The organism is Arthrobacter sp. DNA4, from assembly GCF_024362385.1.
In the GTDB taxonomy this organism is placed as follows: Bacteria; Actinomycetota; Actinomycetes; order Actinomycetales; family Micrococcaceae; genus Arthrobacter.
Window position 1 is genome coordinate 1,758,951 of sequence record NZ_CP101466.1, and the last position, 57,671, is coordinate 1,816,621.

A 57,671-nucleotide genomic window follows, 5' to 3' on the forward strand; every position below is an offset into this window, starting at 1 on the left:
TGGCCGACCTTGGCCGGGGACGTCGCACCTGGGCGGTGCTGGGGGCCATGCTGGAACTCGGCGAGGACTCCATCCGTGAGCACACTGCCGTCGGCACCCAGGTTGTCCGCCTCAACATCTCACGGCTGCTGGTCGTGGGCCGGGAAGCGAGGGCCCTCTACGTCTCCGCCGTGCAGGAGGGATCCTGGGGCGATGAATGCCTCTTCGCGGAGACGCTTGATGAGGCCTACGACGTCCTGGACGCAGAACTCGAGCCGGGCGACCTGGTGCTGTTCAAGTCCTCCAACAGCGTAGGACTTCGCCATTTGGGCGATCGGATAGCATTACCCCCAGCCCCCACCCCTGCCGACGAAAGGAGCACTCTGCTGTGATTGCTCTATTGATCGGCGCAGGCCTGGCCCTGCTCTTTGCCCTGGTGGGCACCCCGCTGTTCATCCGCCTGCTGGTGCACCGCGGCTACGGCCAGTTCATCCGTGACGACGGCCCCACATCCCACCACACCAAGCGCGGGACGCCCACCATGGGCGGCACCGTAGTGGTGGCCGCAGTACTGCTGAGTTACGGACTCACCCACCTCATCATGCTGATGATGAACCCGGACTCACCCGGCCCCTCGGCTTCAGCCCTCATCCTGCTGTTCCTCATGGTGGGCATGGGCCTGGTGGGATTCCTGGACGACTTCATCAAGATCTCCCGGCAGCGGAGCCTGGGCCTGAACGCCAAAGCCAAGCTCATCCTCCAGGCGGCCGTCGGCATCGTCTTCGCCATCCTGGCATTGAACTTCCCCAACAGCGCCGGGCTGACGCCTGCGTCAACAAAGATTTCCCTGGTCCGCGACCTGCCCTGGCTGGACCTCGCCTTTGGCGGCACCGTCCTCGGCGCGGTCCTGTTCGTCATCTGGTCCAACCTGATCGTCACCGCCGCCACCAACGGCGTGAACCTGACCGACGGACTGGACGGCCTTGCCGCCGGAGCCGCCATCATGGTCTTCGGCGCCTACACCCTCATGGGCATCTGGCAGAGCAACCAGGCCTGCGGTTCCCCCCGGCAAGCGGGCAGCGGCTGCTACTCCGTCCGGGATCCGCTGGACCTGGCACTCCTGGCGGCCATCCTCAGCGCCGCCCTGGTGGGCTTCCTTTGGTGGAACACCTCGCCGGCGAAGATCTTCATGGGCGACACCGGGTCGTTGGCCATTGGCGGAGCCGTGGCCGGATTCGCCATCCTGTCCCGCACTGAACTGCTGCTGGGCATCGTGGGCGGCCTCTTCGTGCTCATCACGCTGTCCGTCATCATCCAGGTGGGCTACTTCAAGGCAACCGGCGGCAAACGTGTGTTCAAAATGGCGCCGCTGCAGCACCACTTTGAATTGAAGGGCTGGGCCGAGGTGACCGTCGTTGTCCGGTTCTGGATCCTTGGCGGACTCTTCGTCGCCGTTGGACTGGGCATCTTCTACGCTGAATGGGTTGTACTGCTGTGACCGTTTCCCCCCGCCTGGCAAACCTTGTCTCCTGGGACTCCGACTGGGCCGGCCTGCGCGTAGCCGTGACTGGCATCGGCGTCTCCGGGTTCGCAGCCGCGGACACCCTGATCGAGCTCGGTGCCCGCGTGGTGGTGGTGGATGCTGCCACCAGCGACACCGCGCGCGCACACGCCGATACCCTGAAAATCGTCGGCGCCGCCGATGTGCTGCTGGGCCCCGACGCGGTGACCCACCTCCCGCGGATCGACGGCGAACTGCCCGATCTGATCGTGACCTCGCCGGGCTGGCGTCCGGACCAGGCACTGCTGGCCGCAGCGGCAAGGGCACACATCCCGGTGTGGGGCGACGTCGAACTCGCCTGGCGCGTGCGGATCAGGGAAGGCCGTAAGACTGCCGACTGGCTGGCGATCACCGGGACCAACGGGAAGACCACGACGGTGGGACTCACGGAATCGATGCTGCGGGCCGCAGGACTCAAAGCCATTGCTGTGGGCAACGTGGGCACCCCCATCCTTGATGCCCTTCGGGATCCCGTGGAATACGACGTCTTCGCGGTGGAACTTTCCAGCTTCCAGCTGCACTGGGCGGAATCGGTGTCGCCTGTTGCCAGCGTTTGCCTCAACGTGGCCGAAGACCATGTCGACTGGCACGGCTCCTATGATTCCTACCTGGCCGACAAGGCGAAGGTCTACGAGCGCACCCAAAAAGCCTGCATCTACAACGCCGAGCAGGTGGAAACCGAACGCATGGTGGAAAACGCCGACGTGGTGGAGGGCTGCCGCGCCGTTGCCTTCACCACACTGACGCCGACCGTCAGCATGCTCGGAGTGGTGGAAGGGCTGCTGGTGGACCGGGCGTTCATCGAAGAACGCAGGAACAGCGCAGCCGAACTCGCCTCCATGGCCGACCTTGGACCGCTGGCCCCACGCCACATGGTGGCCAACGCCCTTGCCGCCGCCGGCCTGGTGCGCGCCTACGGCGTGGAGCCCAAGGCTGTGCGCCAGGGCATCCTGGACTACGTGCCCGGCGACCACCGGATCCAGCCTGTGGCCCGCATGAACGGGGTCCTATGGGTCAACGACTCCAAAGCCACCAATCCCCACGCCGCGGCGGCATCCCTGTCGGCCTTCAGCAACGTGGTCTGGATTGCCGGCGGGCTCTCAAAAGGCGTGAGCTATGACGACCTGGTGCGGGACCACGCAGCGCGGCTCAAGGCCGTGGTCCTGATCGGAACAGACACGTCCCACCTCCGGGAAGCCCTCCAGCGACACGCGCCCGATGTCCCGGTGATCGAACCGGGGGCAGGTGACACTGAAGGAGTGGAGACTGCTTCGGCGCCCGGCGGCACCACTGCCGGTACCCCCGGCAATGGAGAACAGGTGATGTCCTGGGCCGTTGCGTCTGCGGCCCGGCTCGCCAAATCCGGCGATACCGTGCTCATGGCTCCGGCAGCTGCTTCCATGGATCAGTTCTCTTCCTACGCTCACCGTGGTGGTACTTTCATCGACGCTGTCCGCGAGCTGGTGGAAGGGCAGGCCCAGACCGGCGAGGAGTAACAATGGTCAGCACGCCCACCCGGCAGCAGGGTGTTAAGCCGACGGGTGGCAAACCCCGTCCCGGCTCAACCGCCATCCGGCGGCCCGCCGCAGCCGGGGCAAAGCTGCGCACCTTGTACCGCCGGTTCTGGTCCGCGCTGGAGGGCACGGGCAAGTCCCGGAACGGCTCCACCTACTACCTCATCCTTGGTGCCACCCTGGCCCTGACCGCCATCGGCATCATGATGGTCCTCTCGGCCTCAAGCGTTGAATCAATCGCCGCCGGCAAGTCCCCTTACGGCGACGCGCTCAAGCAGGGAGTCTTCGCCGCGATCGGCATCTTCACCATGTTCGTGCTCTCACGCATCAACGTTGTCTGGCTGAAGCGCCTCGCATGGCCCGCCGTGGGGGTGGCCGTCCTGCTCCTGGGCCTGGTCCAGGTGGTGGGCACCGAGATCAACGGCAACCGGAACTGGATCGACCTTGGCGGCATCACGTTCCAGCCTTCCGAGGCAGCCAAACTGGCCCTTGCCCTCTGGCTGGCCACCGTGCTGGCCCGGAAGGGCAAGCTGCTGGGCAAGTGGCAGCACGTGCTGGTACCCGCCATACCCATGGCAGCCATCGTCATCGTCCTGATCCTGGTGGGCAACGACCTGGGGACCGCCATGATCATCATGATGATCATGGCGGCGGCCCTGTTCTTCGCCGGCGTTCCGCTCTACCTGTTCGGCATCGCGGGCATCATCGCCGCCGCCGGCACCGCAGTCATGGCCGTCACCAGTTCAAACCGCATGTGCCGCATCACCTCCTGGTGGACCGGCCAGTCCTGCGCGGACGGGATTGACGCCAACTACCAGGCCACCAACGGCATGTATGGCCTGGCATCCGGAGGCTGGCTGGGCGTGGGCCTGGGGCAGAGCCGGCAAAAGTACAGCTGGATTCCCGAAGCCCACAACGACTTCATCTTCGCCATCATCGGGGAGGAACTCGGCCTGGTGGGCACCGTCGTCGTCCTGGTCCTCTTCGCCATCCTCGGCGCGGCCATTTACCGCGTGGTGGTGGCACAGGAGGACATGTTCCACCGGGTCCTCGCCGTCACCATCATGGTCTGGCTGCTGGGCCAGGCCACCGTGAACATGTCCGTGGTCACCGGCCTCATGCCCGTCATCGGTGTTCCGCTGCCGTTCATCTCCTACGGCGGTTCGGCCCTGCTGATGTCGCTGTGTGCGGTGGGGGTGGTCCTCTCCCTGGCCCGGGAGCAGATGGCTCCTGCCATTCGCCCCAAGCGGATGCTGAAGTTCAAGCTCCGGCCGGGGCGGGACAAGAACCAACCAAAGAATTCCAGAAAGCGTGCCTAACCCCAGATGACTCCGACACAACCTTCCATCGTCCTGGCCGGTGGCGGAACAGCCGGCCATATCAGCCCGTTGCTCGCCATCGCGGCGGCCCTGCGCAGCGCAGCCCCCGATGCTTCAATCCTGGCGGTCGGAACGCCGTCGGGAATGGAAACCCGGCTGGTTCCCGCCGCCGGCGTCCAGCTGGCGACGATCGACCGGGTGCCGTTTCCCCGCAGGCCATCCGCGGACCTGCTTCGCCTGCCGGCCCGGCTCGCCGGTGCCGTCCGGCAGGCCGGCGCCATCCTGGACCGGGCGCAGGCCGACGTGCTGGTGGGCGTAGGCGGATACGTCTGCACGCCCATGTACCTGGCGGCGCGGAAGCGCGGCATACCCCTGGTGATCCATGAGGCGAACGCCCGGCCGGGACTGGCCAACCGGGTGGGGGCCTTCCTCAAAGGCCGGGTTGCCGTGGCTTTCGAGGGCACCCCGCTGCGCAATGCGGTGCACGTCGGCATGCCCATGCGCAAGGAGATTTCCGGCCTGGACCGGAAGACTGCCCGCACCGCCGCCCGCGAGGCCCTTGGACTGGATCCCCACCGGCCCACCCTGATCGTCACCGGCGGGTCCTCCGGCGCACAGAGCATCAACCGGACCATCGCAGCCTCCGTGGCCCTTCTTGCGGAGGCCGGTATCCAGACCCTCCACGTCACCGGCCGCGGAAAAACCGTCCTGGACCAGACCGGACAGCCTCTTGCCGCTGAGGGTTACCGGCAGGTGGAGTACGTCGACGGCATGGAACGTGCCTACGCCGCGGCCGACCTCCTGCTGGCCCGGTCCGGGGCTGCCACGGTCTGTGAAGTCGCTGCCGTCGGAGTTCCGGCGGTCCTGGTGCCCCTGCCCATCGGCAACGGGGAGCAGGCACTGAACGCAGCGGGGCTGGTTGCCGCAGGTGGCGCAGTACTGGTGGCCGACCGCGACTTCACCCCGGAATGGGTTGCGCACGAACTGGTTCCGCTGATCACCGATAAAGCACGGCTTGCCGCCATGGAAGAGAAGTCCTACCGGCTCGGCATCCGAAACGCCGACCAGCGCATGGCTGGTCTTGTCCTGGAAGCGGTATCTGCATGAACGCCCACAACACACCCAGCCTGGAATCCCTTGGCAAGGTGCACTTCATCGGCATTGGGGGAGTAGGAATGTCCGCCGTGGCCCGCATCATGGTGGCGCGCGGCGTCCCGGTCAGCGGCTCCGACGCCAAGGACCTGCCCGTGATGGCGGACCTCGCCGCGGCCGGTGCGCGCATCGCCGTCGGTTACGCCGCCGGCAACCTGGCGGACGCGCAGACGGTGGTGGCCGGTTCGGCAATCCGTGAAGACAATCCCGAACTGGCGGCAGCCCGCAAGGCGGGCCTGCCCGTCCTGCACCGGTCCCAGGCGCTGGCAGCCACCATGGGTGGTGACACCGTGGTCACGGTGGCCGGAACGCACGGCAAGTCGACCACCACGTCCATGGTCACCGTGCTGCTGCAGGCAGCGGGCCTGGACCCGTCGTTTGCGGTCGGCGCCAACATCCCCGCGCTTGGCGTCAACGCCGCGCACGGCACGTCCGGCATTTTCGTGGCCGAGGCCGACGAATCTGACGGGTCCTTCCTGAACTACCGGCCCCGCATCGCCGTCGTCACCAACGTGGAGCCCGACCACCTTGACTACTACGGCACGGCCGAAGCCGTGTACGAGTCCTTCGACCGCTTCACGGCGCTGCTGCCGGTGGACGGCCTCCTGGTGGCCTGCGCGGACGACGCCGGGGCGCTGGCGCTGGCGGACCGCACCAGGGCCAGGGGCAACACCCGGGTGGTCCTGTACGGCACCAGCGAGGTTGCGGACGTCCGGCTGCACGACGACGGCCCGGGCCACGTCGCGGTGTCGGCACACGGCGCCAGGTACGGGCTGTCACTGCAGGTCCCCGGACGCCACAACGCACTGAACGCGGCCGCCGCCTTCGCTGTCGCCCTTGAACTCGGAGTGGACCGGCGGCGCCGCCGCCGCCTGGCCCACTTCGCGGCGCCTCGCGACGTTTCGAACTGAAAGGGTCGGTACGGGGCGTCCGGGTCTTTGATGACTACGCCCACCACCCCACGGAGGTCCGTGCCGCCCTCACTGCCGCGCGTTCGGTGGCAGGCGGCCACAAGGTCCACGTCCTGTTCCAGCCGCACCTGTTTTCCCGCACCCGGGAGTTTGCGGTCCAGTTCGCAGACGCCCTCAACCTTGCCGATACCGCGCTGGTCCTGGACATCTATCCCGCCAGGGAGGATCCCATTCCGGGCGTCACCAGCCAGCTCATTGCCGACCACCTCACAGCGGGCGGAAGGCTGGCAGGCGGGGCGGACGCCGTCGAAACCCTGGCAAAGGCCGCCGCGGACGGGGACGTCGTCCTCACCGTCGGCGCCGGTGATGTCACGGCCTACGGCCCGCGGATTGTGGAGGCGCTGCGTGCCTAGCTCCCGCCGTCCCACCTACGCCCCGCCCCGGCGGAATGGCCGCCCCGGCGCAGCGCCCGCGGACAGCGCGGAGAAAGAGCCCCGATCATCCGGGACGCCGGGCGCCTCCACGGGTGGCGATGTAATCACGGCATCCCGCAGCATCCCGGACCAGGCGCCGGCGCTCAAGGCGGCGAAGGCGGAGAAACCTTCCGGGGCAACGGTGCTGGCGTTCCCCGAGCCCAAAGGCCGGCGCCGCAGGAAGAAAGTCCTGGCAGCTGCCGGAACAGTGCTTGCGCTGGTGGTGGGGCTGCTGGCAGCCGCCATCTATTCGCCGGTCCTGGCCCTGCAGACCATCTCGGTTACGGGCACCCACTTCGTCACGCCCGCCCAGGTGCAGACGGTGCTGGAGCCACTCCGCGGCAAGCCGCTGCCCCAGATCAGCGACGACGACGTACGCGGGCTCCTCGGCTCCCTGGTCCAGGTCAAATCCGTGTCCGTCGAGGCACGGCCGCCGTCCACCCTCGCCGTTGCCGTGCATGAGCGGGTGCCTGTGGCGCTCGTCAAGCAGGGGGAGCAGTACCAGCTGGTGGACGTCGACGGCGTGCAGCTGGCCACCACCGACGATCCGGCGACGGCATCACTGCCGGTCATCGACGGCGGTGCCGGTGCGATCGGGCAGGACCTGTTCCGCGCCACTGCCGCAGTGCTGGGTGCCCTGCCGGCCGACGTCCTGGCGAAGCTCTCCAACGCGTCCGCACAGTCCGTGGATGCCGTGGAACTCAAGCTCGTCGACGGCCAGACCATCGTGTGGGGCAACGCCTCGGAGAAGGAACTCAAGGCCAAGGTCCTGGCCGCCCTCCTCAAGGCTCCGGCCGACCCCAAGAACCCGGTCAGGGTCTACGATGTCAGTGTGCCCCGGCACCCCGTGACGCGCTGAGCGCTTTCTTTCCCCGGTATTAATCCGACACGCGGACCCGGTTATTGAATGTCGGAACCAGAGGAAATACCGTCACAGACAAGAGTTACTTGACATAACTCTAACCTTCAACCGGAGGGTTAGGGTTGAGGGTTTCAAGCTCACCATCAGTTTTCGCAATAAGACACGAACAAGGGACACGTAACGTGGCAGCTCCGCAGAATTACTTGGCCGTCATCAAAGTCGTCGGCATCGGCGGCGGTGGCGTGAACGCAGTCAACCGCATGATCGAGGTCGGCCTCAGGGGTGTTGAATTCATCGCCATCAACACCGACGCCCAGGCCCTGCTCATGAGCGACGCCGACGTGAAGCTCGACGTCGGACGCGAGCTGACCCGTGGCCTCGGTGCAGGCGCCAACCCCGAGGTAGGCAAGCAGGCCGCCGAGGACCACGCGGACGAGATCGAGGAAGTCCTCCGTGGCGCCGACATGGTCTTCGTCACCGCCGGTGAGGGCGGCGGCACAGGCACCGGCGGCGCACCCGTCGTCGCCCGGATCGCACGTTCGCTCGGCGCCCTGACCATTGGCGTGGTCACCCGTCCCTTCACCTTCGAAGGCCGCCGCCGCGCCGGTTCGGCCGAGGCAGGCATCGACGCCCTGCGCGACGAGGTGGATACCCTCATCGTGATCCCCAACGACCGCCTGCTGTCCATCAGCGACCGCAACGTGTCCGTCCTTGACGCGTTCCGCTCCGCCGACCAGGTCCTGCTGTCCGGTGTTCAGGGCATCACCGACCTCATCACCACCCCCGGCCTGATCAACCTCGACTTCGCGGACGTCAAGTCAGTTATGCAGGGTGCTTACTCGGCCCTCATGGGCATTGGCTCGGCCCGCGGTGAAGACCGCGCCGTCAAGGCGGCCGAACTGGCCATCGCCTCGCCGCTGCTGGAAGCATCAATCGACGGTGCCCACGGCGTGCTGCTGTCCATCCAGGGTGGCTCCGACCTGGGCCTGTTTGAAATCAACGAGGCCGCCCGCCTGGTCCAGGAAGTGGCCCACCCCGAGGCGAACATCATTTTCGGTGCCGTCATCGACGACGCCCTTGGTGATGAAGCACGCGTCACCGTGATTGCCGCAGGCTTTGACGACGTCAAGGCCACCTCGCCCTCCATGGACCAGTCCCAGCCGCAGGCCGCGCCCCAGCGGCCGGCCGCCCCTGCTGCTGCTCCGGCTTCGGCGCACCCGCAAAGCGGAAGCCACCAGGGGAACGGGAATCACCAGCAGAACGTCCAGCCGATCCACGCAGGCGTCGGCGCTGCGGGACTCAGCAACTGGGGTCAGCAGCGCCCGCAGGCCGTTCCGGCGGACTCCGGCTTCGACGTCGACCTGCCGTCCGTGGTGGAGCCGGACATGACCGGCACCCACCCGGATGACCTGGATGTTCCCGACTTCCTGAAGTAGGCAGCGGCTTGTTCCATTGGCGCGCCGACATCCTCCCCGGGGTGTCGGCCGCATTCACCGATGCGGGGGCGGGAAACCTCGCCCTGCACGTGGGGGACGATCCCGCCGCGGTCCAGGAGCGCCGGTCGCGCCTGGAAGAGTCCATCGCCGCGGCGCCCGGCTCGCTGCGCTTTATGAACCAGGTCCATGGCAACACCGTGGCGATCATGGAGGCCGGGTCACCTGCCCCTGAGGCCGATGCCATGGTGTCCCGTGGCCTGCCCCTGGCGGTCATGGTGGCGGACTGCATTCCGGTGCTGCTGGCGGGGGAGTCCGCACACGGGCCCGTCCTTGCCGCCGTGCATGCCGGGCGCCCCGGCATCGCGAACGGTGTCCTCCCGGCCGCCGTGGACGGCATGAAGTCGCTGGGCGCGTCCGGGATCCGTGCCTGGCTGGGCCCATCGATCTGCGGGTCCTGCTACGAGGTCCCCGCAGCCCTGCGCGACGAGGTGTCGGCCCTGGTTCCGGAAACACGGAGCACCACCACCTGGGGAACGCCGGCGCTGGACCTGCCCGCCGGCGCACGCGCCCAGCTTGCGGCTTCCGGCGTCGGGGTGGAGTACGCCGGCGCCTGCACTCTGGAGACGGAAACGCTCTATTCGTACCGCCGGGACCGGAACACGGGCCGCTTCGCCGGCCTGGTCTGGTGCCATGGCTGAGCGGCTTACCAACGGGCAGGGGAATGATCCCCGCAGCGCGGAACTCGCCGAAAGGCTCGCCGTGGTGCGGAAGCGGATCGCCGCTGCCGCCGGCGCCGCCGGCCGCAGTGACCGTCCGCCCTCGCTGATCGTGGTCACCAAGTTCCACCCGGCAGAGGACATCCGGCGCCTGGCCGCCCTCGGGATCACCGACGTCGGCGAGAACCGGGACCAGGAGGCTGCCGCCAAGGCGGTGGAACTCGCCGATCTGGACCTGACCTGGCACTTCGTTGGCCAGCTGCAGACAAAGAAGGCCAAATCCGTGGCGCGCTACGCGGCCGCCGTCCACTCGGTGGACCGGCCGCAGCTTGTGGATGCGCTGGCAAAGGCTGTGCGGAACGAGATTGACTCCAACGGCCGGTCCCCGCTGGACTGCTTCATCCAGGTCAGCCTTGAGGAAAGAGAACACGACGGCGACGGCGGCAGGCACCGCGGCGGGGCAGCCCCCGCCGACGTGCCCCTCCTGGCAGAGCGGATCGCCGCGGCTGACAGCCTGAACCTGGCCGGTGTCATGGCAGTTGCGCCGCTGGGAGCACCGCCTGAACCGGCGTTCGAAAAGCTCGCCGGGGTTTCCGCCCGGCTGGTGGCAGCGTACCCCGCTGCCTCCGGCATCTCCGCAGGCATGAGCCAGGACCTGGAGGCCGCCATCAGGTTCGGGGCGACACACCTGCGAATCGGTTCCGATATTCTCGGTTCCCGTCCTGCCGTGGGGTAGCGTCGGACCTATTGGAAGTGATGGGCGGGGGACTCCAGTGCTGTCAAATCATTGGGCGGCCCGCTTACGGGACACGATTAGGAGTCGACCATGGTAAGCGCTCTGCGCAAGACAATGATCTATCTTGGGCTCGCCGACGGCGATGAGCATTACGAGTCCGAGCAACAGACCACACATAAGGATGAGGACGAACCGATGGAAGTTGACCGCGAGGAACGCCGTGCTCCGGCGCCGGTCCGCGAAGTCAGCCGCGAGGCGTCCTACGCCCCTGAAGAGGAATACCGCGCCCCTGTGACCCCCATTAAGCGTGCGGCCTCGAGCCGCGAAGAGAACACCGGTCTGCGCCAGATCACCACCATCCACCCCCGCTCCTACAACGATGCCAAGCTCATCGGCGAGAGCTTCCGGGACGGCATCCCGGTGATCATGAACGTCACGGACATGGGCGAGGCCGACGCCAAGCGCCTGGTGGACTTCTCGGCAGGGCTCGTCTTTGGCCTGCGGGGAAGCATTGAACGGGTCACCAATAAGGTGTTCCTGCTCTCACCGTCCTACGTCGAAGTGATCGGTGACGACAAGAAGGCCAGCGACACGCAGGCCAGCTTCTTCAACCAGAGCTAAGCCCCATCGGCTGCGCGGAGATGCCAGGCAGGGACACCTGCCTGGCATCTGTGCTGAAATAGACAAGACAACAGCAGTACGGCAGCGGCCGCCACAATGGACGGGCCGCACGAATATGGAGATATGAAATAAGTCATGGGAATTGTTTTCGGACTTCTCTATCTCGCCCTGCTGCTGTTCTTTGTGGCCCTCATCATCCGCCTGGTCTTCGACTGGGTACAGATGTTTGCGCGGGAATGGCGGCCGCGGGGTGCGGCCCTGGTGGTGGCACACGCCGTCTACTCCATCACGGACCCCCCACTGAAGGGGCTGCGGCGGCTGATTCCGCCACTCCGCCTCGGCGGCGTCTCCCTGGACCTGGGCTTCCTGATCCTGTTCATCGGCGTCAGTATCGCGATGAGCGTCACCAGGGGACTGGCCTGATTTTTCCCCGCCGGACCCCGCAATGCAGTGTGTTCCTTCCCGGAACGGCTACTGTAAAGCGAAGAAACCTCCCGTTTGACACCGCAGTGTTGAATTAGAGTAAGCAGACCAAATTTAGGTACCTTAGTTTTGACGGCCGGAAGGCCTACTGACTAACCAGACCAGTGAGGTGACCAGATGGCTTTGACGCCAGAAGACGTTGTCAACAAGCGCTTTCAGCCCACCAAGTTCCGCGAGGGCTATGACCAGGACGAGGTTGACGACTTCCTGGACGAAATCGTCGTTGAACTCCGCCGCCTGAACCAGGAAAACGACGAGCTCCGCAAGAAGCTCGCCGAAGCAGGTTCCAGCGTTCCGGCAAGCTCCGCTGCCGCCCCTGTGGTGGAAAAGGTCCCCGCGCCGGTCAAGGCCGACAAGGACGAAGCCCGCGAGAAGGCAGAAGCCGACGCGAAGGCTGCCGAAGCCAGCAAGAAGAAGGACGTCCAGCCGGCCGCTCCGGCCGCCGCCGCGCCCGTTGCACAGGCTCCCGCCGCTACTGCTTCCGCCGAGTCCGCTGCTGGCCTGCTGGCCATGGCACAGCAGATGCACGACCGCCACGTCGCCGACGGCCAGGCCCAGAAGGACAAGATCATCGCCGAGGCGCAGATCGAAGCCAGCAGCCTCGTCAACGATGCCCAGGAAAAGTCCCGCAAGATCCTCGGCGCCCTGGAGCAGCAGCGCTCCGTCCTGGAACGCAAGGTAGAGCAGCTCCGCGGCTTCGAACGCGACTACCGCTCACGCCTGAAGGCCTACATCGAGGGCCAGCTCCGCGACCTGGATGCCCGCGGCTCCGTCGCGACGCCGGAAGTCAGCGAAGCCAACTAAGTCTGGCAGCACGTATTCTGAAAGCCGGTGGCTGAGGATTCCTCGGCCACCGGCTTTTGGCATTGAAACCCAGTTCCACGAATTGAAAGCACCATGACTGACGAACTTGCCGCCGACGCGGCACGCCCTGTCCCATCCTCGCCGCGCCCCCGCCGGGCGGTGCTGCTGTCCCTGTTCGCGGGGTTCGCGGTCTTCGCCTACGTCCTGGACCAGCTGACCAAGCTGTGGGTCACCTCCACCATGGTGGAAGGCGAACGGATCCCGGTGCTGCCGCCCCTGCTCCACTGGTACTTCATCCGGAACTCCGGCGCCGCGTTCTCCATCGGCGAGAACGTCACTTGGGTGTTTTCCATCATCATGGTAGCGTGGCCGTCGCCATCCTTTTCCAAATTCGCGGCTGGGCTCCGCCTGGTGGTCCCTTGCCCTGGGCCTGCTGCTCGGCGGGGCGCTGGGGAACCTCACGGACCGGCTCTTCCGTGAACCGTCCTTCGGCATGGGACACGTGGTGGACTTCATCCAGTTTCCCAATTTCGCCATTTTCAACATCGCGGACTCCGCGGTGGTGTCCGCCGTCGCCATCATCTGCATCCTGACCATCCGCGGGATCGCCCTGGACGGTACACGGCTGGGGAGCGCACACAAGGACAAGCCGGGCCATGACTGACCGCATTGTCGTCGCCGAGGAATACGCCGGGGCGCGGGCGGACGCCGGCCTGGCAGGCCTCCTGGGGGTGTCCCGTTCCGTCGCCGCATCCCTTCTCGCGGACGGCCACGTCCTCAACCGGGGCAAGGCCCTGGGCAAGTCGGCAAAACTCGTGGCCGGGGACACCCTCGAGGTCACCGTCCCGGAACGGCGGGACCCGCTTGAAGTCGTGGAGGAAGTTGTGGAAGGCCTGAACATCCTGCTCGACGACGATGATTTCGTCGTCGTCGACAAACCCGTCGGCGTGGCCGCCCATCCCTCACCGGGCTGGGTGGGGCCCACTGTGGTGGGCGGCCTTGCCGCTGCTTACTACCGGATCTCCACTTCAGGCGCCCCCGAACGGGCAGGCATCGTCCATCGGCTCGACGTCGGTACCTCCGGCGTGATGGTGGTGGCCAAATCCGAGCGCGCCTACACCGCCCTTAAGCGCGCCTTCAAGGAGCGCACGGTGGACAAGGTCTACCACGCGGTGGTGCAGGGCCTTCCGGACCCCCTGACGGGAACCATCGATGCCCCCATCGGCCGCCACCCCGGGCACGACTGGCGTTTCGCCGTCATCGAGGACGGGCGGCCCTCCGTAACCCACTACGAGGTGTTGGAGGCGTTCGGCAAGGCCAGCCTGGTGGAAGTCCACCTTGAGACCGGCCGCACGCACCAGATCCGGGTGCATTTCTCCGCGCTCCGCCACCCCTGCGCAGGTGACCTCACCTACGGCGCTGATCCCCGCCTGGCCGCCAACCTTGGGCTTACACGCCAGTGGCTGCACGCCCGCCAACTGGCCTTTGACCACCCTGTGACGGGGGAGCGCGTGACGGTCACCAGCGAGTACCCGCAGGACCTTTCCTACGCCCTGGGAGTGCTGGAGTCGGGCCAGGCCTGACACGGCCGTCCTGGCAGGACTGTCCGGGGGCAGCGCTTAGAATAGTGCGGTGAGTTCCAGCAATGATTCGTTTGTCCACCTGCACACCCACACCGAATATTCCATGCTGGATGGAGCTGCCCGCCTGGGGGAGCTGTTCGATGAGACCGAGCGCCTGGGCATGCCGGCCCTCGCCACCACGGACCACGGCTACTTGTTCGGAGCGTTCGACTTCTGGCGCAAAGCCACGGACAAGGGCATCAAGCCGATCATCGGTGTCGAAGCCTATGTGACGCCCGGTACTGCCCGGACGGACAAGGAACGCGTGCGCTGGGGCGATGAATCCCAGCGCAAGGACGACGTCTCCGGCGGTGGGTCCTACACCCACATGACCCTCCTGAGCTACAACAACGTGGGCATGCGGAACCTCTTCCGGGCCTCCTCCATCGCCTCCCTTGACTCTGTCTTCGGCAAGTGGCCCCGGCTGGACCGGGAACTGCTCAACACGTACTCAGAGGGACTCATCGCCACCACGGGCTGCCCCTCCGGTGAGGTCCAGACCCGGCTCCGGCTCGGCCAGTACCGCGAAGCACTCGAGGCCGCCGCCGAGTTCCGGGACATCTTCGGTGCGGAGAACTACTTCTGCGAACTGATGGACCACGGGCTGGACATCGAGCGGCGCGTCACCGGCGACCTGCTGAGGCTGGCCAAGGACCTGAACCTGCCGCTGGTGGCCACCAACGACCTCCACTACACCCACGAGCACGACGCCAAGGCGCACGAGGCCCTGCTGGCCATCCAGTCCGGCTCCACGCTGCTGGAACCCACCTACGACAACGGCGGCTCCCGGTTCGCGTTCTCCGGCAGCGGCTACTACCTGAAGTCCCCGCAGGAAATGCGGGAGCTCTTCCGCGACCACCCGGAGGCGTGCGACAACACCCTGCTGATCGCCGAACGCTGCGAAGTGTCCTTCAACACCGACGCCAACTTCATGCCGCGGTTCCCCTGCCCGCCCGGCGAGGACGAGACCTCCTGGCTGGTCAAGGAGGTGGACAAGGGCCTGCAGTACCGCTACCCGGGCGGCATCCCGGACGAGGTCCGCAAGCAGGCCGACTACGAGCTCGGCGTCATCACCTCCATGGGTTTCCCCGGCTACTTCCTGGTGGTTGCCGACTTCATCAACTGGGCCAAGAACAACGGCATCCGGGTGGGCCCCGGGCGTGGTTCGGGTGCAGGCTCCATGGTGGCCTACGCCATGCGCATCACCGACCTCGACCCCCTGCGCCACGGGCTGATCTTCGAACGGTTCCTCAACCCGGACCGCGTCTCCATGCCCGACTTCGACGTCGACTTCGATGACCGGCGCCGCTCCGAGGTCATCGACTACGTCACCCGCAAGTACGGTGACGAGCGCGTCGCGATGATCGTCACCTACGGCACCATCAAGACCAAGCAGGCACTCAAGGACTCCTCCCGCGTCCTGGGCTACCCGTTCAGCATGGGCGAGACGCTGACCAAGGCCCTGCCGCCGGTCGTGATGGCCAAGGACATTCCCCTGGCGGACATCCAGAATCCGGAGTCCAAGCGCTACAGCGAGGCAGGGGACTTCCGGCAGCTGATCGCCACCGACCCCGAAGCCGCCAAGGTCTTCGAAACGGCCCTGGGCATCGAAGGCCTGAAGCGCCAGTGGGGCGTGCACGCCGCCGGCGTCATCATGTCCTCGGACCCCATCATCGACGTCATCCCCATCATGCGCCGCTTCCAGGACGGCCAGGTGATCACCCAGTTCGACTACCCGACGTCCGAGGGCCTTGGCCTGATCAAGATGGACTTCCTGGGCCTGCGGAACCTGACGATCATTTCCGATGCCCTCGAGAACATCAAGATGAACCGCGGCATCGACCTGGACCTGGAAAACCTTGAGCTGGACGATGCCCCGTCCTACGAGCTCCTGGCCCGCGGCGACACCCTGGGCGTGTTCCAGCTTGACGGCGGTCCCATGCGGTCGCTGCTCAAGCTGATGAAGCCTGACAACTTCGAAGACATCTCCGCCGTTCTGGCGCTCTACCGTCCGGGCCCCATGGGCGCCAACGCCCACACCGACTATGCCCTGCGCAAAAACGGGATCCAAGAGGTCATCCCCATCCACCCGGAGCTGGAGGAGCCCCTCAAGGAGATCCTCGGCGGGACCTATGGCCTGATCGTGTACCAGGAGCAGGTCATGGCCGTGGCGCAGAAGCTCGCCGGTTACTCGCTGGGCCAGGCCGACATCCTCCGCCGCGCGATGGGCAAGAAGAAGAAATCCGAGCTGGACAAGCAGTTTGCCGGCTTCTCCCAGGGCATGCAGGACAACGGCTACTCCATGGAGGCGGTCAAGACCCTCTGGGACATCCTGCTGCCCTTCTCCGACTACGCCTTCAACAAAGCCCACTCGGCCGCCTATGGCGTGATCTCCTACTGGACCGCGTACCTCAAGGCCCATTACGCGCCGGAGTATATGGCGGCGCTGCTGACCTCGGTGGGCGATGACAAGGACAAGTCGGCCATCTACCTCAACGAGTGCCGGCGCATGGGCATCACGGTGCTTCCGCCGGACGTCAATGAGTCCGCCCTGAACTTCACCCCGGTGGGCAACGACATCCGCTTCGGCATGGGCGCCATCCGCAACGTGGGCGTCAACGCCGTGGAAGCCATGGTGGCGGCCCGCGAAAGCGAGGGTGCGTTCACCTCCTTCAAGGACTACCTGATGAAGGTCCCGGCCGTGGTCTGCAACAAGCGGACCATCGAGTCCCTGATCAAATCCGGCGCCTTCGACTCGCTGGGCCACCACCGCCGCGCCCTGGCGATGATCCACGAAGAGGCCATCGACTCCGTCATCACCCTCAAGCGCAACGAGGCCATCGGCCAGTTCGACCTCTTCGCCGGCTTCGAAGACGCCGGGGCGGAATCGTCCTCCCTGAGCATCGAGATCCCGGACCTGCCCGAGTGGGAAAAGAAGGACAAGCTCTCCTTCGAACGGGACATGCTGGGCCTGTACGTGTCGGACCATCCGCTGCAGGGCCTGGAGGGCCTCCTGGCCCAGCATGCAGAGATGAGCATTACCTCCATCATCGGCGAGGACGGGCCGCAGGACGGAGCGATCATCACCATCGCCGGCATGATCACGTCACTGAGCCGCCGCATCGCGAAGGCCAGCGGCAATGCCTATGCCCGGGCCGAGGTGGAGGACCTGGGCGGCTCGATCGAGGTCATGTTCTTCGGGCAGGTCTATGGGCCGATCGCCTCCGTGCTGGCCGAGGACCTGATCGTGGTGGTCAAGGGCCGGTTGCAGAAGCGCGACGACGGCGCCATCACGCTGAACTGCATGGAGCTGTCCGTTCCGGACCTGAGCGAAGGGCTGAACGGGCCCCTGGTCATCACCATGCCCACCCACAAGGCCACCGAGGCCGTGGTCACGGAACTCGGCGACGTCCTGCGCACCCACCGGGGCAACTCGGAGGTGCGGCTGCACCTGCAGGGCGACACCCGGACCGAAATCATGGGCCTGCCCGTCCACCTACGGGTGAACCCCAGCCCGTCGCTGTTCGGCGACCTGAAGGTCCTGCTGGGCCCGGCCTGCCTCGACGCCTGACAAACAGGCGGCCGACGGCGGGAATCACCTCCCGCCGTCGGCCGCCTTATTTGTGCTGCGCCGGTCCGTGGGCGTCAGATCTCGTAATCCAGCGGCACCGGCTGCCCGTAGGCGCCGCCGTGGTACAGCAACGGCGATCCTTCGCCGCCCACCTGGCCGTCCACCACTTGGACCACCACCACGGCGTTGTTCTCGAAGGAGAGCCGCATCTGGATCTCGCCGATCAGCCAGCCGGCAACATCCTTGAGGATGGGCACCCCGTGCGGACCGATTTCCCAGTGGTTGCCTTCGAAGCGGTTGCCGGGGCGGGCAAAGCGGGCCGCCAGCTCCTGGTTCTCCAGGCCCAGCATGTGCACCCCCAGGTACTGGGTGTTGGCCACCGCGGGCCAGGACCTGGAGCTGCGCGCCATGTTGAACGTGAAGCGCGGCGGTTTCGCTGACAGGGACGCCACGGAGGTTGCCGTGAAGCCGTAGGGCTCATCCTGGTAGTTCACGGTGATGATGGCGACGCCCGCGGCATGGCGGCGGAACATCTCCTTGAACGTCTGCTCGAACGGCTCGCTGTTGTCGGTCACCGGAACTCCTGAACTAAGTGGCGTAACTCTTTCCCCAAGCGTATTGGCCCACGGTCACGGCGGGAAAACAGGCGCGGGCAGCACCGCCGCGGATGGCCTTGCAGGAACCTTTGTTAAGGTGTGTTGCATGACGAACTTCGCCCGCCCCGCCAGGCGGCTGCTGCCATGGTCCCTGCTGCTGGTCCCGGCGGCCGCGGGCATTCCGGCGGGAATCCTCTGGTGGGTACTTGCACCGGGCGGATTGAACCTGATCACCCGCGACCCGGCCCTGGGGGCCGGCAACGTGCCCCTGGTCTGGCTGCCGCGCGATCTCACGCTCGCAGGCATCCTGGTGCTGGGCTACTGCCTGCTGGCCGTATTCCTGGCGGACGGCAAGCGCCCGGACCCGCAGGCGGCACTGCTCACCGGCCTGGCCGGGGCGTTCGCAGGCAGCGCCGTAGCATGGGGGACAGGCGTCCTCGCGGGACGGCTGTGGGGTCCGGCCGTCGACACGTCGGCAAACGCCAGCATCGCCTTCTCCCTGCGGGCGTGGCCGGTCCTGCTGCTCTGGCCCGCCGCCACGGCCGTGTCGGTCTTCATCCTGGAACTGGTGGGCGCCACGGGCAGAAAGACTGATCCCGCCGGTGCGGAAACAGCGGGCGTGCACAGCCCCGTAAAATAGAGCGGTGACCACATCCCCGGAGTTTCCCGCCCCCGTGACAGCCGCCGTCGACTTCCGCACCATTGACCTTCGGGGCCGCCACCTCAGTCTCCCGGCACTGCGCGCCGCGGTGCCCCGCGCCAAGGGACAGACCGTGGCGGACGCCGAGGAAAAGGTCCTGCAGATCATTTCCGCCGTCCGGGAGCGCGGCTTCGCGGCGCTGGCCGAGCTGGCCGAACGGTTCGACGGCGTGGCGCAGGGGCACCCGCTGGTCCCCGGGGAGGCAATCGCCGCAGCGCTGGACCAGCTGGATCCCGCCGTCCGGGCTGCCCTGGAGGAATCCATCAGCCGGGCACGGAAGTTCGCGGACGGCCAGCGCCCCCGCAATGTCGACGTCGAACTGGGCGACGGCGCAGTGGTCAGCCAGAACTGGGTTCCGGTGGCCCGCGTGGGGCTGTACGTTCCCGGCGGCCTTGCTGTGTACCCGTCATCGGTAATCATGAACGTCGTACCCGCACTGGCGGCGGGCGTGGAGTCCATCGCCCTGGCCTCGCCGCCCCAGAAGGAGTTCGGCGGCCTGCCGCACCCCACCATCCTGGCGGCAGCGGCGCTGCTGGGCATCACTGAGGTCTACGCCATCGGCGGGGCCCAGGCCATTGCCGCCTTCGCCTACGGCGTCGAAGCAACGGAGGCAGGCCCGGCCCTGGAGCCCGTGGACGTGGTCACCGGCCCCGGCAACATCTTCGTGGCCACGGCCAAACGCCTGGTCAAGGGCGTCGTCGGCATTGATTCCGAGGCCGGAACCACCGAGATCGCCATCCTGGCGGACGACTCCGCCCAGCCCGCGCTGGTTGCCGCCGACCTGCTCAGCCAGGCGGAGCACGATCCGAAGGCAGCCTCGGTCCTCATTACCGATTCCGAAGACCTGGCCGCCGCCGTGCGCGCTGAACTGGCACTGCAGGCCGCCGCCACCAAGCACTCGGCCAGGGTGCAGGAGGCGCTGTCCGGTCCCCAGTCCGGCGTCGTGCTGGTGGACGGCCTCGAGCAGGGAATCGCTGCCTGTGACGCCTACGCAGCGGAGCACCTGGAAATCATGACCCGGGACGCTGCCGCCGTGGCCGCACGCATCCGGAACGCGGGCGCGATCTTCGTGGGCGACTACAGCCCCGTCAGCCTTGGCGACTACTGCGCCGGTTCCAACCACGTGCTGCCCACCAGCGGGACGGCAGCTTTTTCCTCCGGGCTGAACGTGACCACTTTCCTGCGCGCCATCCAGGTGGTCAACTACAGCCGGGAAGCCCTGGCCGAGGTCAGCGGGCACATCGTGAGCCTGTCCCGGGCCGAGGATCTTCCGGCCCACGGGGACGCGGTGACGGCCCGGTTCCCGGGCGATCGGTGATACCACTACATGTAGTAATTACAGGATTGTTATTACCCCACATCTGCCCGTAAACTGGGTACGCCACGGCATCGCCCCCCGGCGGTGCCGGTGGCGTCCAACGCCGTTGCACACCACAAGCGAAAAGGGGGAACGCCATGTACTGCCCGTTCTGCCGCAACCCTGATTCCCGCGTGGTGGACAGCCGGATGGCTGACGACGGCTCGGCCATCCGAAGGCGCCGGCAATGCCCTGAATGCGGCCGCCGGTTCACCACGGTGGAAACCACCAGCCTGTCCGTGATCAAGCGGTCCGGCGTGGGCGAGCCCTTCAGCCGCAGCAAGGTGATCAACGGCGTGCGCAAGGCGTGCCAGGGGCGTCCCGTGAGCGAGGATGACCTCGCCATGCTGGCCCAGGAAGTCGAAGAGCAAATCCGTGCATCGGGCGCCGCTGAAATTGATGCGCACGAGGTTGGCCTGGTGATCCTCGGGCCGCTGCAGAAACTCGACGAGGTAGCGTACCTTCGCTTCGCCAGCGTGTACCAGGCCTTCGAGTCCCTCGAGGACTTCGAGACTGCCATTGCCCTGCTCCGCCACGAGGCCGGGGAAGGCGCCAAGGGCGCAGCCAAGAGCTCCGAGAAGAGCCCCCTCTAAAACTCCGGTGGCGGCAGCGGAGGGGAAGCCGCAGCCGCCACCGGCACCACTCCCTACTTGGCCAGGTTGTGCTGGAGCGCGATTTCCAGCGCCGCACCCACAATGCCTGCCTCGTTGCGGAGCACCGCCGGGACAATCGGGGTGCGGAGCCTGAGGTTGGGAAGGTACTCGTCGGCGCGCTTTGAAATCCCGCCCCCCACGATGAACAGTTCCGGCGAGAACAGGAACTCCACGTGCGAGAAGTAGCGCTGCAGGAGAACGCTGTACTCGTCCCAGGACAGCCCGTCCCGTTCGCGGGCAACAGCGGACGCCTTGGATTCGGCGTCGTGGCCGTCAATTTCAAGGTGCCCCAGCTCTGCGTTGGGGACCAGCTTTCCGTCGAAGATGAAGGCCGACCCGATGCCGGTGCCCAGGGTGATCACCAGGACCGTGCCGGAGACACCCGCGCCGGCACCGAAACGTGCTTCTGCCAGGCCTGCGGCGTCCGCATCATTGATGACTTCCACCGGCCGGCCGAGCCGGGCCGTGAGGAGGGCGTCGATGTCCGTGTCCAGCCAGCTCTTGTCCACATTGGCTGCGGAGTGGACCACGCCGTGCTGGATGATGCCGGGAAAGGTCACGCCCACGGGGGAGCCGGCTTCCGGAGCCTCGGGGCGTGCCGAGAGTTCGGCCACCACCAGGGCCACGGCCTCGGCTACGGCCTCAGGGGTGGCGGGCTGCGGGGTGGGCACCCGGAAGCGTTCTCCGAGGAGCTTGCCCTTTTTCAGGTCGACAATGCCGCCCTTGATGCCCGTACCACCGATGTCGATGCCGATCAGCGGTGCGTTCTTGTGCGACTTCTCGTCCTTCTTGGCCAATGGGATTCCGTTCTTGACAGGGGCGGGCAGGAAAAGGGGCGGCTTTGGGGGCGGCCCGTAACAGGTGTCCGGTTTGCACCGGCAGCATGCCCAGGGGGCATGGGCCGGGCTACGGCAGGGTAAGGATTTCGGCGCCGGTCTCGGTGACCAGCAGGGTGTGCTCGAATTGGGCGGTGCGCTTCCGGTCCCGTGTGACCACGGTCCAGTCATCGCTCCACATGTCCCACTCCACGGTACCCAGCGTGAGCATCGGTTCGATGGTGAACACCATTCCCGTTTCGATCACGGTGTTGTAGGCAGGGGCGGCATCGTAGTGCGGGATGATGAGCCCGGTGTGGAAGGCCTCTCCGACGCCATGGCCGGTGAAGTCGCGGACCACGCCGTAGCCAAAGCGCTTGGCATAGGACTGGATGGCCCTGCCAATGACGTTGATTTCACGCCCCGGCGCCACAGCCTTGATGGCCCGGTTCAGCGACTCCCGCGTACGCTCCACCAGGAGCCGGGATTCCTCGTCCACGTCCCCCACCAGGAACGTGTAGTTGGTGTCTCCGTGGACGCCGTTGAGGTAGGCCGTGATGTCGATGTTCAGGATGTCGCCGTCCTGGACCACGGTGCTGTCCGGGATGCCGTGGCAGATGACCTCGTTCAAGGAGGAACACAACGACTTGGGGAATCCGCGGTAACCGAGCGTGGACGGGTAGGCGTTGTGGTCCAGCAGGAATTCGTGGCCCACTTTGTCCAGTTCGTCGGTGGTGACACCCGGCTGGATGTGCTTGCCCACTTCCACGATGGCCTGCGCCGCGATTTTCCCGGCAATCCGGATCTTCTCGATGGTCTCCGCAGACTTGACTTCGGAGCCGGTGAATTTTGCGGGTGCCGGCTTGCCGACGTATTCCGGACGGGGGATGGACGCCGGGACGGGACGCTGCGGACTCAGGGTACCCGGGGTGAGGGTGCCAATGGGTGCAGTCGAGGCAAGGGAAGGCATAGATTGATCATATAAGGCACCACAGAACGCCTAACAACCGACAAGCTGGGGAGGGCGCGCGTAAGTGTTTGTGTTACGTGGATCACCCTGGTTTTCCTGTCGCCGGAACGAGGAGCAACGATGACTGAGTACTGGTTCAACATCAACACCCACGAAGTGGAAGAGGACCGGCTGTCGGACTGGAGCCAGCTCATTGGGCCCTACAAGACCCGCGAAGAAGCGGAGCATGCCATCGAGAAGGTCCGGGCGCGCAACGAGGCCTGGGAAAAAGGCGACGACGACTGACGGGCTGCTTCCTGCCTAGAACGAGTGTTCCGGGCCGGGGAACGTGCCGGACCGGACGTCGTCCCCGTAGGCGGTGGCGGCGTCGTGCAGTGTGCTGCGCAAGTCCGCGTACTGCTTGACGAATTTTGCCATCCGGCCGCCGCGAAGCCCGGCCATGTCCTGCCACACAAGGACCTGGCCCGTGGTGGCGTTCCCCGCCCCGATGCCCACCGTAGGGACGGCCACGGCGGCGTCAACCGCCGCAGCAGTCTCCGCCGGCACCATCTCCATCAGCACGCAAAACGCCCCGGCCTCTTCAAGGGCTCGGGCGTCCTCGATCAGCCGTTGGGCGTCGTCGCCTCGGCCCTGCACGCGGTAACCGCCCAGGGCGTGTTCGCTCTGGGGCGTGAAGCCGATGTGGGCCATCACCGGGATGCCTGCCTGCACCATCGCGCGGACCGTGGGGGCGTAGTACTTCCCGCCCTCGATCTTTACCGCGTGGGCCAGCCCTTCCTTCAGGAACCTGACTCCGGCGGCGACGGCCTGCTCCGCACTGACCTCGTAGCTGCCGAACGGAAGGTCAGCCACCACCAGGGCACGCTTGGCGGACCTGGCCACCGCCCGGCAGAGGGGGAGCAGTTCGTCAACGGTCACCGGGAGGCTGGTCTCATTGCCAAAGACGTTGTTGGACGCCGAGTCGCCGACCAGGAGCACCTCGATGCCGGCAGCATCGAAAATCTCGGCCGTGTACTGCTCGTACGCCGTGAGCATGGCGAACCTGCTGCCGTCACGCTTGGCCTGCTGCAGGTGGTGGATGCGGACCTTGGCGGGCTTCCGTTCGGCAGGAACCGGCACGCCGGGGCCGTTGCCGTACGGGGCGGGTGCTTCTGCGGACGCGCTGGAGTCGGAGCTGTTGGAGGCCATGGGATGAGCGTAGTGCGGTACCGGCCGTCCTAGCTACCGCGGGCATCCCGGCAAAAAGGTGATAAGCGCCATAGCTCCGGGCCGGAGCGGGCTGCCAGGTATCGCTGGAAACCGCGCCTGGGGGCATGTTTTGGGGACCGCCAGGTTAATGCTGTGTTACGCACGGCGCAGGCTCAAGCATCGGCGCCGAATGATTAGTACAGTGATGATGAACTGCTGCCGGCTTTCCCCTTTGCGCGGACCCCGGAGCAAGACGTTGACCGGAGAAGAGGCCATCATGGACCGCCAGCAAGAGTTTGTCCTGCGCACAATCGAAGAGCGCGACGTACGTTTCGTGCGCCTGTGGTTCACCGACGTCGTGGGTTCGCTGAAGTCCGTGGCGCTGGCACCGGCGGAGGTTGAGGGCGCATTTGAGGAAGGCCTGGGGTTCGACGGTTCCTCCATCGAAGGCCTGGCCCGCGTTTTCGAATCCGACATGCTGGCCCAGCCGGATCCCGCCACCTTCCAGATCCTGCCGTGGCGCGGCGAGACGGAGCAGACGTCCAGGATGTTCTGCGACATCCTGACCCCCGACGGCGAGCCCTCCGCTGCCGATCCGCGCAACGTGCTCAAGCGGACCCTTGCCAAGGCCGCGGACATGGGCTTCACCTGCTACACCCACCCCGAGATCGAGTTCTACCTGCTTAAGTCGCACGAGCCGGGTCCGAACGGTGCTCCTGTTCCGGTGGACGAGGGCGGCTACTTTGACCATGTCCCCGGCGGCGTGGCCCAGGATTTCCGGCGCACCGCCGTGACCATGCTGGAATCGGTCGGCATTTCCGTGGAATTCAGCCACCACGAGGCAGGCCCGGGCCAGAACGAGATCGATCTCCGCTACGCGGACGCCCTGCAGACGGCGGACAACATCATGACGTTCCGCACCGTTATCAAGGAAGTGGCGCTGCAGCAGGGCACCTACGCCACGTTCATGCCCAAGCCGTTCACCGACCACCCCGGGTCCGGCATGCACACGCACTTCTCCCTGTTCGAGGGCGACAGCAACGCGTTCTTCGAAGCAGGGGCAGAGTTCCAGCTGTCCAAGACCGCCCGGCAGTTCATCGCCGGCATCCTCAAGCACGCCCCGGAATTCACGGCCGTCACCAACCAGTTCGTCAACTCCTACAAGCGCCTGTGGGGCGGCGGCGAGGCACCCAGCTACCTCAGCTGGGGCCACAACAACCGCTCAGCGCTGGTCCGCGTGCCCCTGTACAAGCCCGGCAAGGGCCAGTCCGCCCGGATCGAGTACCGCGGCATCGACTCCGCCGCGAACCCGTACCTTGCCTACGCCGTGCTGCTCGGCGCGGGCCTGAAGGGCATCGAAGAGGGCTACGACCTTCCGGCCGCGGCAGAGGACGATGTCTGGTCACTGAGCTCCGCGGAACGCCGCGCCATGGGCCATGACCCGCTCCCGGCCAGCCTGCACGATGCCATCCGTTCCATGGAGGACTCGGAGCTGATGCCGCAGATCCTGGGCGAACAGGTCTACGAGCACTTCCTGCGCAACAAGCGGGCCGAATGGCAGGACTACCGGCTTCAGGTGACGCCCTACGAGCTGCAGCGCAACCTCGGCATCCTCTAGGTGCCCGGCGTGAGCCTGGCACGCCGCCTGATCGCGGCCGGATTCAGCGACCTGGAGAAGGGCGAACGGTTCCTTGCCGCGCGCGAACTTGAGGGGCTGGACCAGGACAGGCTCTTTGCCGGGCTGCAGCTGGCGGCGAGCCCGGACACTGCCCTGCAGTCCCTGGTCCGGCTGATTGAAAAGCACCCGCAGCTGCGGGACCTGGCGGCCGCTGACGCGGAGGACAGCGAGCCCATGTACCGGGTCCTGGGCGCTTCCGAGGCCCTGGGGGAGTTCCTCATCAGGCACCCGGAGCATTTGGAGGCCTTCCGGGTCCGGGCCAGTCCCGAGCCGCTGCCCGCCGACCCGGGCAGGCTGCGCACCACCCTCCTGCAGGCCGTGGGTGCCGACCCCCGCGCCGCACGTCCCGTGGCCGCCTCCACCGGCGCGGACGCCTACGCTGCCCTGCGCACGGCCTACCGGCGCGGACTGGTGGACCTCGCCGTCAAGGACCTCTGCGCCGCGGACCCGCTGGACTTCCTGCCATCGGTGGGCGGTGAACTTGCGGACCTGGCCGCAGCCGCCATTGAGGCTGCCCTCGCCGTCTCCCGCGCTGAAGCGGCGGAGCAGCACAGCGCAGCCGACGTCGCCGACGTCGGCCTGGCAGTCATCGGCATGGGCAAATGCGGAGCCCGGGAACTGAACTACATCTCCGACGTCGACGTCATCTACGTCGTGGACGCCGGCAGCCTGGAGGATGCCCAGGCCAACACCATCGGCACGGCGCTGGCAAGCGGCATCTCCCGGGCGATCTCCTCGGTTGCGAGGGAGCCCGGACTGTGGGAGGTGGATGCGAACCTGAGGCCCGAGGGCAAGTCGGGGCCGCTGGTCCGCACCCTCGCCTCCCACGAGACGTACTACGCCAGGTGGGCCGAAAGCTGGGAATTCCAGGCGCTGCTCAAGGCCCGTGCCATTGCGGGCGACGCCGCGCTTGGCCGGGCGTACGAGGAAGCCGTGGCGCCGCTGATCTGGAGCTCGGCCGGGCGGGAGGGCTTCGTGGAGTCCGTCCAGGCGATGCGGCGCCGGGTCACGGAGAACATTCCGGCGGCCGAGGAGCAGCGCCAGATCAAGCTGGGCCGCGGCGGACTGCGCGACGTTGAATTCACCGTCCAGCTGCTCCAGCTGGTGCATGGCAAGGCGGATGAGACATTACGACGGCGGGACACCACCTCTGCGATCGCTGCCCTTTCAGCGGGCGGTTACATTGGCCGTTCCGACGCGGCGGCCTTTGACAATGCCTACCGCTACCTGCGGCTCCTGGAGCACCGGATCCAGCTGTTCCAGCTGCGCCGGACCCACCTTATGCCGGTGGCGGAGCCGGCACTGCGCTCTTTGGCCAAAGCCGTCCTGGGGCCGTTCTCCAACGAACGGCCCAGCCCGGACTCCCTGCTGTCCGCGTGGCAACGGACCAAGCGCTCGGTCCGTGAACTGCACGAGCGTATCTTCTACCGGCCGCTGCTGAACACGGCAGCCAAACTCAGCAGCGAGGACGCCAGGCTGACCCCGGAAGCGGCGCAGGGACGGCTTGCGGCGCTCGGATACCGGGACCCGCAGGGGGCGATGCGCCACATTGAGGCGCTGACGGCCGGAGTGAGCCGCCGGGCCGCCCTGCAGCGCCAGCTCCTGCCCATCCTGCTCGACTGGCTCGCCGAGGGCGTGGACCCGGACGCCGGCCTTCTGGCCTTCCGCCGCGTCAGCGAGGCACTGGGCACCACACACTGGTACCTTGGCCTGCTCCGCGACTCCAACGCCGCCGCCGAACGCCTGTGCCACATGCTGTCCAACTCACGGCTGATCGCGGACCTGCTGGAGGTCTCGCCGGAGTCGGTGGCATGGCTGGGACAGGACAAGGACCTGGTTCCCGTGGGCTTTGAAGCCCAGTGGCAGGAGATCACGGCAAAGATGTCCCGGCACGAGGACCCGGAGAGTGCCATGCGCCTGATCCGGCTGATCCGGCGGCGGGAAATCCTGCGCATCGCCATCGCAGATTCCGCCGGCGTCCTGGACCAGGAACAGGTGGGCAGGGCCCTGGCAGACACGGACCGCGCCGCCGTCCTGGGCGCGCTGCGGGTGGCGGAAGGAATAGTCTCAGCCGGCGGCCCGCTCAAAACCACGGTGCTGGTGGTGGCCATGGGCCGACAGGGCGGCCGGGAGATCGGCTACGGCTCCGACGCCGACGTCATGTACGTCCACCGCGCGCTGCCCGGCTTTACCGAGGCGGAGGCGCAGGAACAGGCCGCCCGCATCGTGGCCAAGGTGTCCAGCCTCCTCACCCAGCCGCTGAAGCTTACCATCATGGCCGAACGGGTCCTCCAGATGGACGCCGATCTCCGTCCCGAGGGCAAGAACGGGGCCATGGTGCGCTCCCTGGACTCCTTCGCGGAGTATTACCGCCGCTGGTCCCTGATCTGGGAAGCACAGGCACTGTTGCGGGCACGGCCCATGGCCGGCGATGATGCCCTGGCCGCTGATTTCCTCAAGCTGATCGATCCCATCCGCTACCCGGAAACCGTGGCGGAGCAGGACGTACGGGAGATCAGGCGCATCAAGGCCAGGGTGGAATCGGAGCGGCTGCCGCGCGGCGCCGACCCTGCACGGCACCTCAAACTCGGCCGCGGCGGCCTCAGTGACGTCGAGTGGCTGGTGCAGCTGCTGCAGCTCCAGCACGCCGGGAAACACCCAGAACTCCGGACCACGTCCACCCTGGAAGCCCTCACCGCAGCAGCCGAACTTGGACTGCTGGATGCTGCTGACGCCGGTTTGCTGGCTGAGGCCTGGCGGTTGGCCAGCCGCATCCGGTCCGCCAATGTCATCTGGAACGGCAAGGCCTCCGATCTCCTGCCGTCCTCCCGCCGCGACCTCGAGGCCGTGGCGCGCTGGTGCGGCTACGAGCCGGGACACGCCGCCGCGCTGGAGGAAGACTATCTGCGGGTGAGCCGCCGCGCCCGCGCCGTCTTTGAACGTGTCTTCTATGGACACTGACTGGGTCTGGCTTATCCCGCTACGGGACCTGGACGCGGATGCCCGCGCCATCCAGTTGGGCGCCATCGCGGACATGTCGCTCCTGGCAGGCCAGGAACGGTTTGTGGGTGACCCCCTCCGCATGGCGCTGGCAGGCCTGGCCGAAGAATCACGGCACCCCTACGTCGTGGAGGCAGGCGGGAACGCAGCCGGTGTCCTGACCCTCCAGGCGGGGGCCGCCGGTCTTGCCGGGTGGCCCGACGACAGCTCAGCCTGGCTGCTGCGGGGCTTCCTCATCGACAGCCGGCACCAGGGCAGGGGGCTGGGCACGCTGGCGACCGCTGCCGCTGTGGAGGCTGCCCGCAAGCTCACCGCCCGGCACCAAAGCGGCGAGTCCGGCGTCGTACTTTCCGTCAATGAGGACAACAATGCGGGCCTCTCCGCGTACCGCCGCGCCGGATTTGTCGACGCAGGGCCGTACCTGGGCGGTTCCGCGGGGCCGCAGCGGACCATGTTCCACAGCTTCGCTGCCGCCGCACCGGCGTAACGCGCCGGACCGGCATTGCGCTTAGCAAGCGTTTGCCCGATTATGTGGTTGGCGGTGTTCTCCAACCTTGTTGGGGGGAAGGCTGGACAGTCTTCGTCTCGGGGGGCATTCGTCAGGGGGTCCGGCTCCCGGTCTCAGCACGTCTGGAGACGGGCCCCCACCTTACGGCGGTCTCCGTCCGCGGCCTTGACGGCCGGGACAACGCAAAAGGCGGCCACCGGATGAACCGGTGGCCGCCTTTGCTGTTTCAGCGCTCCTGCAGGGCAGGCCGCAGACTAGACGCCGTAGTAGAGCTCGAACTCGTAGGGGTTCGGGCGCAGGGACAGCGGACGGATCTCGTTCTCGTACTTGTACTCGATCCAGGTGTCGATCAGGTCCTGGGTGAAGACACCGCCGGCCTGCAGGAACTCGTTGTCCTCGCGCAGGGCCTCCAGGGCTTCCTCGAGGGTGCCCGGAGCCTTGGGGATGTCCTTGGCTTCCTCGGCCGGGAGCTCGTAGAGGTCCTTGTCGATGGGAGCCGGGGGCTCGATGCGGTTGCGGATGCCGTCAATGCCGGCCATCAGCTGGGCAGCGAAGGCCAGGTAAGGGTTGGAGGAGGGGTCCGGAGCGCGGAATTCGATGCGCTTGGCCTTCGGGTTGGAGCCCGTGATGGGGATGCGGATACCGGCGGAGCGGTTGCCCTGCGAGTAGACCATGTTAACCGGAGCCTCGAAGCCCTTGACCAGGCGACGGTAGGAGTTCACCGTCGGGTTGGTGAAGGCCAGGACGGCGGAGGAGTGCTGGAGCAGGCCGCCGATGTACCAGCGGGCGGTGTCGGACAGGCCGCGTAGCCCTTCTCGTCGTAGAACAGCGGCTCGCCACCGTTCCACAGCGACTGGTGGCAGTGCATGCCCGAGCCGTTGTCGCCGAAGACAGGCTTCGGCATGAAGGTAACGGACTTGCCCCAGGCGTCAGCGGTGTTCTTGATGACGTACTTGAACTTCTGCAGGTCATCGGCAGCGTGGGTCAGCGTGGTGAACTTGTAGTTGATCTCGGCCTGGCCGGCGGACCCAACTTCGTGGTGGCTGCGCTCGACCTCGAGGCCGGCTTCGTCCAGGGCAACGCACATGGCGTCGCGCAGGTCAGCCTGCTTGTCGGTCGGGGAGACCGGGAAGTAGCCGCCCTTGACGGGGGTCTTGTAGCCCAGGTTGCCGCCTTCTTCCTCGCGGCCGCTGTTCCAGTGGGCTTCTTCGGAGTCGATCTTGTAGAAGCTGCCCTCGGGGGAGGACTGGTACTGGACGTTGTCGAACACGAAGAACTCGGCTTCGGGAGCGAAGAATGCGGTGTCGGCGATGCCGGTGGAGGCCAGGTAGGCCTCGGCCTTCTCGGCCACGCCGCGGGGGTCGCGGTGGTACGGGTCACCGGTGCGCGGGTTGACGATCGAGAAGTTCAGCGCGAGGGTCTTCTCCATGCGGAAGGTGTCCAGGAACGCGGTGGTGACGTCCGGGATCAGCTGCATGTCAGATTCGGCGATGCCCTGGAATCCGCGGATGGAGGAACCGTCGAAGAGCTGTCCGTTGACGAAGAAATCAGCGTCAACACTCTTCGCGGGGACGTTGAAGTGCTGCTGGACACCCGGAAGGTCGGTGAAGCGGATATCGACGAACTTTACATCTTCGTCCTTGATGAACTTGAGGACTTCGTCCGCAGTCTTGAACATCTATGCTCCTAACGCATATGTAAATATCTGGCATGCACGCCATGTGATCCAGCGCAATCCAAAATCAGGGAGAACGCATGTTGTCCCTGTCGCGTGTACCTGCCGGGGGATTGCTTGAAACTTCTAACAGACTATGGATCCGGCATTTCCCGTCCATGTCCGCATTGTTTCGGGCAGGTTACAGAATGCCCTGCTATGACCACGGTATCGTCCGTCCACACTGTGGTCGAGTCCCATCCACACTGTGGGCGCGCTGCTGGCCCCGGGGTCGGTAAACTTGGACGGTGGTAGATCGCAAAGACATTGGCTCCTGGCTCACCGGACCTGACACCTCCGGCATCTCAAAGTATCCGGGGGAGCGCCTGGGACTGCCGGAGTCCGGTCCCGGCTCCATTGCCCGGGCAGGGCGCAGGATCGTTGCGATCATGATCGACTGGGGCATCGCACTGCTCATCAGCAACTTTGCCTTTGGCGGCGATTCCTGGGCCACGCTGGCGGTCTTCGCCATCGAACAGACCCTGCTGGTGGGCACCCTCGGGTACAGCATCGGCCACCGCATCATGGGCATCGCGGTGATCAAGCCGGGAGGCGGCACTCCGGGGCCGCTGGCTGGCCTGGTCAGGGCAGTGCTCCTCTGCCTGGTCATCCCCGCAGTCATTTTCGACCCGGACCAGCGCGGCCTGCACGACAAGGCCATGAATACGCTCCTTATCCGGCGATAAGGCACGGGCCTCCCGCGGGCAGCGGCGCTCCAAGGGCAGCCGCACCAAGGTACCCGCCGCTCTAAGCACCCGCCGCTCTAAGCACCCGCCGGGTTCTTCCGCCGGAAGGCCCGCGCATTCGTGACGATGACGCCGCCGACCACGATGGCGCCGCCCACAAACTGCGCGGCTGTGTGGACCTGTCCGGCGAGAATGGTCAGGACTGCGGTGAAGACGGTGATCAGGTTGAGGAACACGCCGGCACCGGCCGCCGGCAGGACCGTCAGGGCGCGGTTCCACAGCACGTAGGACAGTACCGACGGAAAAATGGCGATGAAGAGCAATGACGCCAACGCACTGCCCGTCCCGGGAAAAGCCAGGCCGCCCGGCGCGAAACGCACCGGGGCCAGCAGGGCCACCGCCACGGCTGCCTGCACTGCGGTGGCTGTGATCGGCGGGATCTTAGGTGCCAGGCGGCCAACGACCGTGTAGGCCGTCCAGACAACCACTGCCCCCACCATCAGCACCTTGCCGGTGCCGAAGCCGGCAGTGGCCAGCCGGCCCACATTCCCTCCACTGATGACGATGAGGACGCCGGTCAGTGCCATCACGACGCTTACCACCGCCATCGGCGTGAGCCGTTCGCGCAGGAACACTGCGGCCGCCAGCGTGATCAGCGCCGGATTGAAGGCGTTGATCAGCGAGGCATTGAACGCATCGGTGTGTTCCAGGGCGAAGTACAGGAGGAGGTTGTATCCGAGCAGCCCGCACACGCTGAGCGCCAGCAGCCACGGCCACGCAGCCGCAACGGACCGCCAGCAGGGCTTCTCCACAAGCTGGGCTATCAGCAGCAGCGGCACCAGTGCGATCGCCCACCGCAGGAAGACCAGGCTCAGGGGGTCGATGCTGTGGACGGCGCGGCGCCCACCACGTAGTTGCTTAGCCCAGAACAGGGTCGCCCCCAGCAGGGAGAGGAGGGCGATTACCCGCCTGCGCCCCTGCGCGCGCGTCTCCGGCGTCCCTGCCTCCTGCGGTGGCTGGGCCTTCGGTCCCTGCTCAACGGAGTCCACGGCGGCAGGCCAGTTCCGCTAGGCGCGGCTGGACTCGAGGGCAGGGGCGTCCGCTGCGCCGGCAGCGCTGAGGTACCCGCGGCGTCCGGCCCAGCGTTCGAAAAGGAGGGTGGCGAACGGGAAGATTGCCGAGACACCTGCCAGCACGGCCACCAGGAACGGCCAGCGCTGTACCCGCCACAGCATGAGCGCGGCGACCCCGTAGCCGATGAACAGGGCACCGTGGACAGGGCCTGCCACCTGGACGCCGAGCTCCGTGGTGGCGGCAATCCATTTGAAATACATGCCGGCGAGGAGGGCAGCCCAACTGCAGGCCTCGGCCACGGCGAGGATGCGGAAGGCGCGGATCACTGTTGTCCTGAGGGGCATGGTCATGTCCTGTCGTCGGGCGGTGCGCTGGCCGCAGATGTGATAAAGGGCTGCGCGCGGCTGTTCGGGCACAAAGAAAAACGCCCCGGCTGCCGGCAGTGCCGGTACCGGGGCGTTGAACCAGCTAGCGTCCGCGGTTGGGACGGGCCTTGTAGGGGTCGATGCCCTTGGGAATGGGAAGCCTGGTACCCATGGACGCGATGCGCTTGGATACCGTGCTGACTTCAAGTTTGGTCAGTTCGTTCTTCATCTTGCCCATCTGCTTGGCCACCTGGCTCAGCGGCACCTGGCCTTCGCCGCGGCCGGTCTGGATGGTGTGGACAGGAACGTTGGGCAGGATGCGCGCCAGGCGCTTGCGCTCGGCGTCGAGCAGCGGCTTCACCCGGTGGGTGGGGCCTTCGCTGACAAGGACGACGCCGGGACGGCCCACAGCGCGGAACACGGCATCCTGCGTGCGCGGGTTGACGGCCACGGGCTGTTCTTCGGTGATCCAGCCGCGGCGGAGGGTTCCCAGAGCAGCGCCCGAAGCTCCGGGCTGGTTTTCGATCTGCGCGAACGCTGCACGCTCAGCGCGGCGGGACAGAATGAAGGTGGCCGCCAGCAGGCCGAGCGGAATGCCGATGATCAGGCCGGTAATCCAGTTATCCAGCCAGAAACCCACCAGGAAGCTCACGGCCACAACACCGAGGAACACCAGCAGCATGAGCCACGGAACCATGGGGTCGTGGCGGCGGGTCATGGTGAAGACCTCACCGATCTGCTTGAGCCTGCTGGGCTTCTTGGCCTTAGCTTCCTTGGGCTTGCGCGTGAACAGGCCGCGCTTCACCGCGCTGGAGCCCGCCGGGGTGGAGTTGCTGGAGTCAGGGGATTTCGCCATAGTGCCTCAATTCTACGTGACTTAAACCAAAGGGCCGGACGCTGGATTCTTCCAGCGCCCGGCCCTCTGCCACTTCACAAAGGTGAGGTCACGAGTGTGCAGCGAGGAGGGTGCTGGCTTCCTGGCGGGTGGTGCCGGAGTCCTGGATGCCTTCTGCGATGTGGGCGAGTTCGGCGGGGATGTCGCGGCCTTTTTTGCGCATGGCGGTGGCCCAGAGGCGGCGCGCGGTAGGAGGAGCGGACCAGGGGTCCGGACATGACGCCGAGGAAGCCGATGTCTTCGGCTTCGTGCTGGAGGTCCACGAATTCCTGGGGTTTGACCCAGCGGTCCACGGGCAGGTGCCGTTCGGACGGGCGCAGGTACTGGGTGATGGTGATCAGGTCGCAGCGGCCTGGTGCAGGTCGCGGAGGGCTTCGCTGATTTCTTCGCGGGTTTCGCCCATGCCCAGGATGAGGTTGGATTTGGTGACCATTCCCAGGTTCCGGCCCTGGGTGATGACGTCCAGGGAGCGTTCGTAGCGGAAGGCGGGGCGGATCCTTTTGAAGATCCGGGGCACGGTTTCGACGTTGTGCGCGAAGACTTCGGGCGCTGAGTCGCAGATCGCCTTGATGTGGTCGGGGTTGCCGGAGAAGTCGGGGATGAGCAGTTCCACGCCGGTGCCGGGGTTCAGTTCGTGGATTTTGCGGACGGTTTCGGCGTAGAGCCAGACGCCTTCGTCTTCGAGGTCATCGCGGGCCACGCCGGTGACGGTGGCGTAGCGCAGCTGCATGGATTGGACGGAGCGGGCCACCTTGGTGGGTTCGAACATGTCCACGGGGGAGGGTTTGCCGGTGTCGATCTGGCAGAAGTCGCAGCGGCGGGTGCATTCGGAGCCGCCGATCAGGAAGGTGGCTTCCTTGTCTTCCCAGCATTCGAAGATGTTGGGGCAGCCGGCCTCTTCGCAGACGGTGTGCAGGCCTTCTTTTTTGACCAGGTTCTTCAGCCCGACGAACTCCGGGCCCATCTGGACCTTGGCCTTGATCCACTCCGGCTTGCGCTCCACCGGGACCGCAGCGTTGCGCTGCTCGATCCGCAGCATCTTCCGGCCTTCAGGTGCCAATGTCACAGTAGAGCTCCTTCAGGGCTCGAAACCAATGCTTCTTCGTGCTTGCGGAATTCCTCCACGAACCGCTCCGCGATGTCCGCGGGATGGATCTCCCTGCCCGTTTCAAGGGACATGGTGGTGACTCCGGCGTCGGTGATGCCGCAGGCAATGATCTGGCCGTAGGGCGCCAGGTCGTTGCTGCAGTTGATGGCGACGCCGTGCATGGTGACGCCGTTCAGGACGCGGATGCCGATAGCCGCGATCTTGCGGTCGGGGCCTTTGGAATCGGCCTTGATCCATACGCCGGCGCGGCCTTTGATGCGTTCAGCCTTGATGCCGTAGTCCGCCATGACGGTGATCATGATTTCTTCCAGCCGCTCCACATAGTCCCTGATCCCGGAGCGGTTCTTCAGCTTCAGGATGGGGTAGGCCACCAGCTGGCCGGGGCCGTGCCAGGTCAGTTTGCCGCCGCGGTCCACTGCGACGACCGGCGTACCGTCAAAGGGCCGCTCGTGGTCCTCGGTAAGCTTGCCTGCCGTATAAACAGCGGCGTGCTCCAAAAGAAGGACTGTGCTGGGCGCACTTCCGGCGACAACTTTGTCATGGAGTTCGCGCTGGGCATCCCAGCCTTCCATGTAATCAACGAAGTCGGGGGCAAGACCCAGCTGTGAAAACTCAAGAGTCATGGCATCCAGCTTAGACCCCGCAGCCGCACCGGCCCGGTTTAGTGTCCAAGCTCACCGGCCCTGCTCTTTGTGACTGCAACTTCGAGGGCTGTGGATAACTTCTGCACGCCGGACGGAACTCGGCTAGACATGGACCATGGACGATGCACAGGCACCCGACGTACCCGGGTACGAGGTCGGCAGGCTGCTGGGCCGCGGCGGCAGCGCGGACGTGTGGCTGGCCAGGGAGCAACGGACGGGACAGGAATATGCCCTGAAGAGCTTCCGCCCCGCCGGGAGCGGGACGCGCAGCAGCCCGGGCATCACCGAGGAGGAGGTGCAGCGGGAGATCCGCATCCTGTCAGTCCTGGACCACCAGCACCTGATCCGGGTCCACGACGCGGTACAGGGGACGGAACCGGGCAGTGGTACGACACTGACCATGGATTATGCTGCCGGCGGTTCCCTGGCCCAGTTGGTGTCCGCCCGCGGCAGGCTCAGCGTGGGGGAGACGGTCACGGTATTGACGCCGATCGCCCAGGCCCTGGCGTACCTGCACGGCAAAGGCTTCACGCATTCCGACGTCTCGCCCGGAAACGTCCTCTTCACCGGGCAGGGAAAACCGATGCTGTCCGATCTCGGCGTCGCCCGGATGATCGGGGACCCGGGCTGCGCCGGGACCGCGGGAACGGGCGGATTCCTTGATCCCGCCCCGGTGGACGCAGTCCGTGCCGGCCTGCAGCCCGAACGCGATGTGTACTCGGTGGCTGCCCTGGGGTGGTTTTGCCTGACCGGTGAAGCGCCGGGACGCACGGCCGACCGTCCACCGTTGTCCCTGCTGGTTCCCGGGGTTCCCAAAGACCTCGCTGCCGCGCTGGAAGCAGGACTGAACGATGAGCGGCGGCTGCGCCCTGACGCGCTGGCGCTGGCCACGGCCGTATACCGCAGCGCCGAACCGCAACCCGTGGATCTTTCCGACGCAGTCCACCCCACCGTCCTGCCCGAGCTGTTGACGCGGCGCCCGGTTCCCGCGGAGTCAAAGCGCAGCGCACTCCGAACGAAAGTCCAGGGCCTGCGCCGCCGGGCGGCGACTTCCCGCTGGTCCGCACGGCAGCCACAGGCACGGCGGTCACGGGAACAACCGACACCGGCACGGCAGCCGCAGGTACAACCGTCACCAGCATCAAACGGAACGCCGTCACCGGCACGGGACAGAACCGGGCCTGGGGTGAAAGCCGCGGTGGAATCCCGTGGAAAACACGCGGACGGGCCCGTTGGTGGGCAGGCGCGGCGGGTGCTGCTGCGCTCCGTCCTGCCGCTGATTGCCGCGGTGGCGGCAGTGGCGTGGTGGCTGTCGACGTCCGCAGGGGACGGCATGTGGCTTAGAGGTGCCGCACAGGGGCTGCCACCAACATCGGCGCCGTCAGCAGGTGCAGGTGCAGGTGTCGGCGCGGATGCCGATTCAGACGGCGGTAAAGGGCTTCCTCTGCCCGTGGACACCGCACGCCGGCGGGCCGGAGCAGCTGATCCGGTGGAAGCTGTCCAGGGGCTGGCGGCACTTCGCGACTACGCCTTCAGCAGCGGGGGCGTGGAACTGCTGGCGGACGTGAACGCCCCCGGGTCAGCCGCCGCCGCGGCTGACCAGCGCGTCGCCGGCCGGGTTGCCGGGTCCGGCCAGCGCCTCACCGGGTTCACCACCACGCTTTCAGAGATAGCCGCCGAAGATGGGGGCACCGAAGCCCGTGCCGTGGTGCGGGCCGTGTCCGCTACCTCCGGGTACCGGCTGGTGGACGCCGGGGACACAGTAGTCGCCACGGGGGCACCAACCCGGCCGCAGCTGCTTCGGCTGGTGCTGGTCTCCGTGGAGGGCCGGTGGCTGGTGGCCGACATCCTTCCGGGCCCATGAACCGGCATACCGGGCCGGTGTCCCGGGCAGGGCTAGACGGCGCCGGTCTTTCCAGTCACCCAGCGGGCAGCATCTGCCAGGTGCCCGTGCTGCCACGTGAACCCTGCGGCGGTAAGGACCGCCGGCTCCATCCGCTGGCTGGACAGCAGCAGCTCGTCGGCCAGGCCTGGCATGACGGTGCGCAGCACGGGGGCAGGTACCCGCAGGAGGGCGGGGCGGTGCAGGGCGTGGGCCAGTGCCGCCACGATGGTATTGACATCCGCTTGCCCCGGGGCGGCCAGGTTGACCGGGCCGGAGACCGGGGAGCCCAGGAGGAACAGGAAAGCGGCCGAGACATCGGGCAGTGTCACCCACGGCCAGAACTGCCGGCCGTTTCCGAAGGGGCCGCCCAGTCCCAGGCGCAGGAGCGGGAGCAGCTTGCCCAACGCGCCGCCTGAGCGGCTGAACACCACCCCGGTCCGTGGTATCACCACACGTACGCCTGCCGGCGCCGCAAGGGCGGCCTGCTCCCACTCCATGCATATCTGTGCCAAGGTGCCGGAGCCGGTCGGTGCGTCCTCCCGAAGTACTGTGTTGCCCGCATCGCCGTAGTAGTTCGAGCCTGACTGGCTGATGAAGGTGGCCGGTGGCGTATCGGCCCGTGCCATGGCCTGCACCAGGGTCCTGGTTGGTCCCAGACGGGAACTGAAAAGTTCCTCCACCCGCCTGCGCGTCCATGGCCTGTCTCCGATTCCGGCGCCGGAAAGGTTGACGACGGCGTCAGCGCCCGCGAGTGCGCCGGGATCCAGGACGCCGGCCGCAGGGTCCCAGCGGACTTCGGTGGCGCTGGCAGGGGGCCGGCGGACCAGCGTCACCACCGAATGGCCGGCATTGCGGAATGCCGCGGACATGGAAGTGCCGATGAGCCCCGAGGCGCCGGTCATGACGATGTGCATGGTCCATCTCACCACGGCGGCGCAGGTTGTGTATCTCCCGCGGGGCGCCTGGGGGTTGACTATGATCGAACGATGACCTCTTCGAGCTACTTCCGTTTCCCGCATTTGCACGGCGATCTGGTCACTTTCGTGGCCGAGGATGACGTGTGGATTGCGCCCCTGGACGGCGGCCGTGCCTGGCGTGTTTCCTCGCTCCAGCTTCCTGCCCGCAACCCGCGTTTCACCGCGGACGGCAAGCGCCTGGTGTGGACCGTAGTCCAGGGAACGGCGCCGGAGGTTGTGTCCGCGCAGGTGGACGGGGGCGGGTACCGGCAGCTCACCTACTTTGGCCACAGCACCACCAAGGTCAAGGGATTCACCACCGGTGGTTCCGTGGTGGTTACCAGTGCCTTCCGCCAGGCTGAGAGCCGGCACACCCACGCCTACAGCGTTCCGCTTGAGGGCGGCTGGGCCCAGGAGCTCCCGTACGGGCCGGTGGAGTCCGTTGCCTTCGGGCCCGAGGTAGGCGACGAACGTCCTGTGGTGCTGGCCAGCGTGCTCTCCCGTGAGCCGGCATGGTGGAAGCGCTACCGCGGCGGAACTGCCGGAAAGCTGTGGATCGACCGCGACGGCAACGGCGAGTTCGAACGCCTGCTGCCGGACCTCGACGGCAACCTCACTGATCCGCTCTGGGTGGAGGGCCGGATCGCCTTCCTGTCCGACCACGAAGGCTACGGCAACCTGTATTCGGTGCTTCCCAGCGGCAAGGACCTGCGCCGGCAAACCGACCACCAGGACTTCTACGTCCGGCATGCAGCCACGGACGGCAAGCGGGTCATCTTTGAATCCGCAGGCGAACTCTGGGTCCTCCACGACCTTGCTTCAGACGCGGTCAAGCTCGACATCACCCTCGGCTCCGCCTCACAGACCCGCCGCCCCGCATTGCTCGACGCCGTCAAGCACCTGGGCGCGGTGGCACCGGATATGGCAGGCGCCGCCAGTGCCGTGGAGTCCCATGGCACCATCCACTGGCTGCGCCACAAAGACGGTCCGTCCCGCATCATCGAGGCCACCCCGGGCGTCCGCGGCCGGCTGCCCAGGCCGCTCGGGGACGGCCGCATTGCCTACATCGCCGACCACGACGGCGTGGAAGCTCTGCACATCAAGGACATTGCCGCACCCCTCCCGCACACCGCTGGGAAGGTGGACGGGCAGGCCAACACCCGGACTGCTGCGGCCAACGCTTCCGCGGAGGCGGCAGCAACTGGCGGGGAGGACGCGGAAGCGGTCAGCCTTCCCCAACCCGTTCCGGCGTCCGGCGCCAAGGCGCCGGCAGCCGCCACGGTCCACGTTCCCTCTGACGATGAGCAGCAGGCGGACGTGGCGCCACAGGCCGCAGCGCCCGTGGCTGACGCCCAGGCAACCACGGCGGAGCCAGCCATCACCGTCCCGACACCGTCCCGGGCCAGTTCGCTGGAGGCAAGCCCCAACGGCCACTGGGTTGCCCTCGGGACCTCCTTCGGTGACGTGTTCGTCGTGGACACCCGCAGCGGTGACCTCTCACAGGTAGCCAGCATCGGCGAAGGCAGCATTTCCGAACTGGCCTGGTCCGCGGACTCCCGCTGGCTGGCATGGTCGGAGCCTGTCACTTCCTTCGGTTCGCGCAGCCGGCTGCGCCTGGCCACCGTGGACCGGCTCGACGCCGAACCGGTGGACGTCACCGACGGCCGCTTCCGCGACGCCTCCCCGGCCTTCACGCCGGACGGGAAATTCCTTGCCTTCCTGTCCAACCGCAGCTTCGACCCCGTGTATGACGGGCACTCGTTCGACCTCTCCTTCCCCAGCCCGATCAAGCCGTACCTGGTGGCACTGACGGCTGAGACGCCGTCGCCCTTTGGCCCTTCGGTTGACCCCGCGGGCGGGGAACCGGACGCCGGCGCGGACGCAAAACCCACGGACGCAGACGAGGCCGGGGACAGTGCCGTGCCTGCCGTTACGGTGGATGCGGAGGGCCTGGCCCACCGCGTGATCGGCGTTCCCGTGCCGCAGGGCAACTACAGCTCGCTGAAAGCCGTTGACGGTGCACTCCTCTGGCTCGACTCCGTCCTGACAGGCGTCACCGGCGACGGGAAGGCCAGCCAGGAGGACAAGGACGCCCGTCCCAGCCTGGTCCGGTACGACATCGCGCGGCGCAAGCAGGCAACCCTCGTGGACGCCGTGGACAGTTACCGCCTCTCCGGCGACCGCAGCAAAGTGGTGCTCGTTGCCGACAAGCAGGTGACCGTGGTTCCGTCGGACGCCAAGGCAGATGAGGAATCCGGCAAGGTGGTCAAAGTGGACCTGGGCCGGATCCGTGTCCTGATGGATCCGCTGAGCGTCTGGGGACAGGCGTTCGACGAGGCCTGGCGCCTGCAGCGCGACTTCTTCTGGACCGAGGACATGGCTTACCAGGACTGGGAGTCCATCCACACCCGCTACCGCCCCCTGGTGGAACGGCTGGGGTCCCACGACGACCTGGTGGACCTGCTGTGGGAACTGCACGGCGAACTGGGAACCTCCCACGCGTACGTGCGTCCGGCCGCCGTCACCGAACGCGGCAGCCGCGGACAAGGCAGGCTCGGCGCCGACCTCACGCACACCGCCCGCGGCTGGGAGATCACCCGCATCCTGGCGGGCGAGTCCTCAGACCCGCTGGCCACCTCCCCGCTCACCAGACCGGGCGTCGGTGCCAAGGCGGGGGACATCCTGCTGGCCGTCGACGGCGTCCCGCTGTCCGAAAACGTCACTCCTGCCATGCAGCTGGTCGGGGCGGCTTACCGCGCCGTGGAGCTCACCCTCCTCAACGGCCCCGGACATGGCACTGCTGAAGGCACCCAGCGCAGGGTCGCCGTCGTGCCTGTCAAGGATGAGGAGCGCCTGCGGTACCAGGAGTGGGTGGCGGGCAACCGGCGGACCGTCCGGGAGGCGTCGAACGGAACCTTCGGCTATCTGCACATTCCGGACATGATGGCCAACGGCTGGGCCCAGCTGCACCGGGACCTGGACACGGAAACCGCGTTCGATGGCCTGATCGTCGACGTGCGCCGCAACCGTGGGGGACACACCTCGCAGCTTGTCGCTGAGCTCATTGGCCGCAAGGTCACGGGTTGGAGCATGCCGCGCGGGGAGAAGCCGCGCACCTACCCGCACCACGCGCCGAGGGGGCCGGTGATCATCCTTGCAGACGAATTCGCCGGCTCCGACGGCGACATCATCACCCAGGTCTCGAAGCTGCGCGGCATCGGCCCTGTGATCGGAACCCGCACCTGGGGCGGTGTTGTTGGCATCGACAACCGCTTCACGCTGGCGGACGGCACCGGCGTCACGCAGCCCCGCTACGCGAACTGGTTCAGCGGCGGCGTGGGCTGGAGCGTGGAAAACTACGGCGTCGATCCGGACATCGAGGTGACTTACCCGCCGCACGCCTATGCTGCCGGACGGGATCCCCAGCTGGAGTACGGCATCGGTGCACTGAAGGAAATGATCCAGGAACTGCCCACTGACCGGCCTCCGGCCCGCTCGGGCTACCGGAAACTGTTGCCTGCTCCGCTGCGCGCCGCCGACGACGGCTGACCTCACCGGCAACAACAAAGGCCCTGCCCTTCCGGAATTCCGGAGGGGCAGGGCCTTTGGCGTTGTGCGGGGCCTTGCGGCCTAGGACTGCAGCGTGGCGTCGAGGGTGATCTCGATTCCGGCCAGGGCCTGGGACACAGGGCAGCCCTTCTTGGCGGCCTCGGCAATGCGCTGGAAGTCTTCTTCAGAGATGCCCGGAATGCGGGCATTGAGGGTCAGGTGGCTGCCGGTGATGCCGGTGCCCGGCTGGAAACCGACCTCTGACTTCGTGTTGACCTCTTCGGGAGTGAAGCCTGCCTGGCTGAGCTCGTGGCTGAAGGCCATGGAGAAGCATGCCGAGTGGGCAGCGGCGATCAGCTCTTCCGGGCTGGTCTTTCCGCCGGCAGCCTCGGTGCGCGCCTTCCAGGTGACATCGAAGGTGCCAAGGCCGGAGCTGTCCAGGGTGGTGTTCCCCGAGCCCTCGGTCAGGCTTCCGGTCCATACGGTGTGGGCGTTGCGTGTTGTAGCCATGTCTCTCCTCAACGTCGATTCGGTCCGGGTCCGGCAGCATGGCCGGGCCCACCGTTTCCCATCCTAGGGACCCGGCCCCTCCGGTGCACGGATTGTCCGCTCTCAGAGGATTATGACCGGGTGCCCGGATGTGGGCGGGTTACTGCCAGATGGTGGCGATGGCGATATTGACCAGTGCCAGGCCGCCGACGCCGTGGGCGAGCCCGGTGGAGACGGGCTGCCCGTTCTTGACCTTGCGGGTTCCGATCACGGCCAGGACCGCAACCACGACAGCGATGACGAACTTGATGCCCAGCTTGGCGTAGTTGGGATCCTTGTCCGGCAGGAACGGAAGGATGCCCATCATGGCGATGCCGGTGAGCAGCTGCAGGAAGGCGCCATCACGCTGGCGCGGGTGCACGGTGGGGGTCCGCATCGTGGCGATCCAGTAGCCCACGATCATGGCCGCGCCCACCACATGCAGGAAAACCAGGATGTTAAAGAGGATAGTCATGGCTCCAGCTTAGCCAGTCAGTTCTACAGCCTGTAGCAAAGCCACGCTGCCAACCTGTGCCGGGTGCGCGTTAAACAACGACGACGGCGCGCGCCGCCGGTGGTTATCCCACCGTTGGCACCCGCCGCCGTCGTTCGTGGCTGGCTGCTACAGTCCCAGATCCGCTTCGAATGCGCCTTCTTCAAGGCGTGCCTTCAGGGTCTGGAGGAACCGGCCTGCGTCAGCACCGTCCACCAGGCGGTGGTCGTAGGTCAGCGACAGGTACATCATGGAGCGGATGGCGATGGAATCGTCACCGTTTTCGTCAGCAACCACAACGGGGCGCTTGACGATGGCGCCGGTACCCAGGATGCCCACCTGAGGCTGGTTGATGATCGGGGTGTCGAACAGGGCGCCCACCGAACCGATGTTGGTGATGCTGAAGGTGCCACCGGACAGTTCGTCCGGACCGATCTTGCCATCGCGGGTACGCGAAGCAACGTCGGCGATCTTGCTTACCAGTCCGGCGAGGTTCAGGTTGCCGGCGTCGGAGATGACCGGAACCAGCAGGCCCTTGTCGGTGTCGACGGCGATCGCCAGGTGCTCGGCGTTGTGGTAGGTGATTTCCTGCTTGTCTTCGTCGTATGCAGCGTTGAGCTTGGGGTGCTGCTTCAGGGCCTCGGCCACTGCCTTGGCGATGAAGGGCAGGAAGGTCAGCTTGGTGCCGTTCTGTGCCTGGAAGGAGTTCTTGGCACGGGCGCGCAGCTTGGCGACCTTGGTCATGTCCACTTCGTGCACCTGCGTGAGCTGCGTGGAGACCTCGAGGGACTCGCGCATGCGGCGGGCGATGACCTGGCGGATGCGGGGAGCCTTCTGGGTGGTTCCGCGCAGCGATGAGGCAGCTGCACCCGACGCGGCCGGGGCAGAAGCGGCAGGGGCTGCAGCCGGAGCCGCTGCGGGAGCGGCCTTGGCTTCGGCGGCGGCAATGACGTCCTGCTTGCGGATGCGGCCGCCGACACCGGTGCCGGACAGCGAGGAAATGTCCACGCCGTGCTGGTTTGCCAGCTTGCGGACCAGGGGAGTGACGTAGCCGGATTCAGAACCCGCGGCCGGCGCGGCTTCCTGGGCTGCCGGGGCAGCCTGCGGGGCGGGCGCCGGAGCTGCGGCGGGGGCCGGTGCTGCCGCCGGAGCGGGAGCCTCCTGCTTGGGGGCCTCCTGCTTGGGAGCTTCCTGCTGGGGAGCTGCGGGCGCAGCCTGCGGAGCCGAGGCAGCGGGGGCGCCGGAGCCGATAACGGCGAGCACAGAACCAACCTCGGCGGTCTCGTCCTCGTTGACCCGGATTTCCTGCAGCGTGCCGTCAACCGGGGAGGGGATCTCGGTGTCAACCTTGTCGGTGGAAACCTCGAGCAGGGGCTCGTCGACCTCGACGGAGTCGCCCACGGCCTTGAGCCAGCGGGTGACGGTGCCTTCGGTGACGCTCTCGCCCAGTGCGGGGAGGGTTACTTCGTGGCTTTCGCCGCCGGCAGCCGGAGCTTCCTGGGCAGGGGCTTGCTGGGCAGGTGCTTCCTGTGCGGGCGCTGCTTCAGCGGGGGCTTCCTGTGCGGGAGCCTCCTGTGCCGGAGCGGCCGCGGGAGCTTCTTCGGCCGGGGCGGAACCGCCGCCGGAGCCGTCACCGATGCGCACCAGCGGTGCGCCTACCTCGGCGGTCTCGTCTTCAGCGACCAGGATTTCTTCAATCACGCCAGCTACAGGAGAGGGGATTTCAGTGTCTACTTTGTCGGTGGAGACTTCGAGCAGCGGCTCGTCCACCTCTACCCGGTCACCTACCTGCTTAAGCCAGCGGGTGACGGTTCCTTCGGTGACACTCTCACCGAGGGCGGGCAAGTTAACGGATTCAGACATGTCGTCCCCGTTCTCCTTATTGATCTTTAGTGCGAATGATTGCTGCCTTGTTGGAAGCCTAGTGCACCCGGTCTGCGCGACCGGGTGCACCAGGCCTGGTAATGCTGGTGGGAACTAGCCGTGCAGCGGCTTGCTTACCAGCGCCAGGTGCGCTTCGCCGAGGGCTTCGTTCTGGGTGGGGTGGGCGTGCAGCAACTGCGCCACATCCTCGGGGTATGCTTCCCAGTTCACGATCAGCTGGGCCTCGCCCACCTGCTCGCCCATGCGGGCGCCGATCATGTGGACGCCCACCACGGGGCCGTCCTTCTGGCGGACCAGCTTGACCAGGCCGGAGGTGCCCAGGATGGAGCTCTTGCCGTTGCTTACCAGGTTGTATTCCTGGGTCTGGACCTGGTCGTCGCCGAACTTTTCCTTGGCAGCCTTCTCGGTGTAGCCAACGGTGGCGATTTCGGGTTCGGAGTAGGTGACCTTGGGGATGTTGATGTCCTCGACCACTACAGGCTTCAGGCCGGCGATTTCCTCGGCCACGAAGATGCCCTGCTGGTAGCCGCGGTGGGCCAGCTGCACGCCGGGGACGATGTCGCCGACGGCGTAGATGTTGCCGACGCCGGTGTGGAGGCGCTCGTTGGTGATGACGAAGCCGCGGTCGATGGTGACGCCGGCTTCCTCGTAGCCCAGGTTGGCGGTGACGGGGCCGCGGCCGACGGCGACGAGCAGCAGGTCTGCTTCGAACGTCTTGCCGTCCACCAGGGTGACCTTGACGCCGTCGTCGTTCTGCTCCACGCCCTGGAAGAAGATGCCGGTGGAGAACTTGATGCCGCGCTTCTTGAAGGCGCGCTCGAAGTTCTTGACGATGGTGGCGTCCTCGTTGGGAACGAGGGAGGGCAGGCCTTCGACGATGGTGACGTCCACGCCGAACGACTTCCAGACCGAGGCGAACTCGACGCCGATGACGCCGCCGCCCAGGATAATGGCGCTCTTGGGGATGTAGTCCATGGTCAGGGCCTGGTCGGAGGTGATGACCTTGCCGCCGATTTCCAGGCCCGGAAGGGTGCGCGAGTAGGAGCCGGTGGCCAGGACGATGTTCTTGCCCTTGTAGGCGGTGCCGTTCACCACGACGGTGTCGGTGCCCTGGAGGTTGCCTTCACCCTCGATGACGGTGATGCCCTTGGACTTGATGAGACCCTGCAGGCCCTTGTACTTGCCGGCGATGATGCCGTCCTTGTACGCGTTGACGGCGTTGATGTCGATGCCGTCGAGGGTGACGTTCACGCCGTACTTGGCGGAGTCACGGGCGTGGTCGGCCAGCTCTGCGGAGTGCAGCAGGGCCTTGGTGGGGATGCAGCCGTTGTGGAGGCAGGTGCCGCCCAGCTTGCCCTTCTCCACGAGGCCGACGGTGAGGCCGAGCTGTACCGCACGCAGCGCCGCAGCGTATCCGCCGCTGCCGCCACCGAGTACCAGGATGTCGAATTCTTGCGCAGTTGCCTGATCGGCCACTAAAACGCTCCCTCGCGTGAACGATGACGCGATCAGCGCGCATCATCTGGTCTTGGAACTTGCACTGCCGTGATTATGTCAGCAGGGCAACTCTCTTGCATTTGTGACTACCGTGGTTCACCTTAGCGAACCACCTATCCATGCTCCACCTTGGCAATGCGTTTGTGGAGCGCTTGTGTCCAGTGTCACGCGGCTCTGTGGCACAGGAATCACCTGGCCGCAGAGCCGCGTGCCACCGGGGCTGCAGCCGTTGTCAGGCGGCGGCCAGGATGTCCTCCACGTAGGCCACGAGGGTACGGACGGTGCATCCGGTGCCCTGCTTGTGCGTGTAGCCGTACGGGCTGCCGTTATTAAAGGACGGTCCTGCGATGTCGATGTGCGCCCAGGGGATCTGTTCGCCTGCCTTGTCCTTACCCACAAATTCGCGCAGGAACACGGCTGCGGTCATCATGCCGCCGTGCCGTTCGCCGATGTTGGCCAGGTCTGCCACCTGGGAATCGAGGGTAGGGCGCAGTTCTTCCGGCAGGGGCATGGGCCACACCAGTTCACCGGCACGGTCAGCCGCTGACTTGAGTGCGCCCGTGACGCTGTCCGACCCCATGACTCCTGCGGTGCGGTTCCCTAGTGCGATCAGCTGCGCGCCGGTGAGGGTGGCGACGTCGATGATGGCGTCCGGGTATTCGCGGCTGGCAGCGACGATGCCGTCCGCCATGACCAGCCGGCCTTCCGCATCGGTGTTGAGGACCTCAACCGTCTTGCCGCCGAACATGGTCAGCACGTCCGCGGGGCGTGAGGCGCCACCGCCGGGCATGTTTTCCGCGATGCAGAGCCAGGCCGTCGCCTTCACCGGCAGCCCCAGTCCGGCGAGGGCCAGGACAGTGTTGAGGACGACGGCGGCGCCCGCCATGTCGCTCTTCATGTCACCCATGTTCAGGGCAGGCTTGAGGGAGATCCCGCCAGTGTCGAACGTGATGCCCTTGCCGACGAGGGCGATCTTGGCGGTGGCCTTCGCAGGGGCGTACTCGACCTTGACCAAGCGGGGCTGGCGGGTGGAGCCCTTGCCCACGCCCATGATGCCGCCAAAGCCTTCCTTTTCAAGGCGCTTCTCATCCCAGACCGTCACCTTGACGGGCAGGCCCTTGGCGAGTTCCTTGGCGGCCTCTGCGAAAGATTCGGGGTAGAGGTGGCTGGGCGGCATGTTGACGAGTGAACGGGTGTGGTTAACGGCCTTGGCCACCAGCCCGGCACGCTTAAGGGCCGCGTCGAGGTCCGCGCTGGCCGCCAGTTCGGTGAAGACCACGGCATTGCGGACAGGATCCTTCAGCCCGTCATTCGAGGAACGGAACTCCGTGAAGGAATAGGCGCCCAGTGCGGCACCCTCCGCAACCGCCGCGACGTCCTGCAGGCTGGCGGTGGGGAATGCCAGGGTAACCGTGGCCAGTCCGGCCAGCTGCCGGACTGCGGACCCCGCTGCCCGGCGAAGCGACTCACCCGTGAGCGTCCCCGCGGCGGGAACCTTGCCGACGCCGGCGAGGACCAGGATGCCTGCCCCGGTTTCGGGCAGGCCCGGCAGGCGGACCAGCTGGTCGGCAGCACCGGTCACCCCAAGTGCCTTGAGCGAGTCCGCGAGTGCCTCCGCGGACTTCGCCGTCAACGGGTTGTCCAGCAGGACCGGGCCGTCAGCTCCCTGCCCCACCCCGATGACCACTGCGTCGCTGGGGCTCTTCTTAAGGTCCCGCGAGACGGTACTAAGGTTGACTTCAGTATTCTTGACCACAGGGATGAGTCCTCAATTCTCGAAATGTTCGGGCAGGGATGCATGTTGGGCGCTCTGCCATGTTGGCCTGGATCCGGCCGTTCCGGACGGTCCCGGGGTGGGTGCAAGCCCGCCTGGCAGGCCAGTTCCGATCGTAGCCCTTCCCCGGTGCCGCAGGAGAATTTCCTGAGAGGTGCGCCACACCTGCCGGCGGAATGCCCGGTACGCCTCCCGCGTTATGAATGATGTCCACCCGCACCCCTGAAAGGAACATGCCGTGCTTGAACGGATTTCCGGCTCCCTGCTGGACCCCGACGCGCTCTATGCCAGCAACATTGAGCTGTTCCACAGCCCTGAACTCCAGGGACTGAACATGGTCATGGGTTTCACCGGGTTTGCCGACGCCGGCCACGTGGTGAAGCAGATCAACGCCGAACTGCTGGACTCCCTCGACGCGCAGCCCGTTGCGGTCTTCGACGCTGACCAGCTGATCGACTACCGGTCCCGGCGGCCGCACCTGAGCTTCGTCGAAGACCACATCCAGGACTACCAGGAGCCACGGCTGGCCCTCTACCGGCTGGTGGACGGACTGGGGAAACCCTTCCTCCTCCTGGCCGGCTTCGAACCCGACCTGCAGTGGGAACGGTTCGCCCGCGCCGTCGTGAACATTGTGGAGAAGCTCGACGTCAACCTGGTCACCTGGATCCACTCCATTCCCATGCCCGTGCCGCACACCCGCCCTGTAGGCGTAACGGTTCACGGAAACCGGCCCGAGCTCATCGAAGGCATCTCCGTCTGGAAGCCCACCGTTGAAGTTCCTGCCGCTGTGGGCCACATCCTGGAACTCCGCCTTGTCGAGGCGGGACGCAACGTTGCCGGGTACGTCATCCACGTCCCGCACTACCTGGCGGAAGCCGAGTACCCCACCGCCGCCGTCGCCGGACTGGAATACCTGGGTGCCGCGACGTCCCTCATGCTGCCCACCGACCGGCTCCGCGAATCGGGCCGCGAGGTCAGCCGCCAGATCGCCGAACAGATCGAAGCGTCCGAGGAAGTCCAGCAGGTGGTTTCCCGCCTCGAAACCCGGTACGACGAGAAAGCGGACGGCATGGTGCGCCGGTCGCTGCTGGCCAACGAGAACGACGAGCTTCCCGACGCCGACGACCTCGGTGCCGCCGTGGAAGCCTACCTGGCCAGGGAGAACCCGGGGCAGTAGCGCGGCGTCACAGCTTCCGGGGTGCGCGCACGCGCCGGGCATAATGAAGTGGTGACTGCACCCCGCGCCTGGCTTATCTGGACCATTGGAATTTTCGGGTACCTGGTGGCCGTGGCGCAGCGGACCTCATTCGGCGTGGTGGGACTCGAGGCAACGGAGCGGTTCCACGCCAGCGCTTCCGCCATTTCCTTCTTTACCGTCCTGCAGCTGCTGGTCTACGCAGGTCTCCAGATCCCCGTGGGCCTGCTGGTGGACAGGTTCGGATCGCGGGCCATGATCGCCGGCGGCGCGGTCCTGATGGGACTCGGGCAGCTGCAGCTGGCCTTTGCCGAAAGCATCCCCGGGGGCGTCCTGGGCCGCGTCCTGGTGGGGGCCGGCGATGCCATGACCTTCATTTCGGTGATCCGGCTCATTCCGCTGTGGTTCGCTCCCTCCCGGGTTCCCCTGGTCACTCAGCTGACCGGCATGTCCGGGCAGTTGGGCCAACTGTTCAGTGTCCTGCCCTTCGCGCTGGTCCTGCATCTCTCCGGCTGGACCCCCGCGTTCCTGATGCTGGCGGGGATGTCCGCCCTCGCCGTCGTACTGGTCGTCCTGCTGCTGCAGGACGCTCCGCCGGGCACCGAACGGCCGCACGCGCGGCAGGGCCTCCGGGCCACGGGAGCGTCGCTGGCCCGGGCGTGGCGCCAGCCCGGTACCCGCCTGGGCATGTGGAGCCACTTCACCATCCAGTTTTCCGGCACCGTGTTTGCCATGACCTGGGGCTATCCCTTCCTGATCTCCGGCCAGGGCCTGGACGCCGGAACCGTCGCCGCCCTGATGGCGCTCTACGTCGCTGCCGCCATGGCGGTGGGCCCGTTCATTGGGCGTTTTGTTTCGCGGCACCCGCTGCGGCGTTCCACCATGGTCCTGCTGATCGCCGGCGGTACCGCCGCAGCCTGGGCCGCGGTGCTGCTGCTGCCCGGCCGCGCTCCGCTGTGGCTGCTGGCCGGCCTGGTGGTGGTGCTGGCAATCGGCGGCCCGGGATCGATGATCGGCTTCGACTTCGCCCGGACCTTCAACCCGGCGCACCGGATCGGCACAGCCACCGGGATCGTCAACGTTGGCGGCTTCATCGCGGCCCTGGTGTCCATCTTCCTGATCGGCCTGGTGCTCGACGTCCTCTACGCCTCGGGCTTCTCGCAGGGGGTGCTGTATGGGCTGGATCCCTTCCGGCTGGCCCTGAGCGTCCAGTTCCTGCTCCTGGCCTTCGGTGCGGCCGCCATTCTGGCCTCCCGGCGGAAGGTACGGCGGCAGATGGCCGACCAGGGGATCGTGGTGCCGCCACTGCGCAGCGCCCTGGCCCGGCAGCGCCGGGAAAGTTTGGCGCGCCGCCGCCAGACAACGCCTACGGACGACTGACTGCTCCTGCACAGGCCCGGTTTTGATCGCCGGGGGCAGACTTGTCCACTTACGCCGGGATCCCCTTTCAGGAGGCCGGAGTCCGGGCGAAAGCTGGAGCCATGACAGCTTCAGAACGATTAACAGTCCGCGGTCCCGAAGACATCCTTGGCTTCATCCCGCACTCCCTGGGGTACTGGCCCGTCTCCAGCCTGGTGGCCATGACGCTGCACGGCACCAGGCTCGGCGCCACGTTGCGGCTCGACCTTCCCGGACGGGACATCCAGGCAGCCCCGGCCGGTTTCGCCCGCGCCGTCCGCCGCTACCTCGAGGCAGACCGGGACGCTGACGGCTCGTTGCTGGCCGTTTTCACCAGCGACGCCGGGATGGTTCCGCCGTCCTCCTACGACCACCTGATCTCGGCGGTGCAGTCAGCCCTTGCCCAAGGTGGAATGCCCGTGCGCGAGGCCTGGTTTGTGGGAGACCGATACTGGCGCGACGCGTCGTGCGCCGATCCTTCGTGCTGCCCGCTTCCGGGACGGCCCGTACAGCAGATCAGGGACAGCATGCTGAACGCTGAGATGGTGTACCGGGGCAGCAGCGTTGGCCCGGCTCCCCGGACAGGCCGCGGCCCGGCGACGGCGGTCCCCGCCATGCATCTGGCCGCCGTCCTTGAGGCCCAGGCCGGCTGGGAGGAGGAGCTTGGCGGCAGGTACGGATGCAGGGCGCAGTTCAATGCCGTGCTCGACTTCTGGGAACTGCTGCTGGACCGGTCGCAGGCAGGGCCGTGGGTGCCCGACGTTGAGCGCGACGCTTTCCTCCGTGCCACGCTGCTCTGTCCTACCTGGCGCGATGCTGTGCTGGTGATGGCAGCGGCCGGTCGCAGCGTTGCGGAAGCCGGTGCCGAACAGTTTGGAGTCCTTGACGATGTGAGTGCGGACGGCGGCGCAGCCTCTGTGGTGCCGCTGCCGCTGTTGCCTCCGGTGAACTTCCCGGGCCTCCGGCCACGGGGGAAAGGCATGCGGGAGGAATCCGGCGGCACGCCGGACCCGGCTGCCGGGCCCCGGCGGTTGCGCCTGGTGCGTGGCGCCCGGGGCTTTTCCCGCTCCACTCCTGCCGGTTATGGCGAGGTCCTGATGGGCCTGGCGCCGGACGTTCCCGACTGGGAGGGCCTGGATGCGCTGGACCGGGTCCTTGGGCAATTGGCTGTGCTGGGCGGCCGCCCGGCAGTTGCCGCGCTGACCCTTCAGGGCTGGGTTTCATGGTGCCGGGGCCGCGGATCCTATTCGGCTGCCTATCTGGGCCAGGCCCTTGACCTTGAACCGGGCTATCGGCTCGCTGAACTGTTGCTGGACCTCGTGGGCAGGGGAGCACTGTGCGGCTGGGCTGCGCGGAAGGATGCCGCCTGGCAGAAGTTCCGGGAGGAAAGCCCGGGGGAGAAGGCGGGCGGTAAGGAACCTTTGTGAGCTGATGGCGGCGGGGGAGGCCCGATCCGGGCAAATCATGAGACAATGGATGCCGAGACCCGGTTGGGTCCGTGTATCGAGTGCTTGTAACCGTCCCCGCGAGGGAACATTACAGCCGCTTCGGGAGTTGTCTTAAGTGACTCTGCTTACCGTGGTGGCGCTTGGTTTTCATCACGGACTTGACAGGGTCATAGTGGTGTTGCCCGTATGGTGATTCCACAGACCACCGCTAGAAAGGTTTTCTGTGACCCCGTCTTCCACGAAGAAGGATTCCGCCGCCCAGGACGTCTTGTCCCCTGAGGAGAAGCAGGCCGCGACCAACGCCAAGCGGGCAGCCACGCGGGCTGCCAACAAGGCTTCGGCCGGTGAGGCTGGAGCGGACGGCAAGCGCGAGCCCAAGAAGCGTGGGCCCAAGCCCGGCGCCAAGGCTGCAGCAGCGGCCGCTGGAAAGTCCGCCGGTGACGTTGACCCGGACGAGGTCGAAGAAGTCGAGGAAGACCTCGACGACATCGTCCTCGAAGGTGCGGAGGCAGTTGAGGATGCCGACGCTGAACCCGTCAAGGGTGCCGCCGGCAGCGGCAAGGGCTTCGTTTACTCCGACGCCGACGACGATGACGCCCCGGTGCAGCAGGTCATGTCCGCCGGCGCCACCGCTGACCCCGTCAAGGACTACCTGAAGCAGATCGGCAAGGTGGCACTGCTCAACGCGGAGCAGGAAGTGGACCTTGCGCTGCGGATCGAAGCCGGGCTGTTTGCCGAGGAGAAGATCGCCGCTGACGACGGATCCATGGATCCGAAGTACAAGCGGGAACTTGAGTTCATCATCCACGACGGCAAGCGCGCCAAGAACCACCTGCTGGAGGCCAACCTGCGCCTGGTGGTCTCGCTGGCCAAGCGCTACACCGGCCGCGGCATGCTCTTCCTGGACCTGATCCAGGAAGGCAACCTTGGCCTGATCCGCGCCGTTGAGAAGTTCGACTACACCAAGGGCTTCAAGTTCTCCACGTACGCCACGTGGTGGATCCGCCAGGCCATTACCCGCGCCATGGCCGACCAGGCCCGCACCATCCGTATCCCGGTGCACATGGTTGAGGTCATCAACAAGCTGGCACGTGTCCAGCGCCAGATGCTGCAGGACCTGGGCCGCGAACCCACGCCCGAGGAGCTGGCACTGGAACTGGACATGACCCCTGAAAAGGTTGTCGAAGTCCAGAAGTACGGCCGCGAACCGATTTCGCTGCACACCCCCCTCGGTGAGGACGGCGATTCCGAGTTCGGTGACCTGATCGAGGACTCTGAGGCCGTTGTCCCGGCTGACGCCGTGAGCTTCACCCTCCTGCAGGAGCAGCTGCACTCGGTGCTGGATACCCTTTCCGAGCGCGAGGCCGGCGTCGTCGCCATGCGGTTCGGCCTGACGGACGGACAGCCGAAGACTTTAGACGAAATCGGAAAGGTCTACGGCGTCACCCGCGAGCGGATCCGCCAGATCGAATCAAAGACCATGTCCAAGCTCCGCCACCCGTCCAGGTCGCAGGTGCTGCGGGACTACCTGGACTAAACCGTTCGCAGGGCCAAACAGGGGCCGTCCCGGATCCACTGAAAAGTGGGTCCGGGACGGCCCCTGTTTATTTCCCGCTCTGTTGTCTCCGGGTCGGCAGGTGCCCTGCTCCGTATGCGGCCGTGCCCAGTCCGGCTGCGCGTCCTTAAACGCCTGCGGGACCCTTCCGTGTGGAAGAGTCCCGCAGGGTTCGTGTTACCGATGCCTCATCTAGTCGATTTCAACGGCAGCTTTCTCGTGAAGCTTTCCCGTCTCGTCGTGCCAGTCGGAGCTCAACGGCTTGAGCGTCGCCTCGACTGCACGGGCGTGGTGGCCGCAGAACAACAGCTCACCGCCGGAGGACTCGAGTACAACCCGGACATATGCCTGAGCTCCGCAACGGTCGCACCGGTCCAGTGCATTTAGCGTGCGGTCTGCCACTGCTGTTGTCATATCGGCCTCCTTAGTAGATCAGTACATCTATATAACCAGCATTCGTATCCAAACCATCGCAAGGATGGGGCAAGTTCGCTGTGCGCGTATCCGCAAGGTTCGGTCAAGAACTGCCCAGTTCCGCCCGTCACCGGGGCCCGTGGCGCGCCGCACACCGGCCCGCGGGTGTGGCAGACGCCTGTGGCCGCTGCCGCCGACTACTCTGGAAGGTGCGGTCCCAGCGCCGCGTCGACGTCCCTGAAGGAGTTCATCACCAGTGGCACCCAGCTCTGAGTACACCGCCCGGCACCTCTCCGTCCTGGAAGGCCTTGAAGCCGTCCGCAAGCGCCCGGGCATGTACATCGGTTCGACCGACTCGCGCGGCCTCATGCACTGCCTCTGGGAAATCATCGACAACTCCGTGGACGAGGCCCTGGCCGGATTCGGCCACGACATCCGCATCATCCTCCATGCGGACAACTCAGTGGAAATCCACGACGACGGCCGCGGCATCCCCATCGACAAGGAGCCCAAGACGGGCCTCACCGGCGTCGAAGTGGTGTTCACGAAGCTCCATGCCGGTGGCAAGTTCGGCGGCGGCTCCTACACCGCGTCCGGCGGCCTGCACGGCGTGGGCGCATCCGTGGTCAACGCACTGTCCTCGCGGCTGGACGTCGAGGTGGACCGCGGCGGCAAGACGTACCGCATGTCGTTCCGCCGCGGTGAACCCGGCCGCTTCAAGGACACAGGTTCCCGACTGGACCCGGCAGCACCGTTCACGCCGTTCGTCAACGACTCCGTCCTGGACGTGGTGGGCAAGGCCAAGCGCGGCGTCACCGGGACCAGGATCCGCTACTGGGCGGACCGGCAGATCTTCACCCCGGACGCCAAGTTCTCCTACGAGGACCTCGCTGCCCGTGCACGCCAGACCTCCTTCCTGGTGCCTGGCCTTAAGCTCACCGTGCGGGACGAGCGCAAGGTCCCCGGTACCCCTGGCGAGGCCGGCCCCCACGAAGAGGTCTTCCACCACGACGGCGGCATTTCCGAATTCGTCGAGTTCCTCGCAGCGGACCCGGCCGTCACTGACGTCTGGCGGCTGCACGGGGCAGGAAAGTTCAAGGAAACGGTCCCGGTCCTTGACGAACGGGGCCACAGCCAGCTGGCCGAGGTCGAGCGCGACTGCGAGGTGGACGTGGCGCTCCGCTGGGGGATCGGCTACGACAGCACCGTGCGGAGCTTCGTGAACATCATCGCCACCCCGAAGGGCGGCACGCACCAGTCAGGGTTCGAACAGGCCCTGATCAAGACCTTCCGCAAAGCCGTGGAGGCCAATGCCCGCAAGCTCAAGGCCGGCAACGACAAGATCGAAAAGGACGACATCTTCGCCGGCCTGACCGCAGTGCTGACCGTCCGGCTCGCTGAACCGCAGTTCGAGGGCCAGACCAAGGAAATCCTGGGCACCAGCGCCGTACGCGCCATCGTGGCCAAGGTGGTGGAGCGCGAAATCTCCGCCAAGCTGTCCTCCAGCAACCGGAACGACAAGGCCCAGTCGGCGCTGCTCCTGGAAAAGATCGTCAACGAGATGAAGTCCCGCATCTCGGCCCGCGTGCACAAGGAGACCCAACGGCGCAAGAACGCGCTGGAAACCTCCTCGATGCCCACCAAGCTTGCCGACTGCCGGACGGACGACGTCGAACGTTCCGAACTGTTCATCGTGGAAGGCGACTCCGCGCTGGGCACGGCCAAGCTGGCACGCTCCTCGGACTTCCAGGCCCTGCTGCCCATCCGCGGCAAGATCCTCAACGTCCAAAAGGCATCGGTGGGGGACATGCTCTCCAACGCTGAGTGCGCAGCCCTGATCCAGGTGGTTGGGGCAGGCTCCGGCCGCAGCTTCGACATCAGCGCCGCGCGCTACGGCAAGGTCATCCTCATGACCGACGCCGACGTGGACGGTGCCCACATCCGGACGCTGCTGCTGACCCTTTTCTTCCGGTACATGCGGCCCATGATCCTTGAAGGCAGGGTGTTCGCCGCGGTTCCGCCGCTGCACCGGGTGGAAGTCATCAACGCCGGTCAGAAGGCCAACGAGATGATCTACACCTACTCCGAGGCCGAGCTTCACGTGCTCCTGGCCCGCCTGGCCAAGGAGGGCAAGCGGTACAAGGAACCGATCCAGCGCTACAAGGGCCTGGGGGAGATGGACGCCGAGCAGCTGGCCGAGACCACCATGGATCCGCGGCACCGCACCCTGCGCAAGGTGGGAATCGAAAACGCGCAGCAGGCGGAAGAGATCTTCGACCTGCTGATGGGCTCGGACGTTTCCCCGCGCAAGGACTTCATCATTGCCGGCGCATCCAGCCTGGACCGGGAGCGCATCGACGCCTGATTGCGGGCGACGGCGTCAGCCTGTGGCCGGGCAGGTGTCTTCAGCCGAGCAGCCCGGGGACAACAAGCAGTGCGGTGGGCAGTGCCAGGAGCACGGCGCAGCCGGTCATGACCGCACAGCGGACGGCGGCTGGAAGCTGGGGCTGCGGTGTCAGGAGGCGGCTGACCCTGGACGCTGCGGTCCGGACGGCGTCAGCGCCCGGCCCGCCCGATGCCGCCTCGAGGCCGGACAGGGCCAGCGTGGGAGAGGACGGACGGATGTCCGTGGTGCCCGCATTGCCTGCGGAGCCGCTGGCCACAATGGCGATGGCCTTGATCAGGGTCGCTTTGCTCTCGGTCCGGAGCGCGACGTCGTCGGCCAGCATTTCGATCAGCGAATTCACCGATTCCTGCGCCAGCCGGGTGGTGGGCAGCCAGGGAAGGGCCTGCCGCCAGGCTGCGAAGGCCCAGAGCAGCAGGTGGTGCCGCTGGCTCAGGTGGGCGTTTTCGTGGATCAGGACGGCACGCAGTTCGGCCGGTTCAAGGGCCGCCATAAGGCCGTCCGACAGGACGGTCACCGAACGGGCGCCGCCCGGGAGGCAGTAGGCGACAGGGGAATCGTGGTTGATGACGAGCGTTCCCGCTCCCTGGGCCGAGGGCGAGGCCAGCAGGTCCAGCAGTTCCCGGTGCCGGCGTCGCTGCCGCTGGATTTTGTAATACGTCAGCAGCAGTGTGAAGACCAGGTGGGCCGTGAGCAGGGCGGCAGCGGACAGGGCAAAGATATGCCAGAACCCCAGTGCCGTGGTGGGGGCATTGAAAAGCACCATGCCGGCAAGGGCGCGCAGCCCCGCGATGAGGTTGTCACCAACAGGTTCCAGGCCGTAGACCAGCATGGCGCCGATCATGGAAAGTCCACCTGCGAGCGCGATCGCCTGCCACAGCAGCATGGCCGTGAAGGGCGACCTGGCTTACCACTGGGCCTGTGACAGGAGGATTGGCACCGGCCAGGCCAGGATTATCGCAAGGACCGCCAGCAGGTAT

The 57,671-nt window shown here is 66.6% G+C and carries 44 protein-coding genes and 5 pseudogenes (2 of these 49 cut by a window edge); 31 read left to right on the forward strand and 18 right to left on the reverse strand.

What is annotated here, in order from left to right; all coding sequences use genetic code 11:
* The 16 genes and pseudogenes from murF to dnaE all read left to right on the forward strand — a co-directional run.
* Positions 1 to 371 carry the end of a UDP-N-acetylmuramoyl-tripeptide--D-alanyl-D-alanine ligase gene (gene murF, locus NMQ03_RS08115; RefSeq protein WP_255175142.1) on the forward strand. It extends 1,093 nt beyond the left edge of the window, so 371 of the gene's 1,464 nt are visible here — the last part of the coding sequence; its start codon lies beyond the left edge, outside the window; it ends in the stop codon at positions 369 to 371.
* Positions 368 to 1,477, forward strand: coding sequence for a phospho-N-acetylmuramoyl-pentapeptide-transferase (gene mraY / locus NMQ03_RS08120; protein WP_255175143.1), 1,110 nt, complete (start codon positions 368 to 370; stop codon positions 1,475 to 1,477). Before murF ends, mraY begins: the two co-directional genes overlap by 4 nt.
* Entirely contained in the window at positions 1,459 to 3,036 is a 1,578-nt protein-coding gene (gene murD, locus NMQ03_RS08125; RefSeq protein ID WP_255175144.1) for a UDP-N-acetylmuramoyl-L-alanine--D-glutamate ligase, read from the forward strand. The genes mraY and murD overlap by 19 nt, the downstream gene beginning before the upstream one ends.
* 2 nt (positions 3,037 to 3,038) lie before the next feature.
* Positions 3,039 to 4,373 carry a putative lipid II flippase FtsW gene (gene ftsW / locus NMQ03_RS08130; RefSeq protein ID WP_255175145.1) on the forward strand — a complete coding sequence of 445 codons (1,335 nt, stop codon included), beginning with the start codon at positions 3,039 to 3,041 and terminating at the stop codon, positions 4,371 to 4,373.
* 6 nt (positions 4,374 to 4,379) lie between these two features.
* Entirely contained in the window at positions 4,380 to 5,480 is a 1,101-nt protein-coding gene (gene murG, locus NMQ03_RS08135) for an undecaprenyldiphospho-muramoylpentapeptide beta-N-acetylglucosaminyltransferase (RefSeq protein WP_255175146.1), read from the forward strand.
* Positions 5,477 to 6,849: pseudogene (gene murC, locus NMQ03_RS08140) on the forward strand (UDP-N-acetylmuramate--L-alanine ligase). Before murG ends, murC begins: the two are co-directional and overlap by 4 nt.
* The gene (locus tag NMQ03_RS08145; RefSeq protein WP_255175147.1) at positions 6,842 to 7,768 is read left to right on the forward strand and encodes a cell division protein FtsQ/DivIB; all 927 of its coding nucleotides are present in this window, start codon (positions 6,842 to 6,844) and stop codon (positions 7,766 to 7,768) included. The pseudogene murC and the gene NMQ03_RS08145 overlap by 8 nt, the downstream one beginning before the upstream one ends.
* Positions 7,769 to 7,953: 185 nt before the next feature.
* The gene (gene ftsZ / locus NMQ03_RS08150; RefSeq protein WP_255175148.1) at positions 7,954 to 9,207 is read left to right on the forward strand and encodes a cell division protein FtsZ; all 1,254 of its coding nucleotides are present in this window, start codon (positions 7,954 to 7,956) and stop codon (positions 9,205 to 9,207) included.
* Positions 9,208 to 9,215: 8 nt separating this feature from the next.
* The gene (locus NMQ03_RS08155) at positions 9,216 to 9,905 is read left to right on the forward strand and encodes a polyphenol oxidase family protein (protein WP_255175149.1); all 690 of its coding nucleotides are present in this window, start codon (positions 9,216 to 9,218) and stop codon (positions 9,903 to 9,905) included.
* Positions 9,898 to 10,659, forward strand: coding sequence for a YggS family pyridoxal phosphate-dependent enzyme (locus NMQ03_RS08160; protein ID WP_255175150.1), 762 nt, complete (start codon positions 9,898 to 9,900; stop codon positions 10,657 to 10,659). The genes NMQ03_RS08155 and NMQ03_RS08160 overlap by 8 nt, the downstream gene beginning before the upstream one ends.
* A 90-nt stretch (positions 10,660 to 10,749) precedes the next feature.
* Entirely contained in the window at positions 10,750 to 11,280 is a 531-nt protein-coding gene (locus NMQ03_RS08165; protein WP_255175151.1) for a cell division protein SepF, read from the forward strand.
* 135 nt (positions 11,281 to 11,415) lie between these two features.
* Positions 11,416 to 11,703 (forward strand): YggT family protein, encoded by a 288-nt coding sequence (locus tag NMQ03_RS08170; RefSeq protein WP_043453045.1) that lies wholly within the window; start codon positions 11,416 to 11,418, stop codon positions 11,701 to 11,703.
* A 177-nt stretch (positions 11,704 to 11,880) separates the two neighbouring features.
* Complete coding sequence (locus NMQ03_RS08175) at positions 11,881 to 12,567, forward strand: DivIVA domain-containing protein (RefSeq protein WP_255175152.1); 687 nt, start codon at positions 11,881 to 11,883, stop codon at positions 12,565 to 12,567.
* 93 nt (positions 12,568 to 12,660) lie between these two features.
* Positions 12,661 to 13,231, forward strand: a pseudogene (lspA, locus tag NMQ03_RS08180) (signal peptidase II).
* Positions 13,224 to 14,150 carry an RluA family pseudouridine synthase gene (locus NMQ03_RS08185; protein WP_255175153.1) on the forward strand — a complete coding sequence of 309 codons (927 nt, stop codon included), beginning with the start codon at positions 13,224 to 13,226 and terminating at the stop codon, positions 14,148 to 14,150. Before lspA ends, NMQ03_RS08185 begins: the two are co-directional and overlap by 8 nt.
* A 49-nt stretch (positions 14,151 to 14,199) precedes the next feature.
* Entirely contained in the window at positions 14,200 to 17,760 is a 3,561-nt protein-coding gene (gene dnaE, locus NMQ03_RS08190; RefSeq protein ID WP_255175154.1) for a DNA polymerase III subunit alpha, read from the forward strand.
* A gap of 74 nt (positions 17,761 to 17,834) precedes the next feature.
* Here dnaE and NMQ03_RS08195 read toward each other — a convergent pair whose 3' ends face one another.
* Positions 17,835 to 18,335, reverse strand: coding sequence for a flavin reductase family protein (locus tag NMQ03_RS08195; RefSeq protein ID WP_255175155.1), 501 nt, complete (start codon positions 18,333 to 18,335; stop codon positions 17,835 to 17,837).
* Between the two features lie 127 nt (positions 18,336 to 18,462).
* On the opposite strand from NMQ03_RS08195, the gene NMQ03_RS08200 reads away from it, so the two are divergent.
* The 3 genes from NMQ03_RS08200 to nrdR all read left to right on the forward strand — a co-directional run bounded on the left by NMQ03_RS08200 (position 18,463) and on the right by nrdR (position 21,006).
* Positions 18,463 to 18,996, forward strand: a complete 534-nt coding sequence (locus NMQ03_RS08200) for a hypothetical protein (RefSeq protein WP_255175156.1) — start codon at positions 18,463 to 18,465, stop codon at positions 18,994 to 18,996.
* A 4-nt stretch (positions 18,997 to 19,000) separates the two neighbouring features.
* A complete protein-coding gene (gene hisD, locus NMQ03_RS08205; RefSeq protein WP_255175157.1) occupies positions 19,001 to 20,374 on the forward strand; it encodes a histidinol dehydrogenase in 1,374 nt (457 codons plus the stop codon).
* Positions 20,375 to 20,511: 137 nt separating this feature from the next.
* Complete coding sequence (gene nrdR / locus NMQ03_RS08210; RefSeq protein WP_224025681.1) at positions 20,512 to 21,006, forward strand: transcriptional regulator NrdR; 495 nt, start codon at positions 20,512 to 20,514, stop codon at positions 21,004 to 21,006.
* Between the two features lie 53 nt (positions 21,007 to 21,059).
* On the opposite strand, the gene ppgK is transcribed toward nrdR, so the two are convergent.
* Together ppgK and map are read right to left on the reverse strand one after the other, a co-directional pair.
* The gene (gene ppgK / locus NMQ03_RS08215; protein ID WP_255175158.1) at positions 21,060 to 21,863 is read right to left on the reverse strand and encodes a polyphosphate--glucose phosphotransferase; all 804 of its coding nucleotides are present in this window, start codon (positions 21,861 to 21,863) and stop codon (positions 21,060 to 21,062) included.
* Between the two features lie 109 nt (positions 21,864 to 21,972).
* Entirely contained in the window at positions 21,973 to 22,851 is an 879-nt protein-coding gene (map, locus tag NMQ03_RS08220) for a type I methionyl aminopeptidase (protein WP_255175159.1), read from the reverse strand.
* Between the two features lie 120 nt (positions 22,852 to 22,971).
* Between map and NMQ03_RS08225 the strand changes: the two genes are divergently transcribed.
* The gene (locus tag NMQ03_RS08225) at positions 22,972 to 23,136 is read left to right on the forward strand and encodes an SPOR domain-containing protein (protein ID WP_255175160.1); all 165 of its coding nucleotides are present in this window, start codon (positions 22,972 to 22,974) and stop codon (positions 23,134 to 23,136) included.
* Positions 23,137 to 23,151: 15 nt separating this feature from the next.
* Here the strand turns inward: NMQ03_RS08225 and panB are convergent, their stop codons facing one another.
* Positions 23,152 to 24,039 carry a 3-methyl-2-oxobutanoate hydroxymethyltransferase gene (gene panB / locus NMQ03_RS08230; RefSeq protein WP_255175161.1) on the reverse strand — a complete coding sequence of 296 codons (888 nt, stop codon included), beginning with the start codon at positions 24,037 to 24,039 and terminating at the stop codon, positions 23,152 to 23,154.
* A gap of 277 nt (positions 24,040 to 24,316) precedes the next feature.
* Here panB and glnA (NMQ03_RS08235) point away from each other — a divergent pair, with 277 nt between their 5' ends.
* The 3 genes from glnA (NMQ03_RS08235) to NMQ03_RS08245 are packed head-to-tail and all read left to right on the forward strand — an operon-like array spanning position 24,317 to position 29,204.
* Positions 24,317 to 25,657 carry a type I glutamate--ammonia ligase gene (gene glnA, locus NMQ03_RS08235; RefSeq protein WP_141160830.1) on the forward strand — a complete coding sequence of 447 codons (1,341 nt, stop codon included), beginning with the start codon at positions 24,317 to 24,319 and terminating at the stop codon, positions 25,655 to 25,657.
* Positions 25,658 to 25,666: 9 nt separating this feature from the next.
* Positions 25,667 to 28,678: a bifunctional [glutamine synthetase] adenylyltransferase/[glutamine synthetase]-adenylyl-L-tyrosine phosphorylase gene (locus tag NMQ03_RS08240; RefSeq protein WP_255175162.1), complete on the forward strand. Its 3,012-nt coding sequence runs from the start codon at positions 25,667 to 25,669 to the stop codon at positions 28,676 to 28,678.
* Positions 28,668 to 29,204: a GNAT family N-acetyltransferase gene (locus NMQ03_RS08245; RefSeq protein ID WP_255175163.1), complete on the forward strand. Its 537-nt coding sequence runs from the start codon at positions 28,668 to 28,670 to the stop codon at positions 29,202 to 29,204. The genes NMQ03_RS08240 and NMQ03_RS08245 overlap by 11 nt, the downstream gene beginning before the upstream one ends.
* Positions 29,205 to 29,479: 275 nt before the next feature.
* Here NMQ03_RS08245 and glnA (NMQ03_RS08250) read toward each other — a convergent pair.
* Positions 29,480 to 30,903, reverse strand: a pseudogene (glnA, locus tag NMQ03_RS08250) (type I glutamate--ammonia ligase).
* 284 nt (positions 30,904 to 31,187) lie between these two features.
* Between glnA (NMQ03_RS08250) and NMQ03_RS08255 the strand changes: the two are divergent.
* Entirely contained in the window at positions 31,188 to 31,625 is a 438-nt protein-coding gene (locus NMQ03_RS08255; RefSeq protein WP_141160826.1) for an RDD family protein, read from the forward strand.
* A gap of 77 nt (positions 31,626 to 31,702) precedes the next feature.
* Here the strand turns inward: NMQ03_RS08255 and NMQ03_RS08260 are convergent, their stop codons facing one another.
* The 5 genes and pseudogenes from NMQ03_RS08260 to lipB form a co-directional block, all read right to left on the reverse strand.
* Positions 31,703 to 32,674, reverse strand: a complete 972-nt coding sequence (locus tag NMQ03_RS08260) for a DMT family transporter (RefSeq protein WP_255175164.1) — start codon at positions 32,672 to 32,674, stop codon at positions 31,703 to 31,705.
* 18 nt (positions 32,675 to 32,692) lie between these two features.
* Entirely contained in the window at positions 32,693 to 33,043 is a 351-nt protein-coding gene (locus NMQ03_RS08265) for a DUF3817 domain-containing protein (protein WP_255175165.1), read from the reverse strand.
* A 124-nt stretch (positions 33,044 to 33,167) separates the two neighbouring features.
* Positions 33,168 to 33,920 (reverse strand): DUF4191 domain-containing protein, encoded by a 753-nt coding sequence (locus NMQ03_RS08270; RefSeq protein ID WP_255175166.1) that lies wholly within the window; start codon positions 33,918 to 33,920, stop codon positions 33,168 to 33,170.
* Positions 33,921 to 34,008: 88 nt separating this feature from the next.
* A pseudogene (gene lipA, locus NMQ03_RS08275) lies at positions 34,009 to 35,025 on the reverse strand (lipoyl synthase).
* Positions 35,022 to 35,690 carry a lipoyl(octanoyl) transferase LipB gene (lipB, locus tag NMQ03_RS08280; RefSeq protein ID WP_159632204.1) on the reverse strand — a complete coding sequence of 223 codons (669 nt, stop codon included), beginning with the start codon at positions 35,688 to 35,690 and terminating at the stop codon, positions 35,022 to 35,024. Before lipB ends, lipA begins: the two are co-directional and overlap by 4 nt.
* A gap of 136 nt (positions 35,691 to 35,826) precedes the next feature.
* On the opposite strand from lipB, the gene NMQ03_RS08285 reads away from it, so the two are divergent.
* On the forward strand, positions 35,827 to 37,575 hold the full coding sequence (locus tag NMQ03_RS08285) for a serine/threonine-protein kinase (protein ID WP_255175167.1): 1,749 nt from the start codon (positions 35,827 to 35,829) through the stop codon (positions 37,573 to 37,575).
* A gap of 32 nt (positions 37,576 to 37,607) precedes the next feature.
* Here the strand turns inward: NMQ03_RS08285 and NMQ03_RS08290 are convergent, their stop codons facing one another.
* The gene (locus NMQ03_RS08290; RefSeq protein ID WP_255175563.1) at positions 37,608 to 38,510 is read right to left on the reverse strand and encodes a TIGR01777 family oxidoreductase; all 903 of its coding nucleotides are present in this window, start codon (positions 38,508 to 38,510) and stop codon (positions 37,608 to 37,610) included.
* 72 nt (positions 38,511 to 38,582) lie between these two features.
* Here NMQ03_RS08290 and NMQ03_RS08295 point away from each other — a divergent pair, with 72 nt between their 5' ends.
* A complete protein-coding gene (locus NMQ03_RS08295) occupies positions 38,583 to 42,101 on the forward strand; it encodes a S41 family peptidase (RefSeq protein ID WP_255175168.1) in 3,519 nt (1,172 codons plus the stop codon).
* Positions 42,102 to 42,182: 81 nt separating this feature from the next.
* Here NMQ03_RS08295 and NMQ03_RS08300 read toward each other — a convergent pair whose 3' ends face one another.
* The 5 genes from NMQ03_RS08300 to NMQ03_RS08320 all read right to left on the reverse strand — a co-directional run bounded on the left by NMQ03_RS08300 (position 42,183) and on the right by NMQ03_RS08320 (position 48,259).
* Complete coding sequence (locus NMQ03_RS08300; RefSeq protein WP_175319382.1) at positions 42,183 to 42,611, reverse strand: OsmC family protein; 429 nt, start codon at positions 42,609 to 42,611, stop codon at positions 42,183 to 42,185.
* A gap of 139 nt (positions 42,612 to 42,750) precedes the next feature.
* Positions 42,751 to 43,104 carry a hypothetical protein gene (locus tag NMQ03_RS08305; protein ID WP_255175169.1) on the reverse strand — a complete coding sequence of 118 codons (354 nt, stop codon included), beginning with the start codon at positions 43,102 to 43,104 and terminating at the stop codon, positions 42,751 to 42,753.
* Between the two features lie 147 nt (positions 43,105 to 43,251).
* A complete protein-coding gene (gene sucB / locus NMQ03_RS08310; protein ID WP_255175170.1) occupies positions 43,252 to 44,985 on the reverse strand; it encodes a 2-oxoglutarate dehydrogenase, E2 component, dihydrolipoamide succinyltransferase in 1,734 nt (577 codons plus the stop codon).
* A gap of 114 nt (positions 44,986 to 45,099) precedes the next feature.
* Complete coding sequence (gene lpdA, locus NMQ03_RS08315; protein ID WP_255175171.1) at positions 45,100 to 46,482, reverse strand: dihydrolipoyl dehydrogenase; 1,383 nt, start codon at positions 46,480 to 46,482, stop codon at positions 45,100 to 45,102.
* Between the two features lie 253 nt (positions 46,483 to 46,735).
* A complete protein-coding gene (locus tag NMQ03_RS08320) occupies positions 46,736 to 48,259 on the reverse strand; it encodes a leucyl aminopeptidase (RefSeq protein WP_255175172.1) in 1,524 nt (507 codons plus the stop codon).
* Positions 48,260 to 48,515: 256 nt separating this feature from the next.
* Here NMQ03_RS08320 and NMQ03_RS08325 point away from each other — a divergent pair, with 256 nt between their 5' ends.
* The 4 genes from NMQ03_RS08325 to NMQ03_RS08340 all read left to right on the forward strand — a co-directional run bounded on the left by NMQ03_RS08325 (position 48,516) and on the right by NMQ03_RS08340 (position 53,855).
* Complete coding sequence (locus NMQ03_RS08325) at positions 48,516 to 49,454, forward strand: proteasome assembly chaperone family protein (protein WP_224025697.1); 939 nt, start codon at positions 48,516 to 48,518, stop codon at positions 49,452 to 49,454.
* A gap of 51 nt (positions 49,455 to 49,505) precedes the next feature.
* Positions 49,506 to 50,852: a nitrate/nitrite transporter gene (locus NMQ03_RS08330; RefSeq protein ID WP_255175173.1), complete on the forward strand. Its 1,347-nt coding sequence runs from the start codon at positions 49,506 to 49,508 to the stop codon at positions 50,850 to 50,852.
* A gap of 101 nt (positions 50,853 to 50,953) precedes the next feature.
* Positions 50,954 to 52,297 carry a DUF4192 family protein gene (locus NMQ03_RS08335; protein ID WP_255175174.1) on the forward strand — a complete coding sequence of 448 codons (1,344 nt, stop codon included), beginning with the start codon at positions 50,954 to 50,956 and terminating at the stop codon, positions 52,295 to 52,297.
* 244 nt (positions 52,298 to 52,541) lie between these two features.
* Entirely contained in the window at positions 52,542 to 53,855 is a 1,314-nt protein-coding gene (locus tag NMQ03_RS08340) for an RNA polymerase sigma factor (RefSeq protein WP_255175175.1), read from the forward strand.
* A gap of 210 nt (positions 53,856 to 54,065) precedes the next feature.
* Here NMQ03_RS08340 and NMQ03_RS08345 read toward each other — a convergent pair whose 3' ends face one another.
* Positions 54,066 to 54,287, reverse strand: a complete 222-nt coding sequence (locus NMQ03_RS08345; protein WP_013600696.1) for a hypothetical protein — start codon at positions 54,285 to 54,287, stop codon at positions 54,066 to 54,068.
* Between the two features lie 256 nt (positions 54,288 to 54,543).
* Here NMQ03_RS08345 and NMQ03_RS08350 point away from each other — a divergent pair, with 256 nt between their 5' ends.
* Positions 54,544 to 56,652, forward strand: coding sequence for a type IIA DNA topoisomerase subunit B (locus tag NMQ03_RS08350; RefSeq protein ID WP_255175176.1), 2,109 nt, complete (start codon positions 54,544 to 54,546; stop codon positions 56,650 to 56,652).
* A gap of 40 nt (positions 56,653 to 56,692) precedes the next feature.
* On the opposite strand, the pseudogene NMQ03_RS08355 reads toward NMQ03_RS08350, so the two are convergent.
* Positions 56,693 to 57,671, reverse strand: a pseudogene (locus tag NMQ03_RS08355) (M56 family metallopeptidase); it runs 14 nt beyond the window's last position.

Excerpts from the sequence above, each read along its gene's own strand:
- sucB (WP_255175170.1), bottom strand. The coding sequence starts at position 44,985 with ATGTCTGAATCCGTTAACTTGCCCGCCCTCGGTGAGAGTGTCACCGAA.
- map (WP_255175159.1), bottom strand. The coding sequence starts at position 22,851 with ATGCCTTCCCTTGCCTCGACTGCACCCATTGGCACCCTCACCCCGGGT.
- NMQ03_RS08345 (WP_013600696.1), bottom strand. The coding sequence starts at position 54,287 with ATGACAACAGCAGTGGCAGACCGCACGCTAAATGCACTGGACCGGTGC.
- NMQ03_RS08185 (WP_255175153.1), top strand. The coding sequence starts at position 13,224 with ATGACTGACCGCATTGTCGTCGCCGAGGAATACGCCGGGGCGCGGGCG.
- murG (WP_255175146.1), top strand. The coding sequence starts at position 4,380 with ATGACTCCGACACAACCTTCCATCGTCCTGGCCGGTGGCGGAACAGCC.
- NMQ03_RS08300 (WP_175319382.1), bottom strand. The coding sequence starts at position 42,611 with ATGGCTACAACACGCAACGCCCACACCGTATGGACCGGAAGCCTGACC.
- murD (WP_255175144.1), top strand. The coding sequence starts at position 1,459 with ATGGGTTGTACTGCTGTGACCGTTTCCCCCCGCCTGGCAAACCTTGTC.
- nrdR (WP_224025681.1), top strand. The coding sequence starts at position 20,512 with ATGTACTGCCCGTTCTGCCGCAACCCTGATTCCCGCGTGGTGGACAGC.
- lipB (WP_159632204.1), bottom strand. The coding sequence starts at position 35,690 with ATGACTCTTGAGTTTTCACAGCTGGGTCTTGCCCCCGACTTCGTTGAT.
- NMQ03_RS08295 (WP_255175168.1), top strand. The coding sequence starts at position 38,583 with ATGACCTCTTCGAGCTACTTCCGTTTCCCGCATTTGCACGGCGATCTG.
- ftsW (WP_255175145.1), top strand. The coding sequence starts at position 3,039 with ATGGTCAGCACGCCCACCCGGCAGCAGGGTGTTAAGCCGACGGGTGGC.
- NMQ03_RS08170 (WP_043453045.1), top strand. The coding sequence starts at position 11,416 with ATGGGAATTGTTTTCGGACTTCTCTATCTCGCCCTGCTGCTGTTCTTT.
- NMQ03_RS08225 (WP_255175160.1), top strand. The coding sequence starts at position 22,972 with ATGACTGAGTACTGGTTCAACATCAACACCCACGAAGTGGAAGAGGAC.
- NMQ03_RS08335 (WP_255175174.1), top strand. The coding sequence starts at position 50,954 with ATGACAGCTTCAGAACGATTAACAGTCCGCGGTCCCGAAGACATCCTT.
- NMQ03_RS08305 (WP_255175169.1), bottom strand. The coding sequence starts at position 43,104 with ATGACTATCCTCTTTAACATCCTGGTTTTCCTGCATGTGGTGGGCGCG.
- NMQ03_RS08245 (WP_255175163.1), top strand. The coding sequence starts at position 28,668 with ATGGACACTGACTGGGTCTGGCTTATCCCGCTACGGGACCTGGACGCG.
- NMQ03_RS08290 (WP_255175563.1), bottom strand. The coding sequence starts at position 38,510 with ATGCACATCGTCATGACCGGCGCCTCGGGGCTCATCGGCACTTCCATG.
- NMQ03_RS08165 (WP_255175151.1), top strand. The coding sequence starts at position 10,750 with ATGGTAAGCGCTCTGCGCAAGACAATGATCTATCTTGGGCTCGCCGAC.
- panB (WP_255175161.1), bottom strand. The coding sequence starts at position 24,039 with ATGGCCTCCAACAGCTCCGACTCCAGCGCGTCCGCAGAAGCACCCGCC.
- NMQ03_RS08265 (WP_255175165.1), bottom strand. The coding sequence starts at position 33,043 with ATGCCCCTCAGGACAACAGTGATCCGCGCCTTCCGCATCCTCGCCGTG.
- glnA (WP_141160830.1), top strand. The coding sequence starts at position 24,317 with ATGGACCGCCAGCAAGAGTTTGTCCTGCGCACAATCGAAGAGCGCGAC.
- NMQ03_RS08270 (WP_255175166.1), bottom strand. The coding sequence starts at position 33,920 with ATGGCGAAATCCCCTGACTCCAGCAACTCCACCCCGGCGGGCTCCAGC.
- NMQ03_RS08200 (WP_255175156.1), top strand. The coding sequence starts at position 18,463 with ATGACGAACTTCGCCCGCCCCGCCAGGCGGCTGCTGCCATGGTCCCTG.
- NMQ03_RS08285 (WP_255175167.1), top strand. The coding sequence starts at position 35,827 with ATGGACGATGCACAGGCACCCGACGTACCCGGGTACGAGGTCGGCAGG.
- NMQ03_RS08160 (WP_255175150.1), top strand. The coding sequence starts at position 9,898 with ATGGCTGAGCGGCTTACCAACGGGCAGGGGAATGATCCCCGCAGCGCG.
- NMQ03_RS08175 (WP_255175152.1), top strand. The coding sequence starts at position 11,881 with ATGGCTTTGACGCCAGAAGACGTTGTCAACAAGCGCTTTCAGCCCACC.